Below are 57671 nucleotides of genomic sequence, written 5' to 3'. Positions count from 1 at the left end.
ACCGATCACCAGGGCGACCGTGCCGTCCGGGCTCGCCGTGGAGCGGGCGACCCCGCCGTGCACCTTCCGGACGCGGGACTGGTTCGCGGCGACGAAGCCGTCCACCATCTCGTCGGCGAAGTCCGCCGGGTCGTTGAACAGCCGGGTCATCGTCGTGCTCCTGTGTCGGTCGTGCGGACGTGGGACGTGTCGAGCAGGTCGTCCGCTCGGGAGCCCCGGAAGAACCTCGTGCAGGCGATCATCACCGCGGCGACGAAGGCCAGCACGCCGAGCGAGACGATGCCGAACGCGCCGCTGTCGGTCGGGACCACCTCGTTGATCGCGGTGCGCATGATCGGGGCGACGAACCCGCCGAGGTTGCCGAGCGAGTTGATCAGGCCGATGCCCGCGGCCGCGGCGGCCCCGGTGAGGAACGCCGTCGGGTACGCCCACGTGATCGGCCCGACGGAGAGGAAGCTCGCGACGGCCAGGGTGATGAAGACGATGCCGAGGACGGGCTGCTCGTTCGCTCCCGCCCACGCCGACCCGAGGATCGACAGGCCGGTCGTGACGTAGAACAGCGTGCCCCAGCGGCGACGACGACCCACCGTGTCCGCCCGCGAGCCGATCAGGTAGCAGGCGACCAGGCCCACCAGCCACGGGATCGCGGTGACGAGCCCGACCTGCCAGCCGACGTCCTGCCCGAGGAGCGAGGACACCTGCTGCGGCAGGTAGAACGTGGTGCCGTAGACGGCGACCTGCAGGCAGAAGTAGATGATCGTGAAGTACCAGACGCGGCCGCTCGCCATCGCCTTCCAGATGCCCGTCGGGCCGTCCTCGGTGCGGGCGGTGTCCTCGCGCTCCATGGCCGCGGTCAGGGACGCCTTCTCCCCCGGCTCCAGCCACTTCGCCTGCTGCGGACTGTTCGTCAGGAAGACCACGGCCGCGATGCCGGCGAGCACCGCGAGGACGCCCTCACCGGCGAACATCACCTGCCAGCCGTGGAACGGGGTGACCTGGTCGCCGACGCTGATCAGGCCGCCGGAGAGCGGGGCGCCGATCATCTGTGAGAACGGCTGCGCCAGGTAGAAGATCGCGAACATCCGCACGCGGACCTTGTTCGGGAACCACTCGGACAGGTACATGATCACGCCGGGGAACAGGCCCGCCTCGGTCACGCCGAGGATGAAGCGCAGCACGATGAACATCGTGTCGTTCGTCGTGAAGGCGAACAGCGCGGCGACGATGCCCCACGTGATCGCGATGCGGGCGAGCCAGAAGCGGGCACCGAACCGCTTGAGCAGCAGGTTCGACGGGATCTCGAAGATCGCGTAGCCGATGAAGAAGATGCCGGCGCCGAGGGCGAAGGCGGCGTCCGAGATGCCGCGGTCGACGCGCAGGGCCTCCTCGGCGAACCCGACGTTCGTGCGGTCGAGGAAGGCGACGAAGTACAGGATCACCAGCATCGGCATGAGGTGCTTCGTCGCCTTGCCGATGGCGGACTTCAGGCCGGGGTCGTTCGTCGACCCGAGCGCGGGGGCAGGGGGAAGTGACACGGGTTCGCTCCTTTGCGAGCACGGTGTGGGTGGGGGCCGCTGGGCCCTAGTGCATGTAGAGGCCGCCGTCGACGTTGAGCGTCTGGCCCGTGACGAACCCGGCGTCCTCGCCGATGAGGTACGCGACCGCGGCCGCGATGTCGCGCGGGGTGCCGATCCGGGGCAGCACACCGTCGGCCGCCATGGCCGTCTTGCGCTCCTCGGTCAGGGTCCCGCCCATGATGTCGGTGTCGATCGGTCCGGGGGCGATCGCGTTCACGGTCACCCCGTGCGGGCCGAGCTCGCGGGCGAGACCACGGGTCAGCCCGATCACCCCGGCCTTCGCGACGGTGTACGGCGTCTTGCTGAACGTGCCGCCCCCGCGCTGCGCGGAGACCGACGACAGGTTGACGATCCGGCCGTACCCGTTCCGCACCATCGACTCCGCTGCCCGCAGGCTCGCGAAGTGCACGCCGTCGAGGTTGATCGACAGCACGCGGTGCCACTCCCCGGGCGGCAGGTCGAGGTAGGCGTGCGCGGACGAGACGCCCGCCAGGTTCACGAGGGCGACGAGCGGCGAGAGCTCGGCCTCGATCGTGTCGAAGGCGGCGCGCACGGCGGTCTCGTCACTGACGTCGGCCCCGACCCCGACGGCACGGACCCCGTGGGCGTCACGGACCTCGGCGGCGACGGCCTCGGACGCGTCGTGGTCGAGGTCGATGACGCCGACGTCCCAACCGGCCTCGGCCAGGTGATGTGCGGTGGCGCGGCCGATGCCCCGCGGGGACGCCGCCCCGGTGAGGACGACCGTGCGGCGCTGGTGCTGCTGGGTGGTCATGGTCGCCGCCCTCAGTGGATCGGTGCCGGGCCGAGCTCGTCGAGGAGCTTCTGCATGGCGACGTAGGCACGGTTGCGGTAGGCGACGAGCTCCGGCGTGCGGTCGGCCGGCACCTGCAGGTACCCGGCACCGGACTTCGTGCCGAGCTCCCCGGCGTCGACGTGCTGCTGGAGCGACGACGGCGTGGCGAAGCGCTCCGGCCAGCGGGTCTGCAGCGACTCGAAGCAGAAGGCGTAGACGTCGAGCCCGGCCATGTCGGCGATCGCGAACGGACCGAAGAACGGCAGGCGGAACCCGAACGTCGTCCGGACGATCGTGTCGATGTCGTCCGGGGTCGCGATGCCCTCGTCGGCGATCTTCGTCGCCTCCTCGAACAGGGCGTACTGCAGCCGGTTCAGCACGAAGCCGGTGGAGTCCTTCACCCGCGCCGACTGCTTGCCCGTCGCGGCGACCACCGCCTCGGCGACCTGGACCGCGTGGTCCCCGGTGGTCGGGTGCGGGATGAGCTCGACGCCCGGGATGAAGGGCGCGGGGTTGGAGAAGTGGACCCCGAGGAACCGCTCGGGACCGGTGACGGCCTCGGCGAGGGACTCGATGAGGATCGTCGACGTGTTCGAGCCGGTCACCGCGTCGGGCCGGGCAGCAGCCGTGATCCGTCGGAGGGTCTCGTGTTTGATCGCGAGCTTCTCGGGCACGGCCTCCTCGATGAAGTCGGCCGTGGCGACCGCGTCCTCGATGCTCTCGGCGGCGCTGAGGTGTTCGCGCACACGCTCGACGGCGTCGGCGGGGAAGAGCCCGTCGTCGACGAACTGCTGCGTCTCGACGAGCAGCCGGTCGAGGTTCGCCCGGGCGATCTCGCCGGAGACGTCGGCGATGCGGACGGTGTGGCCGGCGAGCGCGAGGACCTGGGCGATCCCGCCGCCCATGTAGCCGGATCCGACGACGGCGATGTCGAGGGTGCTCATCGAACTGCTCCTTCGGTGGTGGTGACGGTGGTGCGGGTGGTCGGGCGGGCACCGGTGGTGCCGGTGGAGTCGCCGAACTTCGCGGTGGCGAGGACGGACCGGATGTAGCGCTGGTTCGTGGCGCAGACGCCGAGGCTGTCGCCGCCGTACTGCTCGGTCATGAGGATGCCGCGGAAGCCGTTCGCCACGGCGTCGCGGAGGACCTGACGGTAGTTGATGAGCCCGGTCTCCATCGTGCTCGGCACGCTCGTCGCCCAGCTCCCGTCGCCGGCCTCGTCCCGCGTGTAGTTCTTCACGTGCAGGTAGTTCGTGTACGGGAGCGTCTTGGCGAACAGCTCCTTCCAGTCCTCCACCGGACGGTGCAGGCGGATCAGGTTCGCCACGTCCGCGTTCAGGCCGACGGTGTCGAGTCCGATGTCCTCGATCAGGCGCACGGCGCTGTCCGCGGTGCCGAGGTACGTGTCCTCGTACATCTCGAGCGCCATCGGCAGCCCGACCGATGCCGCGTGCTCCCCGAGTTCGCGGAGCCGGGAGACCGCGGCCTGCCACACCTCGGGGTCGTCGGGGTCCTTCGGGCCCTGCGCGGTCCAGAACCAGAGCGCCCGCTTCTGGGCGTCGTTGAACGGCTGGTGCAGCCCCGTCGAGAAGACCTGCATGCCCCACTCGGCAGCGGCGTCGATCGTGCGGTGCGCGTAGGCGAGGTTGTCCTCCTCGTGCCCGGGCTGGATGACGCTGCGACGCTGCAGGTGCACCGACGGGATGCCGACGCCGTGCGACCGCGCGATCGCCAGGAACTCGTCGCGGCGAGAGGCCTCGAGGTCAGCGGGGCGGATGTGGCTGTCCGCGACCTCGGCCAGCGAGAAGCCCGCGGCCGCCACCTGCCCGAGGATGTCGTCCCACACCTCGGGAGCCGCGTCGTGCACGGCGATGCCATCGGTGCCGACGGCCGGGAACCCGTGGAGACAGGCGGCGATCGGCCATGTCTCGGCGGTCCAGGTCGTCGTGTCCCAGTCCTGCTGGACCCAGTCCTGTGCGTGGTTCACGGGATGCTCCTTCGCATGTCGAGGCTCGTCGTCGAACCTCTTTCCTATAGGAAAGATACCCCGTCAGCAGGATCACGCAACCGTCTTGTTCAACAATCGACCAAACCCCCCGTCCGGGGGCTCCGAAGAAGACCGGGCTCGGAGGATCAGGACGCCCGTGCCGCTGACCCGAACCTCGGCACGGGCGTCCGCCTGGCTCAGACTCCGTGCGACGCGTCCGCCCGCGACCGCAGCCGCACGGCGTCGATGTGCACGCGCATCGCCTCGACGGCCGACGCGGGGTCGACCGCCAGGGCCTCGACGATCGCCCGGTGCTCCTGCACGGCACGGTCGGTGTCGTCGTCCCCGCCCTCCACGATCTGGCGCATCCGGTGCACCCGGGTCGTGATGACCTCGGACATCTCCTGCAGGAACGGGTTCCGCGTCGCGTCGAACAGCACCTGGTGGAACTGCCAGTCGCTGCGGAAGAACCGCGCCATCAGCTCCTCGGACGCCGCTGCCACCCCGACCACGGCGATCTCCTCGACGACGGCCGACTGCTCGGCGAGCGCCGACCCGAGCCGGTCACGCAGCGTGGCGACGTCCCCGCGGGCCGCGAGCTCGACGGCGCCGCTCTCGATGATGAGCCGGGCGTCGAACAGCGCCTCGAGCTGGTCCCCCTGCAGCGGCGGGGCGACCCGGTAGCCCTTGTTGGCCTCCCGCACGACGAGCCCGGTGCGCTCGAGCTGCACGAGGGCCTCGCGCACGGGGGTCGGCGAGACCCCGAGCGTCCGGGCGAGCCCGTCGATCGACAGGCGCATGCCGGGTTCGACGTCGTGCCCCATCAGGACGTCGAGCACCCGGTCGTAGACGCGGTCACGGAGCCCGCGCTGCGTGATGCGGTGCGCACCGAAGCCGGGCATCGTCGTGGTCACGCCCTCGATCCTAGAGAATCCAGGATGCACGGACTTCGCACCGTGCTCGGTCCCCCGCCCGGTGCGAGGTTGCGCACCCCGTGCGGACGATCAAGCTCGCACGGGGTGGCCAACCTCGCACCGGAGCGACCGAGTCCGGCACGGCTCCGCCCCGCTCACGCCAAGCGCGCCGCCAGGAACTCGACCATCCGCCGCACGAGCAGCGCCTGGGACGACCGGCGGCGGTACTCGTGCCCCTCGCCCTCGAGCTCCAGGTAGCCGACGTCGTGCGACCGCTCCCGCAGCGCGGCGACGACCTGGTGCGCCTCACCGATCGGCACGTTCGTGTCGAGTTCGCCGTGCACGACCAGCAGCGGCGCCGTGACCTCGTCGATCGCCCGCATCGGCGACAGGGCGTCGAGCAGTGCGGCGTCGTCCACCGGGTGGCCGTACTTCGTCGCCGCCGCTGCCGCGATCCACGGCTCGGTGTCCCGGTAGAACGTCGCGAAGTCGCTCATCCCGCACACCGCGACCCCGGCCGCGAACACGTCGGGCGTGAAGGCCAGCGACGCGAGCGTGGCGTAGCCGCCGTAGGACCGGCCCTCGACCGCCACCCGGGACCGGTCGGCCAGGTCGTTCGTCACGAGCCACCGCGCGCAGTCGACGACGTCCGCGAGCGCGTTCCACCGCAACCCGAGGTCGTCGGCGTGCACGAACTCGTGCCCGTACCCGGACGAGCCGCGGATGTTCGGGGCGAACACCGTGATGCCCGCCGCGGCGAGCGCCTGGTGCTGCGCGGAGAACGTCGGCCGCTCCTGCGACTCCGGTCCGCCGTGCAGGTGGATCATCGCTGCGCGACGGACACCACGGACGGGAGGCTCGGTGCCGGTCCCGTCCACAGCCAGCGTCGACGACACGGCCGGCTCCACCGCCCGGTACAGCCACCCGGTCAGCTCGAGTCCGTCCCGCGCCCGCACGCGTTCCAGGGTCGGCTCGACGAGCGCGACGGCGGGCAGGTCCGGCACGCCCGTGACGCGGCTCCACGTCAACGCGTTGGTGTCCAGGCGCCAGAGCTCCCGCGGGTGGGTCGGCCCCTCGACCGCGAGCAGGACGCTCCGGCCGTCGCGGCTCAGCACGGGGTCGGTGACGACCTCCCCGGGCAGGTCGGGCACAGGGGTGCGCGAGGCGTCGTGCGTGTTGATGAGCTCGAGCTCGCTGCGCCCGTCGACGTTCCAGCCGAGCAGCACGGTGCGGCCGGCGTCGTCGGCGTCGAGGAACTCGAGTTCGGCGTCCGGTCGGGCGACGATGCTCCGGGGGCGTCCGCGCCACCCGTGCGGGCCGACGGGCTGGGCGACGAGTTGGCGTCGGGGTGCGCCGGCCTCGGTGGCGACGTAGGCGACGAGCGGGCTGGTCTCGCTGGCGGGCGACGGTCGCATGAACGCGATCTCGGCCGAGCCGGACGGTGGATCGGTGAGGAGCGGGTGGTCCTCGTCGGTGAGGCGGTCCACGACGACGACGAACTCGTGGCCGCGCTGCCCGTCGCGCAGCACCACGAGGCGCTCCTCGACGGAGAGGTCGAGCACGTGGATGAGCTCCCCGAGGGCCAGGTCGTCGCGGTCGCCGGACACGGGGTCGACGAGGTACGCGCGGGCAGGCTGGTCGGCCTCGGTCGAGGGCAGCGTGATGACGACCCGGTGGCCGCTGCGGCTCCACGGGCCGAGCTCGGCGTGCTGGTACCGGGACCCGGCGATCTGCGCGGGGTCGGTGCCGTCGGGTCGGACCACCCAGACCTGCTGCTTCACGCCGCCGTCGGTCGCGATGGCCACGGCGAGCCACTCCCCGTCGGACGACCACGAGACGCGGATGACGGGGTCGTCGCTCAGCGTGATGCGCGTCGGCTCGGGCAGGGGTCCGTCGACGACGACGTCCTGCACGAAGACCTCCGGCGTGCCGTGTCGGTCGCTGACGAACGCCACGCGGCGGGCGCTCCGCGTCATGGTCGGGCCCCACGAGCCCCAGGCAGCGGTCAGCCGCTCGCCGAGGTCGGCGGCGGTACCGGCCCCGGTGTCGGGACCGGCCACGGTGTCGGGACCGGCCACGGACTCGGCGCGCGGTGCGGACGCGACGTGGGTCGCGCCTCCTGGCCGGACGGCGCTCACCGCACCCCCTGGTGCTGCAGCCACATCTCGATCAGGCCGAGCTGCCAGAGCGCGTTCGCGCCGATCTCGGTCCTCGTCGTGTTCGGGTCCTGGAGCATCCGCTCGACCGTACCCGGGTCGAAGAGCCCGCGTTCCCGCGCCTCCGGGGCGTGCAGCGCCTGCCGGACGCGCTCCAGGTACGGGCCCTCGAGCTGCCGGATCGCCGGCACCGGGAAGTACCCCTTGGTGCGGTCGATGACGGCGTCGGGGACGATGCCACGCGCCGCTCGTTTCATGACGCCCTTGCCGCCGTCGGCGAGCTTCAGGGCCGGCGGGACCGCGCCGGCGAGCTCGACGAACTCGTGGTCCAGGAACGGCACGCGGGCTTCGAGGCCCCACGCCATGGTCATGTTGTCCACGCGCTTGACCGGGTCGTCCACGAGCATGATCGTGGTGTCGCTCCTGAGCGCTGCGTCGACGCTCGTCTCGGCGCCGGGGCGGGCGAACTCCCGGTCGACGAAGGCCGACGGGGTGTCGTCGTCGCTCCGCCAACGCTCCCCGAGCAAGCCCTGCAGGGACGCCCACCGGCGGTCCATGAAGACGGACCGGTACGCCTCGGCGGCCTGGTCGCGCGGGACGTCGGCGAGCGGCGGGTACCAGCTGTACCCGCCGAGGACCTCGTCGGCGCCCTGGCCGGACTGCACGACCTTGACGTGCTGCGAGACCTCCTGCGACAGCAGCCAGAAGGCCACGCAGTCGTGGCTGACCATCGGTTCGCTCATCGCCTGGATGGACCCGTCGATCCCGTCCAGCAGCCGCGACGACGGGATCCGGATGCGGTGGTGGTCGGTACCGAAGTGGCGCGCGACCTCGTCGGAGTACTCGAACTCGTCGCCGGACTCCCCGCCTGCCGACTCGAAGCCGATGCTGAACGTGGCGAGGTCCCGCTGGCCGGCCTCGGCGAGCAGCGCGACCACGAGGGACGAGTCGATGCCGCCGGACAGCAGCACCCCGACGGGCACGTCGGCGACCATGCGGCGCTCGACGGCCGTGCGGAGCGAGTCGATGAAGGCCTGCTGCCAGTCCGCATCGGACCAGTCCGCCTTCGCCGGGTCACGCTCGAACCTGGGTTCCCAGTAGGTCGTGTCCGTCGCGGTGCCGTCCGGTTCGACGACTCGGACCGTCGCAGGTGGGAGCTTGCCGACGCCGGACAGGATCGTGCGTGGTGCCGGCACGATCGAGTGGAAGGTCATGTAGGACGCCAGGGCGACCGGGTCGACGGAGGTGTCGACGGCGTGCGCGCCGGTGGTGCCGTCGTCGTTCCGGTCACCGGCGAGGATCGCGGGCAACGAGCTGGCGAACCGCAGGCCGCCGGGCACCGCGGCGACGTAGAGCGGCTTGATCCCGAGCCGGTCGCGCGCCAGGACGAGTCGACCGCTGCCGTGCTCCCAGATCGCGATCGCGAACATCCCGATCAGGTGCTCGACGAACGCGGTGCCCCACTCGGCGTACGCGGTGACGATGACCTCGGTGTCGGACGTCGAGAAGAAGGTGTGGCCCTTGCCGTGCAGCTCGTCGCGGAGCTGCCGGTAGTTGTAGACCATCCCGTTGTAGGCGATCGTCAGGCCGAGGCGCGGCACGACCATCGGCTGCGCCCCGGCCGTCGACAGGTCCACGATCGACAGCCGACGGTGCCCGAGCGCGACCGGACCACGCGCCCACAGTCCGTCGCCGTCGGGACCGCGGTGCGCCAGACAGCCGGTCATCCGTGCGACAGCCCCGACGTCCGGGGAGGTGCCGTCGAACCGGATCTCGCCCGCGAGTCCGCACATCAGCGTTCCCCTGTCGTCCCGATGATCCAGGTGTCCTTCGCGCCGCCGCCCCGCGACGAGTTCACGACCATGCTGCCCTCGGGTGCGACGCGGGTGAGTGCGACGTCGGCGAGGTGGGTGTCGTCCGGACCGGTGCCCGTGACGTAGACGAACGCGCGCAGGTCGACGTGCCGCGGGTCGAGTCCGGCCGGACCGATGGTCGGGTGCGAGGAGAGCTGCACCACCTCTTGTCCGACCCAGCCGGCCGGGTCCGCCGCGATCTCCCGGCGGCGCTCGGCGACCTCTGGTGCGCTCGCGCTCGGACCGATGAGGACCCCGCGTCCGCCCTCGCCGTCGACGGGCTTCGTCACGAGCTCCCCGACGCGGTCGAGCACGGACAGCCGCTCGCCCTCGATGCTGGTGCGGTAGGTCGGCACCGACTCGAGCAGCGGCTTCTCCTCGAGGTAGTACCAGATCAGGTCCGGCACGTTGACGTACATGGCCTTGTCGTCGACGAGGGCGTTGCCGGGGGCGTTCGCCAGGTAGACGTGCCCGGCGGCAGCGACGTCGAGGACCTGGGCGCCGAGGTCCGGCGCGTGCTCGCTCGCCAGGGCGCGCACGTCGCGGTCGACCCGCAGGTACAGCGCGTCCAGCACGTCGCCGGTCGCCGCCTCGACGACGCGGCCGTCCCGGACGGTGAGGTCGGACCCGGTCAGGAGGCGCATCCCGGCCCCGTCGGACAGCCGGCGGTGCTCGTACCACGCGCCGGCGGTGGGGCCGTCGGTCACCAGCGCCAGGACCGGGTCCTGGTTGCCGGTCACGGCGGCGGCGTTCCGCCGCAGGGTCTCCCGGAGGAGCGCCGGGACGCCGGAGGGGTCACGCAGCCGGTCGGGACGCGGCGCGTCGGGCACCACGTCGTCCATCAGCTCGCGGAGCGCCAGGCCGTAGGCGACACCGGAGGGCGAGCGGACGTTGTCCTCGAGCACCCGCCAGCCGCCGAACTCGTTGCGGACCAGGTCGAAGCCCATCACCGGTGCGCGGACGGCGTGCTGCGGGAGCCGCTCGGCGTCCGGGTCCCAGCCGTTCTTGCCGACGACGTCGCGCTCGTCCATCGCGCCGTCGGCCACGATGCGGCGCGGGCCGTAGGCATCGCGGAGGAACAGCTCGATGGCCCGTGCACGCTGCCCGAGGCCCTGCTCCAGCTGCGCCCACTCGTACGCGCTGACCGTGCGCGGGACGAGGTCGCAGCCGAACTGCTGCACCCCGCCGTCGACGACGAACCCGATCTCGTGCTCGCGGGTCCAGACGTCGCGGGCGGTGCAGTGCTCGATGGTCGTGTCGGCGTCCCAGCCACGGAAGAACGCGGCGAGGTCGCGGAAGGCCGGGCGCGGACGGGCACCAGGACCGACGGCTTCGTCACCGGCGCGGACCCGGTACGACGGGATCGCGATGATCGGGTGCTCGTCGCGGCCGGACGGCGTGCCGGCGGTGTCCTCGACGACCTGGGTCACGACGTCGTCGAGCTCCCCGCGCTCGGCGTACGCGGTGCGCTGGCGGTCGGTGGAGTTGCCGCGCGCCAGGGTGTCCTCGAGCAGGCCGCTCACCGTGCCCCAGTCGCCGAGCTCCTCGAGCTCCGGACGCAGTCGGGAGACGAGCTGCCGGACGGCGACCTCGGCGGGCAGCCGCTCCGGGTGCTGGCCGAGGCCGAGGAGTTCACCGCTCAGGCCGCTGCGGGCCGCCTGCCACATCGCCGCGCGGTGCAGCGGTTCGCTCCGGGGGTGCCACTCGGCGCCCGACTCGATCACCTTCTCGGCGCGACGGACGGCGGCGCGGAAGAGCCCGGCGATGAGGACCGCGTCGTCGACCACGGGGGTGGCGTCGCAGACCCGGAGCTCGAGCGTCGGGGCGTGCGAGGACGGCCGCACGTCGAAGTAGGCCATCTTCTTGTCGGCGATCACACCCGAGGCGATGAGGTCGTCGAGCACCCGGTCGTACTCGGCGGCGTTCTCGACCCGCCCGAAGCTGCCGGCGGACGGCCAGCGCTGCCAGATGATGCTCCGGAAGGACGCGTACCCGGTGTCCTGCCCGTTCCAGAACGGACTCGACGCACTGAGCGCCAGCAGCACGGGCAGCACCGGGGCCACGCGCTGGGCGATCTCCACCGCCAGGTCGCGGTCGCTCACCCCGACGTGCACCTGCAGGCCGCAGATGAGCTGTTCGTCGACGAGCATCCGGTACTGCTCCTGCATGCGGCCGTAGCGGCCACCCGAGGTCAGCTCGAAGTCGGCGTACTCGGACCTGGGAGCGGTCCCGACGGCGGCGATGGTGACGCCCGCCGGGGCGATGGCCGCGGAGAGCTCGCTCCGCAGGTCGACGATCACCCGCCGCAGGTCGTCGAGCGTCGTCACCACGGGGGTGTTCGTCTCGATGGTCGTGCGCTGCAGTTCGGCGCCGAAGCGGTCCGATGGCAGCTTGGGCAGAAGGCGCGGGGCCTTCGCGGAAAGTCGGCCGGACTCGAGGTCGATGAGGTGCAGCTCTTCCTCGGCGCCGAGCGTCAGCTCTGCACTCATGTGTGGAACCTATCGCCGGGACCCGTGGGTGGGCCTGCGTCGTGGGAGAACTTCGCGCGGTCGTAACAAACCGGTGTCAGCGGGGTACAGCGTGCTGTGAACGGCGGCGGGGAGACCCGTAGTACTACAGACATGACGGCCACCGCGTTCTGCCTCCACGCCCTCGGGTCGAGTTCCGAGGAGTTCGCGACGCTCCGCGCCCGTCTCGCCGGCACCCTGGACCTGATCGGCATCGACCTGCCCGGCTTCGGCCGGAGTTCCGCCGTCACCGGCACGACGGTCGAGGAGATGGCCGAGCTCGTCGAGCGGGCGGTCGGTCGCAGCGGCGCCACCGAGTGGGTGCTCATCGGGCACTCCATGGGCGGCAAGGTCGCCTCGGTCGTGGCGTCGCGGACGATCAACGGCGCGAACGGCCTGTTCGGGCTGCGTGCCGTGGTCCTGCTCGCCGCGTCCCCGCTCTCCCCCGAGCCGATGGACGACGAGCGCCGCGCCACGATGCTGGGCTGGGCCGCCGACGGCGTGATCGGACCGGACGAGGCCGACACCTTCGTCGAGGCGAACACCGACTCCCGGCTGCCCCCGGAGCCGCACGCCATGGCCGTGCACGACGTCCAGCGCGCCGATCCCCGTGCCTGGACCGACTGGCTGGTGCGCGGCAGCCGCGAGGACTGGTCCACCCAGTTCCCGCCGAACCCCGTGCCCGCACTCATCCTGGCCGGTGTCGGCGACGGCGACCTCGGCACCGACGCCCAGCGGGCGCTGAACCTGCCGCACTGGACCGCCGGCGAGCTCGACGTCGTCCCCGGTGCAGCGCACCTGCTGCCGTGGGAACGTCCCGACGAGGTCGCCCAGCGCATCCGCGCGTTCTGGGAACGCCGCGTCGCGCCGGGCCCCGTCGTGCCGGCGACCAGCGTCCGCGTCCTCGCCTCGCCCCGCGTGAGCGCCCGGACGCGCGGCATCCTGGCGATCCGGTCGCTGGCCGACGACCCCGGCGCTGCGCCCAAGGCCCTGTCGGCCGCGCAGCTCGAGACGCTGCGGGCCCTCGCCCGTGTCGTCGTGCCGCAGCCCGGCGAGCGGTCGATCGACCTCGCGCTCCGTGTCGACGCCCAGCTCGCTGCCGGGCTCGGTGACGGCTGGCGTCCGGACGGCCTGCCGGTGGACGTCGAGGCCTACCGCGCCGGACTCGACGCCCTCGCGCCCGAGGCCGCACGGTCGGACGAGCACCTCGCCACGGTGCTCGACGCCGTCACCGCCGGCACGCACACGCCGGCCGCCGGTCCCTTCGACGCCGAGCAGCTCCGCGCCTGGGCCGAGGACGCCGCCGTCGACCTGGCGAAGCACTGGGTCACGCACCCGGCCACGATGGCCGACATCGACTACGACGGCTTCGCCAACGGTGGCGACGGCGTCCGCAAACAGGGCTTCCTGCTCCTCGGAGCCGGGCAGCGCGAAGCATGGGAACCGGCGGGAGCCACACGATGAACCTGACCAACCAGCGCCGGTACGACGAGGACGACATCGTCGACGTGGTCGTCGTCGGCACCGGGGCCGGCGGCGCTCCGCTGCTCGCGACCCTGGCGCGCCGGGGCCTCCGTGTCGTCGCGCTCGAGGCCGGCCCGAACACCGAGCCCGGCGACCACACCCCGGACGAGGTCGAGGCGCCCGCGGACATCAACTGGATGGACGAGCGCATCAGCGGCGGCGGTGCACCCACCGCCTTCGGTCCGAACAACAGCGGCACCGGCGTCGGCGGGTCGACGCTGCACTGGGGTGCGTTCACCCCGCGGCCCAACGAGCACGACATCCACCTGCGCACCGACTCGGGTGAGGGCGAGGACTGGCCGATCGAGCACGCCGACCTTGTCCGGTACATCGAGCAGGCCGAACACGACGTGGGCGTCGCCGGTCCCGCGCACTACCCGTGGGACCCCGAGCGCCGGTACCTGATGGGCCCGCCGGCGCGGAACGCGTCCTCGGACATGATGATCCGCGGGGCTGCCGAGGTCGGGATCACCGCGACCGACGCCCCCGTCGGGCTCACGACCGAGGACCGGATGCAGGAGCACCACGGACTCCGCCAGGCGTGCGTCGCCTGCGGGTCGTGCCACCAGGGCTGCCGCAACGGCTCGAAGGTGTCGATGGACACGACGTACCTGCCCGCCGCGGTGGCCTTCGGTGCCGAGATCCGTCCTGGGGCGTTCGTGCACGGCATCGAGCTGGACGCCCGCGGCGAGGTCGAGGCCGTCGTCTACCGCCAGGACGGCCGCGACCACCGGCAGCGCACCCGGGCGCTCGTCCTCGCGGCCGGCGGGATCGAGACCCCGCGCCTGCTGCTCCACACCGGGCTCGCGAACAGCAGCGGTCAGGTCGGCCGCAACTTCACCGCGCACGGGGCCACCCAGGTGTGGGCGAAGTTCGACGAGTCGATGCGGTCCTACCGCGGCTACCCGTCGTCGATCATCACCGAGGACTTCATCCGTCCCGAGGGTGCCGACTTCGCCGGGGGCTACCTCATCCAGAGCCTCGGCGCCCAGCCACAGACGCTGACGACGTCGCTCGTGCGCGGCGGCGGGCTCCGCGGCTCCGCCCTCGTCCGGGCGATCCAGGACTACCCGTACATGGCCGGCGTCGGCATCAACGCCGAGTGCCTGCCGTACGACGACAACCGGCTCGTGCTCTCCGACGAGCTCGACGCCAACGGGGTGCCGAAGGCCCGCGTCAGCTTCTCGCCCGGTGAGAACGAGGCCGCGATCACCCGGCACGCCGTCCGCACGATGACCGCGATCGTCGAGGCCGCGGGAGGCCACGACGTCCGCGTCCTCGACCGCACGGCGCACACCGTCGGCACGGCGCGGATGGGCACCGACGCGGCGAGCTCCGTCGTGGACGCGGCCGGGCGGTCGTGGGACGTGCCGAACCTGTGGATCGTCGACAACTCGGTCTTCCCGAGCTCCCTCATCGCGAACCCGGCGCTGACGATCATGGCGCTGTCGCTCCGCACCGCTGACCGCATGCTCCGCGACGACGTCCGGGCCGACCGGGACGAGGCACTGCTCACCGCCGTCTGACGACCGACGGGTGCAGACTGGTCGACGTGGACGTCATCGTCGTGGGAGCCGGGATCGCCGGCATCGCCACCGCCCGTGCCCTGGCGCTGAACGGCGTCGACGTCGTCGTGCTCGAAGCCCACGACCGGGTCGGCGGGCGCACCTGGACCGACGACACGCTCGGTGTGCCGGTCGACCTCGGAGCGTCGTGGATCCTCGGCGTGGACGGCAACCCGCTCTGGTCGATGGCGAAGTCGCTCGACATCGAGACCGTCGAGTTCTCCGTCGGGAGCTTCCAGTTCGAGGGGCGCCCGATCGCCTGGCACGACCCCGTCGGCGCACGGCTGACCGAGGTCCCCGCCGGCGCCTTCCTGGCCGACCTGCACACCGTCGAGGACCTGCTGCCCGCGGCGGTCGAGGCCGCGGCTCCCGGCACCACCTACGCCGACGTGGTCGCCCGGGTCGTCGCCGACCTGGGTTGGGGCGACAGCCGGGCCCTCCGCGTGGAGGAGTACCTCGCGCACCGGTCCGAGGACTTCACCGGCGCACCTCCCGCGGAGATCGACGCCCACGGGCTCGACCCCGACCACCTGCCCGGGGACCAGGTCGTGTTCCCCAGCGGCTACCAGCAGTACGTCACCGCGTTGTCCGAGGGCCTCGACATCCGCACCGAGGCCGTCGTGACCCTCGTCGAGCAACGCGACGACCACGTCCGGGTGACCACCGCGGACGGCTCGGTGTTCTGCGCCCAGCACGTCGTCGTGACCGTGCCCCTCGGCGTCCTGCAGGCCGGCGACGTCCGGTTCGACCCGCCCCTCGAGGCTCCGGCCGCCGACGCCATCGAGCGGCTCGGCATGGGCGTGTACGACAAGGTCTTCCTGCGCTTCCCCGTCAAGTTCTGGGACTCGTGGGTGATCCGCCAGCAGGGTGCTGCCGGCTCCGACTGGCACTCCTGGTACGACATGTCCCGCGTGACGGGCGTGCCCGTGCTCGCGGCCCTCGTCGGCGGTGACAGCGCCCGGCGGCTCGAGCGCCTGCCCGACGACGAGGTCGTCGCCGAGGGCCTCGCCGCGATCCGCCACATGTACGGCCCCGACGTCCCGACGCCCGACGCCGTCCAGATCACCCGGTGGGGTGCCGACCCCTACACGCGCGGGTCGTACTCGTACCTGCACGTCGGCGCGACCGTCGACGACCACGACCGGCTCGCCACGCCGTCCGGACGGGTCCAGCTCGCCGGCGAGGCCACGTGGTCGGACGACCCCGCGACGGTGCACGGCGCCCTGCTGTCCGGACTCCGGGCGGCGAACCGGATCCTCGACGTCGAGGTCTCGGTCGACGACCTGCTCAGCCCGGTCGCCTGACCCGGTCCTTCCGCGAACAGGGGGTCGAACCGCGCGGAGGGTGTCGAACCTCCCGACTCCCCACGCGCGTTCCCGCTTCCCATCGCACCCGACACGGGTTGATCCCGCAACGGGTGAGGTGACTCGTCAGGCCCCGTGCGCCGGTTCGGCGGACGCCGAAGGACACGGCGCCGGTCAGCTCGGCGCGAGACCGGTGCGCTGCATCAGCGACGCGAGCCCCTCCGCCAGGCCAGCACCCGCAGTCGTCCAGTTGTGCCCACCCCCGGGGACGACCCAGGTCGTGACGTGCATGCCCGCGGCTCGTGCCCGCGCCGCCATGACCGGCATCACGGGTCCGTACACGCGGTCGTCCTGACCGACCGCGAAGAAGGCGTCGGACGACGAGTAGGGCGCGTGGGCCGAGAGCTCCGTCGCGGGGACGGCTGCGTGGTACGCGGCGGCGTTGCCGGAGAAGCCCTGGTCGATCGTCGCCGTGACGGACCCGAGACTCGGCGCGTCCTGGCCGGAGACGTCGATGAGGTTGCCGAACCGCTCGGGGTCGCCGGCCCCGAGCTGGATCGCACACGTGCCGCCCTGGGAGAACCCGCCGATCGTCCACGCGGACGCTCCCGACTGCACCAGGAGGTGGGACGTGATCCACCGGGGGACGTCCTGCTCCAGGTAGGTCCGGCTGTTGCCGAGCGGTCCGTCGACGCACATCGGGTTGGCCGACCGGGGGCCGAGCTGGTCGGGGACGACGATGATCGGCGCCAGTCCGCGGTCGGTCCTGGCGAGCGCGTCGGCCGTCGCCGCGATGTGGCCGCTGTCCTCGACGTCGTCGGGGCCGGCACCGCGGGACTGTCCCGACAACAGGACGGCGACCGGCAGGTGCGGCGGGTCCGGGGTGAGCGCGGCTGGCGGCAGCCAGACCAGGGCCGGACGCGCGCTGAAGTGCGACACGGTGCTCGGGATCTGCACGCGGAGCAGCCGTCCGCGCGTCGGCGTCGTGGCCGGAGCGGTCCACGTCCTCGCGAGGTCCTCGGTGACCGGCGCCGCGGTGGACCCTGGCGTCTCCGGAGCGGGGATGCCGACGTCCGAGGTCGGCGGGGGCGCCGCCGTGCCGCGGTCCGGCCCGACCGATGACGGCGACGCCGACACGACGACGGACGGTCCGGATGCGGACGTCCCGGACGCAGTCGCACCGTGCGTCGTCGCACCGTCGGCCGCTCGGGTCCACCAGGTCGCCGAGACGCCGAGGTTGACGACGGTGAGGACGACCAGCACCGCGACGACCGCGGTGAGGGGACGGGGACGGTTCGTGCGCTGCATGGGATCGAGAGCGTACGGACGTCCTCCGCGAGCACACCGAGGGGAGCGCTCGCGACGCTGAGGGTCCTCGTCGCGCGCACGCAGCCGGTTCACGACTGGTCTCCAGGATCGAGACGGGATCCGGTCTGGAGGCGCGGCCCGGCCACACGACGCCACGTCCCGCAGCACGCCCCCGGCTCGCCATCGCGGCGGGGCCGGCGCCGAGCACCGGAGGTGCCGACGCGTCAGACGGTCGTGAGCGGTGCCGCGACGTCGAGCTCGCCGTGCTCGACGAGCCAGCGGACCGCCTCCTCGACCGTCTCCCCCGCCGTGTGCTGCGGCTCGTAGCCGAGCAGGCGACGCGCCTTGTCGATGCTGAAGACCTGACTGCGGGACAGGTGGTCCCAGCTCGCCTGCGCCGCGTCCTGGTCCGTGGTCTCGCGGAACCGGTCGAACGGGACGGACTCGAGCCGGGCCTCCTGGCCGAACCAGGACGCCGCGAGCGATGCGTACCCACGGACGTTCAGCGCGTCCGGGGCGACCACGGTGAAGTCCTCGCCGGCGGCGGCGTCCCGGTGCTCGACCGCGAGCTGGAAGGCCTGGGCGACGTCGTCGGCATGCACGTGCGCCATCGTCTCCGCGCCGATCCCGGGGATCGCGAGCGACTCCCCGGCGGACAGCGTGCGCAGCACGCCGGGGTCGAGGTTGCCGACCGGACCGATCGGCATCCAGCCCGGTCCGCTGATGTGCCCGGGGTGGAGGGAGGTCGTGACGACACCACCATCGGCGGTTTCCTGCTTGAGCATCCGTGCGATGCGGTCCTTCTCGACGCCGTACTCGCCGACGGGGGCGGTGCCGTTCTCCTCGGTGATCGGCACCACCGAGCTCGGCCCCGCACGCCAGATCGACCCGCAGTGCACCAGGTGCACCCCCGTGCCGCGCAGCCGCTCGACCAGCGCGACGGCGGACTCGAGTGTGAAGCAGACCAGGTCGACGACCACGTCCGGGCGCAGTCCGACGACCCGCTCGCCGAAGGTGCCGTCGCGGTCCTCCTGCTCGCGGTCGGCGACGACCTGCTCGACCTGTTCCCACTCCGGGGCGTCGACGTAGGCCGAGCGCGTCCCACGACTGACGTTCACGACGTCGTGACCGGCGCGGACCAGCCGCGGGATGAGGAAGGTGCCGATGTGTCCGGTGCCGCCGATGACGACCACGCGCTGAGGGCTCATTCGGCCACCGTAGGCCGCGGCGGTCGGCGCGGCGCCCGGGAACGTCGCGGCTGTGGACGACGCCCCGTGGATGTCGCTCCTGTGGAAGACGCCCCGGGAATGCACGAAGGCCCCGATCTCTCGATCGGGGCCTTCGTCTTGCCTGGTGCGCGAGGGGGGACTTGAACCCCCACGCCGTTTCCAGCACACGGACCTGAACCGTGCGCGTCTACCAATTCCGCCACTCGCGCCAGCCATGGAACACTACCACGCACAGAATGCCTCAGCTGACGCCGACTACCATGCAGAGGTCATCGACCGAGAACGTGGGAGCCCATGGGACTGCTGGACAGCTTCGAGCGGGGACTGGAACGCGCCGTCAACGGTGCGTTCGCGAAGACCTTCCGCTCCGGCGTGCAGCCGGTCGAGATCTCCAGCGCGCTCCGACGCGAGCTCGACACCAAGGCCGCCGTCGTGTCGCGCGACCGCATCCTGGTGCCGAACGAGTTCAGCGTGCGCCTCGCGCCGCCGGACTTCACGCGCATGAACGACGTCGGCCGTCCCCTGGTCGACGAACTCACGCAGATGGTGCAGCAGCACGCGGTGGCGCAGAACTACTCGTTCTCCGGCCCCGTCACCATCCGGCTGCAGCAGGACGGCACGCTGTCCACCGGGATCCTGCAGATCGACGCCACCACCGTGCAGCGCGACGTCGCCTGGGTGGCCGTGCTCGACATCGGCTCGCAGCGGCACAAGCTCCAGCGCGGGCGCACCGTGATCGGCCGCGGCACCGACGCCGACATCACCGTGGCGGACACCGGGACCAGCCGGAAACACGTGGAGATCGTGTGGGACGGCAAGCACGCGCAGGCCAACGACCTCGGGTCCACGAACGGCTCGAAGCTGAACGGCGAACGGTTCCAGCAGGCGATCGTGGAGCCGGACTCCACCATCGAGATCGGTCGTACCCGTATGGTGTTCCGGGTGATCCCTGAGAACGGAGGTGCGCGATGACCACAGGACTGACCCTGCTCGTCCTGCGCTTCGCGTTCCTCGCGGTGCTCTGGCTGTTCGTCTTCGTCATCGTGTTCGCCCTGCGCAGCGACCTCTTCGGCCAGCGCGTCCGGACCATCCCCACGGACCCGAAGGGCGCGCCGTCCGGCCCGACGACACCGACGATCCCGGCCAGCGGTGCCGCGGCGGGTGGCGGGGCCGGGTCGTTCACGGAACTGATCGACCAGAACCGAGCGGGAGGCAGCGGGCCGTCCGCCACGGACGTCGCGACCCGACTGGTCATCACCGAGGGCGCTCGAGAAGGCATGGAGATGCCGCTCGGTCGCGGCCCGATCACGGTCGGCCGCTCCAGCGAGAGCAACGTCGTCATCCGTGACGACTACACGTCCACCAACCACGCACGGCTGGAACTGCAGTCGTCCGGCTGGGTCGTCATCGACCTGGAGTCCACGAACGGCACGTTCGTCAACGGGCAGAAGGTGACCTCCCCGGTCCCCGTGGCCGAGCGCACGCCGATCACCATCGGGACGACCACGTTCGAGCTGCGGCGGTAGCCCCGGATGACCGCTCGCACGCTGAGCGCCGCTGTGTCCCACGTCGGGCGCATCCGCGCCAACAACCAGGACTCCGGCTACGCGGGAGCGCACCTGTTCGCGGTCGCGGACGGCATGGGCGGTCACGCCGGCGGCGACGTCGCCTCGGCGATCGCGATCCGTCGCATCCGAGAGGTCGACCGCGAGTTCCCCTCCGCCCACGACGCCGAGTTCGCCCTGCAGTCAGCGCTGATCGCCGCGAACCAGCTCATCACCGAGACCGTGTTCGAGCACCAGGAGCTCACGGGCATGGGCACCACGGTGAGCGCCATGATCCGTGTCGGCGACCAGCTCGCGATCGCGCACATCGGTGACTCCCGGATCTACCGCCACCGCGACGGCGAACTGCAGCAGATCACCTCGGACCACACCTTCGTGCAGCGGCTCGTCGACAGTGGGCGCATCACCCCGGAAGAAGCCGCGGTCCACCCGCGCCGCTCCGTCCTGATGCGCGTGCTCGGCGACGTCGACGCGGCACCGGAGGTCGACACCGCGATCATGGACATCCGTCCCGGCGACCGCTGGTTGCTCTGCTCGGACGGGCTGTCCTCCTACCTCGCCGAGGAGCGCATCCGACACGCGCTGGCCTCGAACATGGACGCCAACCAGGTCACGCAGCGCCTCGTCAAGGAGACGCTCGACCACGGCGCCCCGGACAACGTCACCGTCGTCGTGATGGACGTCACCGACACGGTGCCGACCGAGGACGACGACGACGCTGCCACCACCGTCGGGTCGGCAGCGGCGCCCCTCACCTTCGAGGCCTCGACCGGCCGCAAGCCGATCCGCCTCCCCACGATCCTGCTGCACCCGCTCAAGGTCACCACCGCCCCCGAGGACTCGCACTTCGAGCCCGAGAGCGACCAGTACTTCGCCGAGCTCATCGCCGAGGACCGCCGCCGCCGTGTGCGTCGCCGGATCACCTGGACGATCGCACTCGTGCTCGCCGTCGCCGCCCTCGTCGGGGCCGTGTTCCTCGGCTGGCGGATCGTGCAGGACCACTACTACGTCGGCTCGGACCGCGGCCAGGTCGCGATCTACAAGGGCGTGCAGCAGCAGATCGGCCCGCTCGCGCTGTCCGACGTCTACGAGGACTCCGGTGTCGAGGTCGCCGACCTGCCCGAGTACACGCGGGAGAACGTCCGCTCGACGATCAACGCGCAGTCGCTGTCCGACGCCCGCGACATCGTCGACCGCCTGCGGACCGCCGCGCGGACCGGCCAGGACCAGTCCGGCACGGGCGGTTCCGGCGGCTCGTCGTCCCCGAGCCCGAGCCCGACGCGATCGTCGTCGCCCTCGCCGTCCCCGAGTGCCACGCGGGGCGGACGATGACCGCCACCGCGCAGCAGTCCTTCACGCAGGCGATCACGATCAAGCTCCGTGAGCCCGCGCGCGCCCGCAACCTCGAGCTGGCGCTGCTCGTCATCGCCTGCGGCATCTGCGCCGGAGCGATGGTGCTCGTGCAGCTCGGGACCAAGGGCCGGATCTTCGACACCTCGGTGCTGTGGGCCGGCGGGTCGATCCTCGGGCTGGCGCTCGTCATGCACGTGGTGCTGCGGATCGTCGCGAAGAACGCCGACCCCTTCATCCTGCCCGTCGCCCTGGTGCTCAACGGCATCGGGATCGCGGAGATCTACCGCATCGACGTCCACAACGGCGACCTCGGCTGGGCGGCGATCGGCGTCAAGCAGATCGTGTGGACGCTCCTGGCGATGGTCCTGGCGATCGTCACCCTGGTCCTCGTCCGGAACCACCGCTTCCTGCAGCGGTACCGGTACATCTTCATGTTCCTGACGGTGGCGCTGCTGCTCATGCCGATCCTCCCGGGGCTCGGCTACGCACGCGGCGGCGCCCGCGTCTGGATCCACCTCGGCCCGTTCACGTTCCAGCCGGGCGAGCTGGCGAAGATCACCATGGCGCTGTTCTTCGCCGGGTACCTCGTCACCGCGCGGGACAGCCTGTCGATCGTCGGCAAGAAGGTCCTCGGGATGACGTTCCCGCGCGCGCGTGACCTCGGACCGATCCTGATCGTCTGGGGCGTCGCGATGGGCGTGCTGGTGTTCCAGCGCGACCTCGGCACCGCCCTGCTCTACTTCGGCCTGTTCCTCGTGATGATCTACGTCGCCACGGGACGACTCGGCTGGGTCGTCATCGGCCTCGGGCTGTTCATCGGCGGTGCCCTCGTCGCCGCGAACGTCCTCGAGTACGTGCACGGCCGGTTCGAGCAGTGGCTGAACCCGTTCGACCCGACGATCTACAACGCGTCGACGCAGGCGAGCTACCAGCTGGTCCAGGGCCTGTTCGGCTTCGCGAACGGCGGCATCACGGGGACCGGCCTCGGCCAGGGACGTCCGTACATCACGCCCGTCGCCAACGCGGACTACATCATCGCGTCGCTCGGCGAGGAGCTCGGGCTGATCGGCGTCTTCGCGATCCTCGCCCTGTTCATCGTGCTCGCTTCCCGTGGCATCCGCGTCGGCTTCATGGCGCAGGACGACTTCGGGAAGCTCCTCGGCATCGGGTTCGGGTTCACCATCGCCCTGCAGGTCTTCGTCGTCGTCGGCGGCATCACCCGGATCATCCCGGTCACCGGGCTGACCACGCCGTTCATGGCCGCCGGTGGTTCGTCGCTGGTCGCCAACTGGATCATCGCGGCGATGCTGCTGCGGCTGACCGACTCGATCCCCGCGGAACAGCGCGTCCTCTCCGACCGCGGCGACGCGCTCGGCGGGAACGCCCGCGGGCGCAGCAGGAAGGCGGGTCGATGAACCGGCAGCTCCGCGGCGTCTCCACCGTCGTCGTCCTCATGTTCGTCGCGCTCTTCGTGTCGACGACCTCGATCCAGTTCTTCGCGGCCGACTCGCTCCGGGCCGACTCGCGGAACTCCCGCACGATCCTCGACAGCTACTCGAACAAGCGCGGCGCGATCCTCGTCAACGGCACCCCCATCGCCGAGTCGACCGCCGTGGACGACCAGTACCGGTACCAGCGGAAGTACTCCGACGGCGCGCTCTACTCGGCCGTCACGGGCTACTTCACGATCGGCCAGGGCAACACCGGCATCGAGGGCGCGGAGAACACCGTGCTCTCCGGCAACTCGGACGACTCGTTCTTCCAGAACCTCAACTCGATCCTCACCGGGCAGGACGTCCAGGGCGACAACGTCAACCTGACGATCGACCCCGACGTGCAGCGCGCGGCGTACGACTCCCTCGGCGCCAACAGCGGTGCCGTCGTGGCGATCCAGCCGAAGACCGGCAAGATCCTCGCGATGGTCTCGAAGCCCGAGTACGACCCCAACTCGCTGACGTCCCACGACACCAAGGCCGTCAAGGCGCAGTACGACGCCCTCCTGGCGCAGACCCCGACGCCGCTGCAGAACCGCGCGATCGGCGGCGACCTGTACACGCCAGGATCGGTCTTCAAGCTCATCGTCGCGTCCGCGGCGCTCCAGGGCGGCAAGTACGACCTCGACTCCGAGTTCCCGAACCCGTCGCGCCTGCAGCTGCCGGGCACGAGCAGCTACATCAACAACGCCGAGGGCGGCTCGTGCGGCGGCGGCGACACCGTGAAGCTCCGTGTCGCCATCCAGAACTCGTGCAACATCCCGTTCGCGGAGCTCGGACAGAAGCTCGGCTACGACACCATCAAGGCGATGGCGGACAAGTACGGCTTCGGTGACGCGATCGACGTCCCGATGCGTGCGACCGCGAGCCAGTACCCCGACGTCGACTCGACGGCCCAGCTCATGCTGAGCTCGTTCGGCCAGGCGAGCGTCCGCGTCTCCCCGTTGCAGATCGCGATGGTCTCGGCCGGCATCGCGAACGGCGGCACGGTGATGCAGCCGTCGCTCGTGGACTCGATCACGACGAGCGACCTGAAGACCGTGCAGTCGTTCTCGCCGAAGCAGTACAGCAGCCCGCTGTCGAACTCCGAGGCGTCCGACCTGACGGAGGCCATGCAGAGCGTCGTGAAGGCCGGGACCGGAACCAATGCGAAGATCGACGGGGTCGACGTCGCCGGCAAGACCGGAACGGCCGAGGGCGGGACGGGTGACCCCTACACACTGTGGTTCACCGGGTTCGCGCCCGCGAAGGACCCGGAGGTCGCGGTGGCGGTCGTCGTCGGGAACGGCGGCGGGCTCGGACAGTCCGGCGTCGGCAACACGGTCGCGGCCCCGATCGCGAAGAACGTCATGGAGGCGGTGCTGAACAAATGAGACCCACCAGCGGACTCACCTTCGGTGGGCGGTACCAACTCTCGTCCCGGGTCGCCATCGGCGGCATGGGCGAGGTCTGGCAGGCGACCGACCTCGTCATCGGACGGACCGTCGCCCTCAAGATCCTCAAGGACGAGTACCTCGGCGACCCCGGGTTCCTCGAGCGGTTCCGTGCCGAGGCCCGTCACGCCGCGCTCGTCAACCACGAGGGCATCGCCAACGTCTTCGACTACGGCGAGGAGGACGGCAGCGCCTACCTCGTGATGGAGCTCGTCCCGGGCGAGGCCCTCTCGACGATGATCGAGCGCGAGCACACCCTGCCCGTCGACAAGGTCCTCGACATCGTCGCGCAGACCGCCAACGCCCTGCAGGCCGCGCACGCCGTCGGGCTCGTCCACCGCGACATCAAGCCGGGCAACCTGCTGATCACGCCGGACGGCCGCGTCAAGATCACCGACTTCGGCATCGCCCGCATCGCCGACCAGGTCCCGCTCACCGCGACCGGTCAGGTCATGGGCACGGTCCAGTACCTCTCGCCGGAACAGGCGAGCGGCCACCCGGCGTCCCCGTCGACCGACATCTACTCGCTCGGCATCGTCGCGTACGAGTGCCTGGCGGGTCGTCGTCCCTTCACCGGCGAGTCGCAGGTCGCGATCGCGATGGCGCACATCAACGAGCAGCCGCCCGCGCTCCCCGGGGACATCCCGGAGCCGGTCGCCGCCCTCGTCATCTCCTGCATCGCGAAGAAGCCGGCCGACCGTCCGGCGACGGCCGCCAACCTGGCCCGTGCGGCTCAGGCGCTCCGTCGCGGAGACGTCGCTGCGGCGACCGTCGCGGTCCCCGCCCTCGGCGGCGCCGGCACGGTCGCGTTCAACCCGCCGCGGGGCAACGACGCAGCGACCGCGCTGATCGGCACGCAGGCGGGCAGCACCGTCGGCGGTGTCCCGCGCACGCCGGTCTCGCCGGTCGCGAACGAGGACGACGCCCCGAAGAAGCGCCGGGCGTGGATCTGGTGGGTCGTGGCCATCGGGGTGCTGCTGCTCGTCGGAGCCGTCATCGCCGCGTTCGCCCTCACGAACCAGGACGAGCCCAAGCCGGTCGCGTCGTCGAGCAGTGCTCCCCCGAAGCCGAGCCCGACGCCGTCGTCCTCCCCGACGCAGGAGCGGTTGTTCGTCAACCAGAGCGACTACGTCGGACGCAGCACCACCGAGGCACAGGCCGCGCTGCGGAACCTGGGCTTCGAGGTCACCGTCGAGGACGGCGACGCCGCACCCAGTGCCGACCAGGCCAACACGGTGCAGTCGATCACGCCGACGGGGAGCGTCGCTGACGGCACGCTCATCACCCTGCGCAGCTACACCGCGCCGCCGACGGTGAACAAGCCGAACACGCCGAGCGCCGGCCCCGTCTCGACCGACGGCGCCGTCACCTTCACCTGGACCGACGCGACCTGCCCCACCGGCTACACGGTGAAGGAGTACTCGTGGAGCGTCACGGGTGGCAAGGACAGCTCCGGTGCGACGTCCGGCACGACCACGTCGAAGGCCGTGGACGTGCAGGCCGACGCCGCCGGACAGAGCGTCTCGTTCGTCTACAACGTGACCTGCGGCAACCTCACGCCGTCCGAGAACTCGGACCCCGCCAGCGCCACGTGGGAGGCACCGGTCGAGACCCCGCAGCCGACCAGCTCGGCGACGGGCGAGCCGACGGGTCCGCAGGACAACAACTGATCCTGCCCGCGGGGCCGTCCACACCGTTCCGGTAACGGTTGTCCGGACGGCCCCCCGGCCAGCCTCCCGTCAGGGACCCCTGTCGTACACTTGCGCGGACGGACATTCGGAGGAGTACGTGCCTGAAGGTGTGACCGCGGGGATCACCCTCCTCGCCAACCGCTACGAGATCGGCGACGTGATCGGCCGGGGCGGCATGGCCACGGTGCACGTCGGTCAGGACACGCGGCTCGGCCGTCGTGTGGCCGTCAAGCTCCTGAAGCCGAGCCTCGCGAACGACCCGGCCTTCCGCACGCGGTTCCGTCAGGAAGCCCAGGCGGCGGCGCGCATGGCCCACCCGACCATCGTCCGCGTGTACGACGCCGGCGAAGAGACCGTCACCGAGAACTCCGGCGCCGAGGTCCAGGTCCCGTTCATCGTCATGGAGCACGTCGAGGGCCGACCCCTCAGCGAGATCATCGCCGAGGGCCCCGTCGACCAGGCCGAAGCGGTCCGCATCACCAGCGGCATCCTGACGGCGCTCGAGTACTCGCACCGCGCCGGCGTCGTCCACCGCGACATCAAGCCCGCCAACGTCATGGTCACCACCACCGGCCAGGTGAAGGTCATGGACTTCGGCATCGCCCGAGCCATCACCGACACCTCGGCCACGGTCGCGCAGACCACGTCGATCCTCGGCACCGCGTCGTACTTCTCGCCGGAGCAGGCCCGCGGGGAGACCGTGGACGCCCGCACCGACCTGTACTCCACCGGCGTCGTCCTGTTCGAGCTGCTCACGGGCCGTCCGCCGTTCCTCGGGGACTCGCCCGTCGCCGTCGCGTACCAGCACGTCAGCGAGCAGCCTGTCCCCCCGTCGACGATCACCCCCGTGGTCTCGCCGGCGATCGACGCCGTGACCCTGCACGCCCTGGTGAAGGACCGCACGCGGCGCTTCCAGAACGCCGCCGAGTTCCGCCGCGACCTCGAGCAGGCGGCAGCTGGCCAGGTGCCCGCATCGACCAAGAAGCTCCAGCAGCAGCGCGCGAACGACGCCTCCACGATGCTCTTCGGCGTCAACCCGCGCAGCACCACGAACTCCGAGGTCGCCTTCCGCGAGCTCGACGACACCCAGGAGCACCGCCCCCAGCGCACGCAGAACCGCCCGCCGGTCGCGTGGATCTGGGTGGGCATCCTGCTGACGATCGCCGTCATCACCGGCGTCGGGTTCTGGGTGGCGAACCTCCAGCCCGGCCAGGCGCCGATCTCGTCGTCGGTGAGCGTCCCGAACGTCGACGGCGCGACCTGGAAGTCCGCGTCGAGCGCCCTCGCCCGCCGCGACCTGAAGCCGATGCGCGTCGACGAGAACTCCGACGACGTGGCCAGTGGCTCGGTGATCCGCACCGAGCCGGGCTCCGGCACGGCCGTGGCGCGGCAGCAGGACATCCGTGTCGTGGTCTCCCTCGGACCGGAGCAGGTCGCGGTGCCCGACGTCTCGAACCAGGCCCAGGCCGACGCCGAGCAGTCCCTGAAGGCCGCCGGCTTCGACGTCGGGTCGATCACGTCCGAGTACTCGACCTCCATCCCGGAGGGCACCGTCCTGGGTTCCGACCCGACGTCGGGCACGAGCCACACCAAGGGCACGGTCGTGAACCTCACGGTGTCGAACGGGCTCGTGGCGCTGCCGGCCGTGCTGCAGCAGCCGTTCACCACCGCCAACTCCACGCTGGCGAACCTCGGGCTCACCGTGCAGTCGCAGCCCGTCTACTCCTGCACCGGCGGCACCGTGGTGCAGCAGAGTGCGCCGGCTGGTGACATCGCGCAGGGCAGCACCGTCACGCTCACGTGGTGCGCCGCCTCCGACCGACCCACCGCACCGCCGGCCCCGACGAACGACACGGGCGCCGACCAGGGCGGCACCAACCAAGGCGGCACTGACGGCGGCGGTGACGGCGGCAACTGAGCCGTCGCGTCCGCGTACGCGGACTGGCGTGGTTCCAGCCCACCGACGGACTGGAGGCTCGTGACGGGCCCGTCACGAGCCTCCCGTCCGGTGTGACCGTGTGGTCCGTCTGGTCGTGCGGTCGGGTGTCAGCCCTGTCGGGACGCGATGAGCGGGCCCAGGCCCGCTGCGCGGTCCGCCGCACCGGTCAGACCGGTGGTCTCGAGCCAGTTGCCGACCATGCGGTAGCCGCCCTCGGTGAGGACGGACTCCGGGTGGAACTGCACGCCGTAGACGCGGGCGTCCTGGTGCTGGACGCCCATGATCACACCGCCACCGGTCCGTGCCGTCACGGTGAGCTCGTCGGGGACGGTGCCGTCCACGATCGCGAGGGAGTGGTACCGCGTCGCCGTGAACGGGTGCGGGACGCCGGCGAACAGCGTGCTGTCGTCGTGGTCCACCTGCGAGGTCTTGCCGTGCATGAGTTCTTCGGCGTGCGTGACGGTCGCTCCCAGCGCCTCGGCGATGGCCTGGTGCCCCAGGCAGACGCCGAGCAGGGGCTTGTCGGCGGCGATGGCCGCGTGCACCGTGGCGATCGAGACGCCGGCGTCCCCGGGGGTGCCCGGACCGGGTGAGAGCAGCACGCCGTCGTAGTCGGCGAGCCGGTCCGCGATCTCGGACTCGGGGAAGGCGTCGTTGCGGACGACGTCGGTCTGCGCGCCGAGCTGCTGCACGTAGCCGTTGAGCGTGTAGACGAAGCTGTCGTAGTTGTCGACGACGAGGATCCTGGTCATGGTCGGTTCACCGTACTCGTGGGGGTCGTGCAGAGGCTCTGTGCAGCCCGTGCGCACACATGTTCACGGTAGGATACCGGCCATGGCCAAGGACAAGGACCGCACCAAGCCCGCCCGGACGACCACCCGAGCCGACTCGGTCGACACGGCGGGCAACCAGCCCAACCCCGTGTGGTTCAAGCCGGTGATGTTCGGGTTCATGCTGATCGGCCTCGCCTGGGTGATCATCTTCTACATCTCACAGGGCACCCTGCCGGTCCCGTCGCTGAACTCGTGGAACATCCTCATCGGCTTCGGCATCATGTTCGTCGGCTTCCTGATGACCACACGGTGGCGCTGAGCCCCGACCCGACCTGCTGTCGACGCCCGCTGCACCCCTTGGTGCGGCGGGCGTTCTCGTGCGCCCGACGAGTGGTGTCGTTCTCCACAGGGGAAGACCACTTCGGCCCGACAGAACCGGGTTCTCCACAGAAGACGGCGTTCTCCACACGCTGTTCCACACCCCTGACCCGGAGTTGTCCACAGGGGTTTCCACAGTGGGGATAATCACACGCGTGTAACTCACCGAGTTGTCCACAGGTACGAAAACGCCCCGTCACGACAGTGACGGGGCGTTCGCGGTACGACGGTCGTTCAGGTCATCAGGTCATCAGGTCATCAGGTCATCAGGTCATCAGGCGAGAGCCAGGACGTAGCCGACGACCGTGAGGGCGACGATGAGCACCGCTTCCCCGATTAACAGCCCGATCTGGAGTCCTCGTTGCCGGACGTTGCGCGTCTTCGAGAAGACGTACCCGGTGAGGAAGCCGACCGCGATGCCGCCGACGTGGGCCTGCCACGAGATGTTCGTCCCGGGGAGGAACCCGATCACCAGGTTGAGCCCCATGATGACGAGCAGGGAGACCGCGTTTGCACCGAGGCTCCGCTGCAGGACGAAGAACGCCGCGAAGAGCCCGAAGATCGCGCCGGAGGCCCCGACCACCGAGCTCGTCGGAGCCAGCAACGTCACGGCCATCGAGCCGCCGAGGCCCGACAGGAAGTACAGCGCGAGGAACCGCCACGACCCGAGCATGTTCTCGAGCATCCGTCCGAAGATGAACACCGCCCACATGTTGAACAGGATGTGGAGGAACCCCGAGTGGACGAACAGCGACGTGACCATGCGCCACGGCTGCGTCGGCAGGTAGTACGCGTTGTACCCGAGCAGCTGCGTGAAGAAGCCCCGGGTGACCTGGTCGAGCAGCCAGATCGCGACGGAGACCGCGACGATGACGACCGTGGCCTTCTGGTCGAGCATGGCGAAGCGCCGTCGTGCGACCGTGAACCCGCTGGGCCCGGTCGCACGACGGTTCGCGGTGAACTGCGCGCGCTGTTCGCGCACGCACTCAGGGCAGTGCACCCCGACGGCCGCCGGCGTCTGACACTCGGTGCAGATCGTCCGTCCGCACCGCTGGCAGAGGATGAAGCTCTGCCGGTCCGGGTGCCGGTAGCAGTAGTTCGCCGGGTTGTACGCCTGGTCGGTCAAGGTCAGACGGACTCGACGTCGATGCTGTTGATGACGACGTCCTCGACGGGCTTGTCACGGCCGTCGGTGGGGACGCCCTCGATCGCGTCGACCACGGCGCGGGACTCGTCGTCGGCGACCTCACCGAAGATGGTGTGCTTGCCCTGGAGCCAGGGGGTCGCCACCGTCGTGATGAAGAACTGCGAGCCGTTGGTGCCACGGCCACCCTGGAGCCCGGCGTTCGCCATCGCGAAGATGTACGGGTTCTGGAAGGTGAGCTCGGGCGAGATCTCGTCGTCGAAGCGGTAGCCCGGGCCGCCGATGCCCTGGCCGAGCGGGTCGCCGCCCTGGATCATGAAGTCCTTGATGATGCGGTGGAAGACCACGCCGTCGTAGAGCTTGTCGGTGGAGACCTTGCCGGTGCCCGGGTGGGTCCACTCCTGCTGGCCGGTGGCCAGGTCGACGAAGTTCTTGACGGTCTTCGGAGCGTGGTTGCCGAACAGGTTGACGCGGATGTCGCCCTTGTTCGTGTGGATCGTTGCGACAGCGGTGTGCAGAGACATGTTCCGATTCTCGCATGCGTCCCCTGCGTACAGACGGTACCCACAGGTACGACTCCGTGACCTGTCAGGCGCTGCGGTGGCAGGATGGGGGCACGCCGTTCCGATGGAGGTACCAGATGACGACGATCGAACTGCCGCGCAAGCGCCGGAAGCAGATCAAGAAGCTCAAGGGCAAGACCGCCTCGCTCCTCGGTGAGCAGCGCAAGGTGCTCGAGCACGCGAACGAGATCCTCGCCGAGGCCCGCTCGCACGCCGCCGACGCAGCACGCAAGGACATCGCACCCCGCGTCCAGAACGCGATCGACAACGGCATCCGCCCGGCTGTCGCGACGGGTGTCCACGCCGCCACCTCGGCAGCACAGACCGCTTCGCACCGTTTCCAGACCGAGGTCATCCCCGGCCTGGTCTCGACCGCGGGCTCGGTCATGAGCGTGGGCGACCTCGCGAAGGACCCCCGCGTCAAGAAGCTCGTGAAGAACGCGCAGAAGAAGAGCAAGAGCGCGAAGAAGGCCGCTGCGAAGTACGTCCCGTCGCAGCAGAAGAAGGGCCTCGGCTTCGGTGGTGTCGCACTGATCATCGTCGGTGTCGTCGCCGTTGCCGGTGCCGCCTACGCCGCGTACCAGACGCTCCGGGCCGACGACGACCTCTGGGTTGCCGACGACTCCGACTCCGCGGACAAGTCCGCAGCCTGACCTCTCCGGTTCGTACGAAGGGCCCCGGCACTGCGCCGGGGCCCTTCGTCGTCCCCGGGGGTGCTGCGCCCCGCCACCACTGACGCCGAGATCGCACTTCGTGTCACCTCCGCACGCGCGGACCCGACACCAACTGAGATCTCACCGGCCACGCACCGGACCGGAGGCGCGTGGCGGCCCCGCCCCGAGCCTCCAGTGCCGCCGACCAGTCACGACCCGTCGCCTCCGGCGCCGCGGGCCGACGACCCGCGCCCACTCGGCGAACCTGAGCGGCGTGTTGCGCCCACTCGCGGCGCCGAGATCGCACTTCGTGTCGCCTCGGCACGCGCGGACCCAACACCAACTGCGATCTCACCGGCCACGCACCGGACTGGAGGCGCGTCGCGGCCCCGCACCGCGCCTCCCTGCCCGCCGAGCGGTCACGACACCCCGCTCGCGTTCCGCGACCGGTCGCAGCCCGTCGCCTGCGGCGCCGCGGGCCGACGAACCGCGCCCACTCGGCGCACCTGAGCGGGGTGTCGTGACCGCTCGCGGCGCCGAGATCGCAGTGGGTGTCGCCTCCACAAAGGCGGACCCGACACCCACTGCGATCTCACCGGCCACACACCGGACTGGAGGCTCGGGGCGGGCCCGCCCCGAGCCTCCCGGCCCGCCGACCGGTCACGACCCGTCGCCTCCGGCGCCGCGGGCCGACGACCCGCGGCCACTCGGCGCACCTGAGCGGGGTGTCGTCACCGCTCGCGGCGCCGAGATCGCAGTTGGTGTCGCCTCCACAAAGGCGGACCCGACACCCACTGCGATCTCACGGCCGCACACCGGACTGGAGGCTCGGGGCGGGCCCGCCCCGAGCCTCCCGGCCCGCCGACCGGTCACGACACCCCGTCTGCGCCCCACCTACCGGCCACAGTCCGTCGTCGACGCAGCCCCGAAGCCACGGTTCGCGACCACTCGGCGGACGTGAGCGGGGTGTTGTGACCGCTCGCGGCCGCCTCGGCGCACCAGCACACCGACGCAGCACGAAGCCCCTGCGACGACGACCGAAGTCGCCGACCAGGGGCCGAGGGAGTGGAGCCTAGGAGATTCGAACTCCTGACATCTGCCTTGCAAAGGCAGCGCTCTACCAACTGAGCTAAGGCCCCGGAGCGACCGAACCGGCCGCCACGTCGAGAGATCCGACGCGGGAGTTGAATTGTGGTGGGGCTACAAGGACTTGAACCTTGGACCTCTTCGTTATCAGCGAAGCGCTCTAACCGCCTGAGCTATAGCCCCTCAGACCGGATGAAAGCCTACCGCAGGAAGTCGTGGGAACGAAATCGAGTGGTCGGCCTCATCCGGCCGGGTGTGTCAGTTGTTGGTGAAGCCCACGAGCAGGCCGCCCGTGATCCGCACGCTGAGGTTGTACAGCACGCTCACGATGGCGCCGAGCACGGTGCCGACGACCACGTTGAGGATGCCGACGACGATCGAGAACCCGAGGACCTGGCCCAGTGAGAACTGGTCCATGATCGAGTACCCGTTCTGCCCGGTGACGTCCTTCAGCAGCATGTCGATCTTCTCGAACACGCCAGTCTGGTTGAGGATGAGCCAGACGAGCGCGGTGGCGACGACGATCACGATGCTGCCGGCGAGGGCGATGAGGAAGCTCAGCTTCACCACCGACCAGAAGTCGAGGTAGACGAGGCGCAGACGGACCTGTCGGGTGCCGACGGGCCGCTTCGCCTTCCTCTGGAGCTTCTCGGCGACACTACTCATTGCTTGACTGGTCCTCTCCGGCCACGGTGTCCGTGGGCACTGTGTCGGCGGGGTCGGGAGCCGCTTCGTCCGGGCTCACCGTCTCCACCGGGCCCGCAGGCTCGATCTCGGGGTCGTCCTGGTCGTCCAGGTTCCGCTCTGTGTTCCGGGCCACCGCGATGATCCGGTCGTTCTCCGCGAAACGCGCGAAGACGACTCCCATCGTGTCTCGGCCCTTGGCGGGCACCTCGGCCACGGCAGACCTTACCACCTTGCCCGATTGCAGCACGACGAGCACCTCGTCGTCCTCACCCACGATGAGCGCACCCACCAGGTCGCCCCGGTCGGCGGCCAGCTTGGCCACCTTGATGCCGAGACCACCACGGCCCTGGATGCGGTACTGGTCAACGGAGGTGCGCTTGGCGTAGCCGCCCTCGGTCATCACCCAGACGAAGCCGTCGTCCGAGACCACCCGTGCCGCGAGCAGCGAGTCGCCGTCCCGGAAGGACATGCCCTTCACGCCGGAGGTCGATCGGCCCATCGGTCGGAGCGTGTCGTTCGTCGCCGTGAACCGCAGGGACATGCCGTGGCGCGAGACCAGCAGCAGGTCGTCGGTCTCGTCGACGAGCAGCGCCGACCGGAGCTTGTCACCGTCGCGCAGGTTGATCGCGATGATGCCGCCGGTGCGGTTCGTGTCGTACTCCGTCAGCGCGGTCTTCTTCACCAGGCCGTGCTCGGTCGCCAGCACGAGGTACTGGGCGGCCTCGTAGTCGCGGATGTCGAGGACCTGCTGGATCCGCTCGTCCGGCTGCATGGCGAGCAGGTTGGCGGAGTGCTGGCCCTTGGCGTCGCGGCCGGCCTCCTGCAACTCGTAGGCCTTGGCCCGGTAGACGCGGCCCTGGTCGGTGAGGAACAGCAGCCAGTGGTGCGTCGTCGTGACGAAGAAGTGCTCGACGACGTCGTCGGCACGCAGCTGGGCGCCACGGACGCCACGCCCGCCACGGTGCTGCGCGCGGTACTGGTCGCTGCGCGTGCGCTTGACGTACCCACCGCGGGTGATGGTGACGACGACCTCTTCCTCGGGGATGAGGTCCTCGATCGACATGTCGCCGTCGTACCCGAACATGATCTCGCTGCGGCGGTCGTCACCGAAGCGCTCGACGATCTCGTCGAGCTCCTCGCCGATGATGCGACGCTGGCGCTCCGGGCGGGCGAGGATGTCCTCGAAGTCGGCGATCTTGAGTTCGAGCGCCTCGGCTTCCTCGTGGATCTTCTGGCGCTCCAGCGCGGCCAGACGGCGCAGCTGCAGCTCGAGGATCGCGCGGGCCTGGATCTCGTCGACGGACAGCAGGTCCATCAGGCCGCTGCGGGCCTCTTCGACGTCGGGCGACCGGCGGATGAGCGCGATGACCTCGTCGAGGGCGTCGAGCGCTGCGAGGTAGCCGCGCAGGATGTGCGCACGCTTCTCGGCTTCGCGCAGACGGTACTGGGTGCGGCGGACGATGACCTCGACCTGGTGGTCGACCCAGGCGGAGATGAAGCCGTCGAGCGCCAGGGTGCGCGGGACACCATCGACGATCGCGAGCATGTTCGCGCCGAAGTTCTCCTGCAGCTGCGTGTGCTTGTACAGGTTGTTGAGCACGACCTTCGCCACGGCGTCGCGCTTCAGCACGATGACCAGGCGCTGGCCGGTACGACCGGAGGTCTCGTCGCGGATGTCGGCGACACCGGCGAGACGGCCGTCCTTGACCAGCTCGGCGATCTTGATCGCCAGGTTGTCGGGGTTGACCTGGTACGGCAGCTCCGTGACGACGAGGCAGGTGCGCGCCTGGATCTCCTCGACGCTGACGACGGCACGCATCGTGATCGACCCGCGGCCGGTCCGGTAGGCGTCCTGGATGCCCTTGACGCCGAGGATCTGCGCGCCGGTCGGGAAGTCCGGTCCCTTGATGCGCTGCATCAGAGCCGCGAGCAGCTCTTCACGCGTGGCGTCGGGGTTCTCGAGCGCCCACTTCGCGCCGGCGGCGACCTCGCGCAGGTTGTGCGGCGGGATGTTCGTCGCCATGCCGACCGCGATGCCGACCGAGCCGTTGACGAGCAGGTTCGGGAAGCGGGACGGCAGGATCGCCGGCTCCTGCGTACGGCCGTCGTAGTTGTCCTGGAAGTCGACGGTCTCCTCGTCGATGTCCCGGACCATCTCCATGGCCAGCGGGGCCATCTTGGTCTCGGTGTACCGCGGGGCCGCGGCGCCGTCGTTGCCGGGCGAGCCGAAGTTGCCCTGGCCGAGTGCGAGCGGGTACCGGAGCGACCACGGCTGGACCAGACGGACGAGGGCGTCGTAGATCGCGCTGTCACCGTGTGGGTGGAACTGGCCCATCACGTCGCCGACGACACGCGAGCACTTCGAGAAGGCACGGTCCGGACGGTAGCCGCCGTCGTACATCGCGTAGAGCACGCGACGGTGCACTGGCTTCAGACCGTCGCGGACCTCGGGCAGCGCGCGCCCGACGATGACCGACATCGCGTAGTCGAGGTACGACCGCTGCATCTCGAGCTGCAGGTCGACCTGCGAGATGCGGTCGCCGGAGACGACGATGTCCCCGACCTCGCCGTGCACGATCTCGGGCTGGTCGTCGTTGATTTCGTTCTCGTCAGCCATCTGGCTCGGCTACCTTTCTGACGGCCGGGAGGCCGTGGTGGCGTTCGTCGCGCCGGGCGCGACCACAGGTGGTCAGGACCAGGGCGCGCGGCTCGCGCCGCGCCTCCGGTCCGGTGATCAGATGTCCAGGAACCGGACGTCCTTCGCGTTCTGCTGGATGAACTGGCGACGAGCGTCGACGTCCTCACCCATCAGCGTCGCGAAGGTGCTGTCCACCGCGGCGGCGTCCTCGAGCGTGACCTGCAGCAGGGTGCGGGTGTCCGGGTTCATCGTGGTGTCCCAGAGCTCCTTGTAGTCCATCTCGCCGAGGCCCTTGTAGCGCTGGATCCCGTTGTCCTTCGGGATGCGCTTGCCCGAGGCGATGCCGGACTGCAGCAGGGCGTCGCGCTCACGGTCGCTGAAGACGTACTCGTGCGCGGAGTTGGACCACTTCAGGCGGTACAGCGGCGGCTGCGCGAGGTAGACGTAGCCACGCTCGATGAGCGGTCGCATGTACCGGAACAGCAGTGTGAGCAGGAGCGTCGTGATGTGCTGGCCGTCGACGTCGGCGTCGGCCATCAGCACGATCTTGTGGTACCTGGCCTTGTCCGGGTCGAAGTCCTCACCGATGCCGGCGCCGAACGCCGTGATCATCGACTGGATCTCCTGGTTGGCCAGGGCACGGTCGAGGCGCGCCTTCTCCACGTTCAGGATCTTGCCGCGGAGGGGCAGGATCGCCTGGGTCATCGGGTTGCGGCCCTGCACGGCGGAACCGCCGGCGGAGTCGCCCTCGACCATGAAGATCTCCGACAGCGTCGGGTCCTTCGACTGGCAGTCCTTGAGCTTGCCGGGCATGCCGCCCGACTCGAGCAGGCCCTTGCGCCGCGTGGTCTCACGGGCCTTGCGGGCTGCGAGTCGCGCCTGCGAGGCCTGGATCGCCTTGCGGACGACGTCCCGCGCCTGGGTCGGGTTGCTCTCGAACCAGTGGGTCAGCTCGGTGCCGACGACGCGCTGGACGAACGACTTGGCCTCGGTGTTGCCGAGCTTGGTCTTCGTCTGGCCCTCGAACTGCGGCTCGGCGAGCTTCACGGAGATGACGGCCGTCAGCCCTTCACGGATGTCGTCACCCGTGAGGTTGTCGTCCTTCTCCTTGATGATCTTGGCTTCCCGCGCGTAGCGGTTGACCAGCGTCGTGAGCGCAGCGCGGAAGCCCTCTTCGTGGGTGCCGCCCTCGTGCGTGTTGATCGTGTTCGCGAAGGTGTGGACGCTCTCCTGGTAGGAGGTGTTCCACTGCATCGCGACCTCGAGCGCGATCTTGCGCTCGGTGTCCTCGGACTCGAAGCCGATGACGTCCGGGTGGACCAGGTCGGCCTTCTTCTGCGCGCCGAGGTACTCGACGTAGTCGGCGAGCCCGCGGTCGTAGCGGAAGCTGTCGTGACGCGACTCCTCCCCTTCGTCCGGGGTGCGCTCGTCGCGGAGGTTCAGGCGGAGGCCCTTGTTGAGGAAGGCCATCTGCTGGAAGCGTGCGCGAAGGGTCTCGTAGTCGAAGTCGATCGACTCGAAGATCTCGGCGTTCGGCCAGAACGTGATGGTCGTGCCGGTCTCGCTCGTCTCTTCGTCCTGGGAGACGGGGGCGACGGGAACGCCGTCGGTGTAGCTCTGGCGCCAGACGTGGCCCTGACGACGGACCTCGACGTCGAGCTCGCTCGAGAGCGCGTTCACGACGGAGGAACCGACACCGTGCAGACCACCGGAGACCGCGTACCCGCCGCCGCCGAACTTGCCGCCGGCGTGCAGGACGGTCAGGACGACCTGGAGCGTCGAGACGCCCTCTGCCGAGTGCACGTCGACGGGGATGCCACGGCCGTTGTCGACCACGCGGACGCCGCCGTCTTCGCGGATCGTGATGTCGATGGTGTCGCAGTACCCGGCGAGGGCCTCGTCGACGGAGTTGTCGACGATCTCCTGCACGAGGTGGTGGAGCCCGCGGGGGCCCGTCGAACCGATGTACATGCCGGGGCGCTTGCGGACGGCCTCGAGCCCCTCGAGCACCTGGATCTGGTCTGCGCCGTAGGACGACTCGCTCTGCTGGGCCTGCTCGCTGAGCGAGTCCTGTCGGTCGTCGTCAGATGCTGATGCCATGTCGAGAGTGCTCCTGCCTGCGCGCGGAACACCCACGCACTGCACCGCCCAGTCTATCGCAGCAGCCTCGTCCTCAGGGCTGAAACGGGCCACAGACGGGCGATTTCGCGACCAGAGGACGATTTGGTCTGCTCAACCGTAGGTGTCGCGAGGGCCGCGCCCCTGGACGCTCCTGGGGCCACGTTTCCAGGTGGGGGCGTCCGGTCCGGAAACCCGTATTGACTCGACGCCCGCTTCCGGGTGCCGCTCCGCGATGGTCGTGGTCACGCTCGCACGCATCAGCCGGAGCTGCGTCGCCCACGCCGTCGAGTCGCAGCGGATGAGCAGTGCACCGTCCTCGATGTCGGTCGGTCGGGAGTGCTTGGCGAGCTCCTCGCCGACCACGCTCGGCCAGTCCACGAAGAGCTCCGAGCGCGCCAGCGGCTCCGTCCAGCCGAGCTCCGCCGCGAGCGACCCGACGATGTCGCCGAGTCCCTTCGGCTCACGTCCGCGTCCGTACGGCACGGTGTCGGCGTCGATCTCCTTGGCGCGTCGGCGACGGGCGTCGACCCCGCGCTTGCCCGGGTCGCCGAACACCGCCTTCATGTGCTGGTACACGCGGCTGGGTTCGGTGGGCTTCCACGGCCTGGGCATCAGGCCTCCGTCGGTGTCGCCGGGCTGGAGGCTCGGCTCGGCTCGGTCTCGTCGGTCACGATGGTCCCGGCCTCGATCCGCACGGTGTGCGCGGCCAGCTGACCGGGCACGTCACCGAACACCGCCGCGGTGATGAGGACCTGCTCGTAGTCCGCCACCGCGGAGCCGAGGCGTTCCCGCCGGGACTCGTCGAGCTCGGCGAAGACGTCGTCGAGGATGATGATCGGGTCGCCGAGGCTCGACTCCGCGCGCAGGATCGACGCCGAGGCGAGCTGGATCGCGAGCGCGAACGACCAGGACTCCCCGTGACTGGCGTATCCACGGGCCGGTAACCCGTTGAGGGTGAAGAGCACGTCGTCGCGGTGGGGTCCGGCGAGGGTCAGCCCGCGGTCGAGTTCGTCGCGGCGACGGCGTTCCAGCGCCTGACGGAAGGCCTCAGCGGCGGCCGGGACCGTGACGGGCTCGTCGGGGGTGCCGAGCACGGGGTCGGCGGCGCTCGCGTCCTCGGGGTCACCGCCGCGCACGGAGAGCACGCCGGTGATCGAGGCTTCGTGCCGCTCACCGGCGACCATCGCGTACGACTCCGCGACGAACGGTGCGAGCCGACGGGTCAGGTGGTCGCGGGCGGCGATGATCTCGGAGCCGAACGCGACGAGGCGTTCGTCCCAGACCTCGAGCGTCGAGAGCGACCCGGCCTTGGCGCCGGAGTTCCTCGCCGACTTCAGCAGGGTGTTGCGCTGCCGGAGGGTGCGGTCGTAGTCGGCGATGACGCCCTGCATCCGCGGCGCGATCTGCACGAGCAGTTCGTCGAGCATGCGACGCCGGCCGGACGGTTCGCCGCGGACGAGCGCCAGGTCCTCCGGCGCGAAGAGCACGCTGGTGCAGTAGCGCGGGAGCTCACGCGGCTTGATCGCCGAGCGGTTCACCTGCGCCCGGTTCGACCCCGAGCGGTTGATCTGCACCTCGGCGAGGATGCTGCGGTCCTCGTGCGCGAGCCGAGCGCGGACGATCGCCGCGTCGCACCCCTGCCGCACGAGGGCCGCGTCCGTGGGCACCCGGTGCGACCCGAGCGTGGACAGGTAGGCGATGGACTCGACGAGGTTCGTCTTGCCCTGGCCGTTCCGTCCGACGAACAGGTTCGGCCCGCGTGCGAAGTCGACCTCCGCCTGCCGGTAGTTCCGGAAGTCGGTGAGTTGGAGATGGTCGACGTGCACGCGGGCCGAGGCCGGGTTCCCCCGGGAAGTCCTAGGACTTCTTGACGGCGTGGCCGCCGAACTGGTTGCGGAGCGCCGCGACGGCCTTCATCGTCGGGGACGCGCTGCCCTGACGCGAGACGAAGCGCGCGAAGATCGACGCCGAGAGCGCCGGCATCGGCACGGCGAGCTCGATGCCCTCCTCGAGCGTCCAGCGACCCTCGCCCGAGTCCTCGACGTAGCCCTCGAGCTCGGTGAGCTTCGGGTCCTCGTTGAGGGCGAGCACCATGAGGTCGAGCAACCAGGAGCGCACGACCGTGCCGCGCTGCCACCCGGCGAAGACCGCGGGGACGTCCTGGATCAGGTCCTTGGCCTCGAGGAGCTCGTAGCCCTCGCCGTACGCCTGCATGATCGCGTACTCGATGCCGTTGTGGACCATCTTGGCGTAGTGGCCGGCACCGATCGGGCCGGCGTGCGAGAAGCCCTCTTCGCGGGGGCCCTCGGGGCGGAGCGCGTCGAAGACCGGCATCGCGCGCTCGACATCGGCGGCGTCGCCACCGACCATCAGGCCGTAGCCGTTGTCGAGGCCCCAGACACCACCGGAGACGCCGACGTCCATGTAGCGGATGCCCTTGGCGTCGAGCAGCTTGGCGTGCACCTCGTCGTCGAGCCACTTCGAGTTGCCGCCGTCGATGACGAGGTCACCCGGCTCGAGGACCTCGGCGAGGTCCGTGATGACGTCGTCGGTGATCTTCCCGTGGGGGACCATGACCCAGACCAGACGCGGGCCGGTCAGGGCCTTCGCGAGGGCGCCGAGGTCAGCGACGTCCGAGACGGCGGGGTTGGCGTCGTACCCGACGACGTCGATCCCTGCGTTGCGCAGACGCGCACGCATGTTGTTGCCCATCTTCCCGAGGCCGACAAGACCGATCTCCATGATTTCCTTCTTCTGTTCGTCGTCGCGCTGGGGCCACGAGTGACGCGTCAGCGCAGGTGTGACTGTTGCGCTATCGCAGCAGGAGGTTGGGCTGCAGCAGGTACCGGTATCCGTCCGTTGCCGGTTCCTCACGCGAGGACTGGCCGGTAATGAGCACCGGGCCCGGCTTGTTGGGGTTCTCCGTCTTGGTGAAGGAGATGCGGACGAACTCGGAGTGCACCGCGTTCAACCCGTCCAGGAGGAAGGCGGGCTTCAACGAGACCACCATGTCCTCACCGGTCAGCAACGCATCGATCGACTCTGACGCCTGCGCTTGTTCGGATCCGATCGCCTCGAGCGTGAGCCCGTCGACCGTGAAGGAGAACCGGAGCGCGGCTTCGCGCTCCAGGACGAGGGAGACCCGTCGGACCGCTTCGACCAGCTCCGCCGTGTTGATCACGGCGTGGTCCTGGACGGTCTCGGGGAAGAGCCGGCGGACCGGCGGGTAGTTGCCCTTGATGAGCAGGGACGTGACCGTCTTGTCGGCGGCCTGGAACGCGATGAGTTCGCGGTCCGAGTTGCCGCTGATCGACACCGACACCGTGGTGGCCGAGCCGAACGTGCGGCCGACCTCCTGCAGGGTGCGGGCCGGGACGAGCGCGTGCATCGGTTCGGTGGGTTCGCCACCGGAGCGGCCCGAGTCCCACTGGATCGTGCGGACGGCGACGCGGTAGCGGTCGGTCGCGATGAGCGAGAGGTCGTTGTCGCTGACCTCGAGCTGGACGCCGGTGATGACCGGGGTGACGTCGTCACGGCTGGCGGCGACGGCCACCTGGGAGACGGCTTCCGAGAAGGCATCGCCGGGGATGACACCGGTCTGCGGTCCGACCTCGGGCAGGGTCGGGTACTCCTCGACCGGCATGCTCAGGAGCGTGAAGTGCGCAGAGCCGCAGGTGACGGTGATCCGGGACTCGTCCGTGGAGAACGTGACCGGAGCGTTCGGCAGGCGGCTCGCGATGTCGTTGAGCAGACGCCCGGAGACCAGGACCGTGCCCGACTCGTCGATCTGTGCCGAGATCGAGGTCTGCGCCGAGACCTCGTAGTCGAAGGACGAGAGCGTCAGACGCTCGCCCTCGGCATGGATCAGGACACCCGAGAGGATCGGGAGGGTCGTGCGCTGTGGGAGGAGTTTCACCGCGAACGAGACGGCTTCGGAGAAGACGTCCCGGTTGACCTCGAACTTCACAGCTGGGACCCCTGTCGATGGTTGGACTGTCCGGCCGCCCCATTGTGGCACAGCCCGGCGGAGGCCGGATTTCTTGTCATCCCGCCGTCCACAAGGTTGGCCCAGGGATCACCAGAGATAACCAGGAGTAATCGTATTAACGCCTGTGCACACTGTGGACAACTCTGTGGACACCAGTCGCTGCAAGGGAACTACACGGTTGTGACTTGTGGGCGGCCTGTGGGCACCCTCGGGATGAATCATCCTCGTCTATCCACTTCCATCCCCAGTGTCCACAGACGACCCCATCGCTGTGTACAACCGTTCGGCGTGTCCTCCACAGTTATCCACAGGCTTTCCACACTGTGTGAAAACCGCCGCATGGAACCGTCTCAGATGGTGGACGCGCGCCCAGGCGAGCCGAAGTCGGGACGTGAGAGGAGCCTCCCGGCCGTGTGAACCGATGTTCTGCGCGACGCGAGCCGCCGGTGCGAGCAGGTGCTCAGCGGTACCGGCGGTCCTGCTTGATCCGGCTCGTGAGCTCCGTGACCTGGTTGTAGATGGAGCGCCGTTCCTTCATCAGGTCCGCGATCTTCTTGTTCGCGTACATGACGGTGGTGTGGTCGCGGTTGCCGAACAGCTGCCCGATCTTGGGCAGGGACAGGCTCGTCAGCTCACGGCAGAGGTACATCGCGATCTGTCGTGCGGTCGCGATCGCCTGCGACCGGGACGAGCCGTAGAGGTCGTCGACGGAGAGCTTGAAGTACTCCGCGGTGTGGTTGATGATGTCCGTCGGCGCGATGACGTTGTCCTCGTCGAGCGTGATCAGGTCCTTGAGGACCGTCTGCACGAGCGCCATGTCGACGGCCGTCCGGTTCAGGCTCGCGAACGCGGTGACGCGGATGAGCGTGCCCTCGAGCTCCCGGATGTTGCTGGAGACCTTCGAGGCCATGAACTCGAGGATGTCGTCGGGCACCTGCAGGTGGTCCGACTGTGCCTTCTTGCGGAGGATCGCGATGCGGGTCTCGAGGTCGGGGACCTGGACATCGGTGATCAGGCCCCACTCGAAGCGGCTGCGCATCCGGTCCTCGAAACCGGTGAGGTGCTTCGGCGCGACGTCCGACGTCACGACCACCTGCTTGTTGTGGTCGTGCAGCGTGTTGAACGTGTGGAAGAAGGCCTCTTGCGTGGAGTCCTTGCCCTGGAGGAACTGGATGTCGTCGATGAGCAGGATGTCGATGTCGCGGTACCGCTGCTGGAACTGGTTGGACCGGTTGTTCGCGATCGAGTTGATGAAGTCGTTCGTGAACTCCTCGCTGGACACGTACCGCACCCGGATGCCCGGGTAGAGGCTCTCGGCGTAGTGGCCGATCGCGTGCAGGAGGTGGGTCTTGCCGAGTCCGGAGTCGCCGTAGATGAACAGCGGGTTGTAGGCCTTGGCCGGGGCCTCGGCGACCGCGACGGCCGCGGCGTGCGCGAACCGGTTCGAGGACCCGATGACGAAGTTGTCGAAGTTGTACTTCGGGTTGAGCCGCGACTCGGGCCGGCCGCCGGTGCCCGGGGAGTCGATGTGGCTCGGGACGAACGGGGCCTCGATGTACTGGCGCGGTGCGGCGCTCTGCTCCACCGGCTGCTGCGCGGGCTCGGCGTACGCGGGCACCACGGGGTCGACCCGCGGCTCGGAGGCCATGTCCGGGTTGACCGTGATCGCGAAGTTCGCGACCGTGTCGTCCCCGATCCTGGCGACGGCCTCGGTGATCGGAATCCTGATCCGCTGCTCGAGCATGCCGCGCGTCAGGTCGTTGGGGACCTCGAGGTACAGGGTGCCGGCGAGGACGCCCTTCGGCTCGACGAGGTTGAGGAAGCCGTGCAGCTGCGGGGTGATGCGGTCGTCCTCGGCCAGGAGCCCGAGGACGTTCGACCAGAGGTCCTCGACGGGGTCGGCGGGCATCGTCATGTCGCGCTCGTCTCCAGGGGTCTCGTTCGGTCGTTCGGGTCGCAGGGCGCGCCACGGAACACGCGGGAGCGGGCGGCAGCACACCGGTTCCGGCGAGTCGTCCGTGGCTCCGGGCTGCTTCGTCGGCGCTGCTGTGCCGCAGGCTCCCCACAGGGTTGTCCACAGTCTTGTCCACGATCGCCCCGGGCGCCAGGTCGGGGGTACTCCCCTGTCGTGGCGGGCCTCAGGCCGATCGATGACCCAACTGTAAAGGACCGGGGGCGCTCACACCGAACGGAAGTTGTCCCCAATGTGGAGAACCTGGATGCGACGACGACGGACCCCGGAGTCGGCGATCGGGGTTTGACCTGATCGCCCCCGTCACGTACCGTGGACAAGTTGACTGCGGCCCCTTGGTCGCGCCCACCTGGTTCAACCAAACCCATTCGTGACGGCTCGCCTCGGGCGGCCGTGTGGAGAAGATCATGAGCAAGCGCACCTTCCAGCCGAACAACCGTCGCCGCGCCAAGAAGCACGGCTTCCGCCTCCGCATGCGCACCCGTGCCGGCCGCAGCATCCTGGCCGCACGTCGTGCCAAGGGCCGCACCGAGCTCTCCGCCTGATCCAGCTCCACGCTGGTCCGGCTGTGCAGCCGATCGCGCCGCTCCGGCGTGGACCCCTGGTCCACCCGGGCGGCGCTTCGCTGCGCGGTCGGCGTCTCGACCCGTGCTCTCGGACGGGTCGGTGACGTCGTGCTCGCTCGTGCGAACCGCATCGTGCGCGGAGACGACTACCGCGCGGTCGTCCGTCGGGGCCGCCGCATCGCGACGCCGACCGTGGTCGTGTCGGTCGTTCGTCGACCCGCTGACCCGGACGGACCGACACGGTTCGGGTTCATCGTGGCGAAGACGGTCGGCAACGCCGTGACCCGCAACCTGCTGCGGCGTCGGTTCAAGGGCATCGCCCACGATCTGCTCGCGACGGTCCCCGTCGGGCACGACGTCGTGGTCCGCGCACTGCCAGCCGCTGCGCAGGCCACGTGGCCTACCCTGCTCGAAGACGTCTCGCGCTCGTTCGCGCGCGGTGTGGAGAAGGCAGCATGAACCGGACGCTCTCGATGCGGACCCAGAGTTCCCTTCGGACCCAGTGGGTTCGTGTGCTCTGGGTGGTCGTGTTGCTCCCGCGCAACGTCTGCGTCGTCGTGCTCCGTGCCTACCGCGCCGTCATCTCCCCGCTCTACGGCAACGTCTGCCGGTACCACCCCTCGTGCTCGCGCTACGCGCTCGAGGCGATCCAGCAGTACGGCGTCGTACGCGGGACCGCCATGGGCGCCTGGCGCATCGGCCGGTGCAACCCCTGGGCCGCCGGCGGCATCGACGACGTCCCAGAACGACGCGAACCCCACACCGTCAACCGGTTCGGCTTCGTGCTCCCCCCGGTTCAGCAGCAGTCGCAGTCCCCGGTCGGCACCCTCCGCCCGGTGCTGTTCCCCCAGCGCACTCGAAAGGCGTGACCGTCCTCATGGACCTCATCGGAACGATCCTCTGGCCCCTCAAGTGGGTGGTCTCCGCCATCCTGGTCGGCTTCCACTGGATCTTCGAGAACCTCGGCATGGACCCCTCCGCGGGCCTGACCTGGGTCCTGTCGATCATCTTCCTGACCTTCGTGGTCCGTGCCGCACTGATCCCGATCTTCGTGCGCCAGATCAAGTCGCAGCGCCGCATGCTCGAGGTCGCGCCGCAGCTGAAGAAGATCCAGGACAAGTACAAGGGCAAGAAGGACCAGTTCTCGCGTGAGGCCATGTCCCGCGAGACCATGGCGCTGTACAAGGAGACCGGGACCAACCCGCTGAGCTCCTGCCTGCCGCTGCTCCTGCAGATGCCGATCTTCTTCTCGCTGTACTCCGTGCTGCACGAGGCCCAGATCAACAAGACGGGCATCGGTCTGCTCACGAACGACCTCGCAGCGTCGTTCGGCAACGCGTCCCTCTTCGGGGCTCCGCTGCACGAGACCTTCACGAACGCCTCCGGGTGGGAAGTCCGGATCATCGCGGGCTTCATGATCGTGGTGATGACGGCATCGCAGTTCGTCACGCAGCTGCAGCTCGTCGCGAAGAACATGTCCCCGGAGACCAAGGAGTCTCCGATGTACCGCCAGCAGAAGATGATGCTGTACGTGCTCCCCTTGATCTTCGTCATCTCGGGTCTCTCGTTCCCCCTTGGCGTCATGTTCTACTGGCTCGCGTCGAACCTCTGGACGATGGCGCAGCAGTACTTCGTCATCCGCAGCATGCCGACGCCTGGCTCTGAAGCGGCGCTCGCCCGCGAGGTCCGCCTCGCCAAGAAGGCCCAGCGCCGCGGGACCCCCGCCGGCGTCCTCGCCGAGGCCGGCGCCGGTGCCGGTGCCGCCGAGATGGAAGCCGTGCGCATCACGACGACGCAGCGCCAGCAGCCGGTCGGCAAGCAGCGCTCGAAGAAGAACGGGAAGACCAAGTGACCGAGCAGGACACCGCCGCACCAGTCGAGTCCGCCGAGACTGCGCTCAGCACGACCGATGCGGTCGACGACGTCGAGGACGACCTCGACGACGAGACCCGCGACGAAGCCGACATCGCCGCGGACTACATCGAGGAACTGCTCGACATCTGCGACCTCGACGGAGACATCGAGATCGAGGAGCGTGCCGGCCGCGTGTACCTCTCGGTGACGGACGAAGGCAACGCCCTCCGGGTCCTCGCGAAGCCGGACACGGTGACCGCGCTGCAGGAGCTCACGCGCATCGCCGTGCAGGCCGAGACCGGCGAGTTCAGCCGCCTCATCCTCGACGTCGGTGGGTCGCGTGACGCCCGTGCCGAGGAGCTCCAGCGGCTCGTCGACACCGCTGTCGAGCGCATCGAGGCCGGTTCGCCCACCGCTGCCCTGCCACCGATGTCCTCCTACGAACGGAAGCTCGTGCACGACCTGGTCGCCGAGAAGGGCTTCAACTCGGAGTCCGAGGGCGAGGGTCGCGACCGTCACACGGTCATCACGCGATGACGACGGACGCCCAGCCGTCGTCCGAGTCGGACGCCCCGGGCGGGCCCTCGTCGGACGTCCAGGAGCCGCCCGTGCTGGAGACCGAGCCGGAGGCTGCGGCAACGCTGTTCGGTGACCGGATCGACGTCGCACGGTCCTTCACGAACGAGCTCGCGCGTCGTGGCGAGGAACTCGGGCTGATCGGACCACTCGAACTGCCCCGGCTTTGGACGCGACACATCCTCAACTCCGCTCTGCTTGCGCCGCTGCTGACCGCCGGTGGCCACGTCGGCGACGTCGGTTCGGGTGCGGGCCTGCCCGGCCTCGTGCTGGCCATCGCACGGCCGGACGTCACCTTCACGCTCATCGAGCCGATGGAACGTCGTGTCGAGTGGCTGACGGCAGAGGCGGCGCGACTGGGCCTCGACAACGTCTCCGTGCTCCGTGCGCGGGCCGAGGACGTGTCGGACGACCTGGTGCTCGACCAGGTCACCGCTCGGGCCGTGAGTGCCCTGTCGAAGCTCATCCCGATGACCGTCCCGCTCGTGCGTTCCGGCGGCGAGCTCATCCTCATGAAGGGTGCGCGCGTCGATGACGAGGTGGTCGCGGCCCGCAAGGTGATCCTGCGCAAGCGCCTCGAGAACGTCGAGGTCCTCGAGCTCGGTGTCGGTGTGGTCGAGGAAACCACGCGCGTCTTCCGGGCTACAGTTGACTGACGCCGCGCGGCGCTGAGGTCCTTCCGGGATCGTGTGCAGCGACCCGCGTTCCACGTGAAACATCGAACCGGGGAAGAGGCACTCGTTGAGTTCATCGACCGACTACGACGCGTCGACACCGCTCGCTCGTGAGATCGCCGATCTGACGCGACGCCGTCGTGCGATCGCGTCCGAACAGTTCCCGCTGCCGGAGAAGACCCGCATCTTGACCGTGTCGAACCAGAAGGGTGGCGTCGGCAAGACCACGACGACGGTCAACCTCGCTGCTGCCCTGGCACGCGGAGGAGCCCGAGTCCTGGTCATCGACCTCGATCCGCAGGGCAACGCCTCGACGGCGATGGGGGTCAACCACCAGGCCGACGTCACGAGCATCTACGACGTGATCGTGGACGAGGCGCCGATCGCTGACGCCGTGCAGCGCTCCCCCGAGTCCGAGAACCTCTGGTGCGTGCCGGCGACGATCCACCTGGCAGGCGCGGAGATCGAACTCGTGTCGCTCGTTGCCCGTGAGCAGCGCCTCCGTACGGCTCTCGACCAGTACCTCGAGTCGCTGGACGAGCCATACCACTACGTGTTCATCGACTGCCCGCCGTCGCTGGGCCTGCTGACCATCAATGCGTTCGTCGCAGCGAAGGAAGTCCTGATCCCGATCCAGTGCGAGTACTACGCACTCGAGGGGCTCAGCCAGCTGCTGCGGAACATCGAGCTCATTGAACGGCACCTCAACCCGAACTTGCGGGTGTCGACGATCCTGCTGACGATGTACGACGGTCGGACCAACCTGGCCAACCAGGTGGCGGCGGACGTCCGTGAGCACTTCGGTGAGCAGGTGCTCAAGGCCATGATCCCCCGATCGGTGCGCGTCAGCGAGGCACCGAGCTACGGCCAGAGCGTCGTGGCCTACGACATCAACTCCTCCGGGTCGTTGTCCTACCTGGAAGCGGCGGCGGAGATCGCAGCACGAGGAGCAAAGCACTGATGGCACCCAAGCGCACCGGACTCGGACGAGGCATCGGCGCCCTGATCCCGACGGCCGCGGACCAGCAGGACCGTCCCGTCGACGTGTTCTTCCCCACCGGCGGCACGGGATCCGCGACCGCGATGGCAGAGGGGGCAACCGCGGAGGATCTGCTGGCCGTCCCCGGCGCACGACTGGCGAACCTCAACCCGCTGGACATCGTGCCGAACGGGCAGCAGCCGCGCAAGGAGTTCCGCGAGGAAGAGCTGCAGGAGCTCGTGCACTCCATCCGTGAGATCGGCGTGTTGCAGCCCATCGTGGTGCGGCCGCTCGAAGGTGCTTCGGGAACGGAGCCGCAGTACGAGCTCATCATGGGTGAGCGTCGTCTGCGCGCGACCAAGGAACTCGGGCTCGCGACGATCCCCGCGATCGTCAAGGACACGCCCGACGACGCGATGCTCCGCGACGCGCTGCTCGAGAACCTGCACCGTGCGAACCTCAATGCTCTGGAAGAGGCCTCCGCCTACCAGCAGCTGCTCGCGGACTTCGGGATCACGCAGGAGGAGCTCGCACAGCGAATCGGTCGCTCACGGCCGCAGATCACGAACACCATCCGCCTGCTCCGGCTCCCCTCCCCGGTGCAGCGCCGCGTTGCCGCCGGTGTGCTCTCGGCTGGACACGCTCGTGCGATCCTCGCAGCACCAGACGCCGAGGCCATGGAGTACCTGGCAGAGAAGATCGTGAACGAGGACCTGTCCGTGCGACAGGCCGAGGCGCTCGCGCAGCAGCTCGCACAGGGCTCGCCGAAGAAGGCTCCGGTGCAGCCCAACAAGCGTGAGGCGCACTTCTCCGATATCGCGGAGCGTCTGGGCGATCGACTCAACACCCGCGTGCGCATCGCCGTGGGAGCGCGGAAGGGCCGCGTCACGATCGACTTCGCGAATGCTGCCGACCTGAACCGGATCCTCGAGGAGCTCGGGGCAGCTGACCTGGGATCCTGAGGTCTCGTTCCACGTGAAACATTCCCCAGACGGCCCCAGGCGGCCCTCTGACGCGGGAGAACGGGCCGCGGCAGGCCGTGGCTGCCCTCCGACGGTGACGGCCCTCAGAACCCTCCGGGCCGGTCGGGATCCACGTCATCAAGAGTGCAGGGTCTCGGTCGCCCCGCGTGCGCGATGTTCCACGTGGAACACCGGCTAGCGGAGGCAATGGCAGCTGTCAGCGGAGTGACCGGAGCTTGATGAGTCCGACGACCGCGAGCACCGGTTTGAACAGCGTCATCTCACCGAATCGGTGGTCTCGTGCCGGAACCAGTCGATCCGCGAGGTCGGGGCGCTGGCGGCGGAGGTAGGCGCGCGCCTTCTCCGCGTGCACGCTGTTCGACACGAGCATGATCCACGCGGCGTCCTCGAGCCACGGCGTCACGTTGCGGATGTTCTCCCACGTGGACCGGCTCGCAGGCTCTTCGTGGAGGGGTCCATGCCAGCCGAGTTCGGTGCGGAGGTGTCGAGCGAGCAGCGTCGCTTCCGGGATGGGGCCACGCACGGCTCCCCCACTCGTGATGATCGTCGTCGTGGTCCCAACCGGCACGGAGCGCAGTGCCATGCGGGCGCGCCACCGGTTGACAGCGTTGGCGTCCTGCCCTCGATTGGCGATCCCGAGGACGACGATGGTGCCGCTGCTCCCACGCGGGATGTGCGGAGGAGCGCCCAAAGGGAACCCGCGCCGGGACGCCCGCCAGTGGATCGCCTCTGCCCAGAGGAGGACGGCCAGACCGGTGAGGGTGGAGAACGACAACAGGCGCAGTGTTCCACGTGGAACACTGCGCCTGTTGGGCATCAATCAGGCCTGGTGGTCGCGGATGGCCTGTTCGGCCAGCTCGGCGTAGGTCCAGCCGAGGTCGAACCCCGACGCAGACAGGGCCTGTGGGACGAGGGACGTCTCCGTGAGTCCAGGCAGCACGTTGGCCTCGAGGAACCACGGGGTGCCGGCGTTGTCGATGATGAGGTCCACACGCGAGATGTGTCGCAGACCCAGGGCTCCGTGTGCCGCCACCGCAGCGGCCGAGGCTGCGGTGGCGAAGTCCGACGACAACCGTGCGGGCGTGTAGAACGTGGTCTCCCCCGCGTTGTACCGCGCCTCGAACCCGTAGAAGCCGTTCTTCGGCACGATCTCCACCGGAGCGAGGGCGACGGGGCCGTCCCCGGTGTCGATGATCCCCACGGCGACCTCGGTCCCGCGGATGAGCTGCTCCACGACGACGTCGTCGCAGTACGTGTACGCGGTCACCATGGCGCGCGGGAGGTCGTCCACGTCCTCGACGAGGGTCACACCCTGGGCGCTGCCGCCCCGTGCCGGCTTCACCGCGAGCGGGACCGGGTGCTCCCCCGCGATGCTCTTGAGCACCCCGACTGCACCGAGTTCACGGAAGACGTCGTGGGACAGTGTCACCGAGCGCGGCGTCTTCACGCCGGTCCTGGCGACCAGTGCCGAGGCCGTGGGCTTGTCCCATGCCAACCGTGCCGAGGTCGACCGTGAGCCGACGAACGGGATGTCCAGAGCCTCCAGGATGCCGCGCAGCGCGCCGTCCTCACCGGAGGCGCCGTGCAGTGCCGGCCACACGACGTCCGGGCGGGTGTCCGCCAGCGCTGGCAGGAGCGAGGCGTCAGCGTCGCGGAGGTCGACCTGCCAGCCGTACCCGGTCAGCGAGTCGGCGACACGACGGCCCGATCGAAGTGAGACGTCCCGTTCATGGGAGATGCCGCCGGCGACGACGACGACGTGACGGCGAGTGAGCTCAGCCATGTTGCGGACCTCCGGTACTGCAGTGTTCGACGGAAAGTGCTGGTCAGGAGATGTTCGGCGGCGGAGCGCTCACCGAGGACGTCTGCCGGGCCGTGCTGCTGGAACGGGCCGTCGGTCCGAAGGTCTCGACGAGTTCGAGCTCGTCGTTCACGACGTTGGCCAGCCGCTTGACGCCGACCCTGATCTGCTCGGGCGTGGGGTAGCAGAACGAGAGGCGGATGTTGTGGCCGCCCCGACCGTCGGCGTAGAACGCGGTGCCCGGGGTGTACGCCACGAGCTCCTTGACGGCGCGCGGGAGCATTCCCTTGGAGTCCAGGGATTCAGGCAGTGTCAGCCAGACGAAGAAGCCACCGTTCGGGCGCGTCCAGCTCAGGTCGGGCAGGAACTCCCCCAGGGCCTGGAACATGGCGTCGCGGCGTTCGGCGTAGATGCCGCGGAAGGTGTCGATCTGCCCGCGCCAGTCGGCGGCGTCGAGATAGGCGTTGACGACGTACTGGCCGAAGGAGTTCGGTGCGAGGACGGCCGACTCGTTGGCGAGCACGAGCTTCTCGCGGATGGCGTGCGGCGCGAGGGCCCAGCCGACGCGGAAGCCCGGTGCGAGCGTCTTCGAGAACGACCCGAGGTAGACCACGCCCTCGTCGTCGATGGAGCGGATGGCCTGGGGTGCCGGCTCGTCGAACCAGAGCAGGCCGTACGGGTTGTCCTCGAGCACGAGGATGCCGTTCGAGCGACAGATGTCGAGGATCTCGATGCGACGCTCGCGGCTCATGGTGACACCGGCCGGGTTGTGGAAGTTCGGGATCGTGTAGAGGAACTTCATCCGCTTGCCCGCGGCGCGCAGGTTCGCGATGGTCTCACGGAGGGCCTCGGGGACCAGGCCGTTCTCGTCGGTCGTCACGTGGACCGTCTCGGCCTGGTACGACCGGAACACCCCGATCGCGCCGACGTAGGACGGCGACTCGGCCAGGACGACGTCGCCCGGGTCGATGAACAGGCGTGTGACGAGGTCGAGCGCGTGCTGGGACCCCGTGGTGACCACGACGTCCTCCGCGCTGGCACGGATGCCCTCCAGGGACATCACGTCGACGATGTGCTCGCGCAGGGACCGCAGACCCTGTCCGCTGCCGTACTGGAGCGCCATGGCGGCGTCCTCGGCCATGACGCGGTCCAGGGAGCCCGTGACGAGCTCACGAGGGAGCGCGGAGACGTACGGCATGCCGCCGGCCAGGGAGACCACTTCGGGCCGGGAGGCGACGGCGAACAGGGCTCGTACCTCGGAGGCGCTCAGACCAGCCGTGCGCTGGGCGTAGGAGTCGTACCAGGGGTCGAGGCTGTTGCCGTTCGTCATCGGTTCTCCGTTCGAGGCGTCCCGCCACAGTACGACATGGAGTCCGCGAACCCCGGGTGTGTGTCGCAGGCCGATCCTGAACGGGTGGACCGCTCCGGACGAGACTCGCTTCTGAGACGGAGCCGGACAGACGGACGCCCCGCCCTCCGATGGAATGGAGGACGGGGCGTCCGAGCGTGCGGGAGTCCCTACGCGAGGAACTCGGCCAGGTCGGCCTCGAGAGCCGGCTTCGGCTTGGCGCCGATGACGGTCTTGACGACCTCGCCGCCCTTGAAGACCTTCATCGCGGGGATGGAGGTGATCTGGTAGTTCATCGCCGACTGGGGGTTGTCGTCGACGTTGAGCTTGACGATCTCGATCTTGCCGGCGTGCTCTTCGGCGATCTGGTCGAGGATCGGCGAGACGGCGCGACACGGGCCGCACCACTCTGCCCAGAAGTCGACGAGGATCGTCTTGTCGGACTTCAGGACCTCGTCCGAGAAGGTGGCGTCGGTGACTGCCTTGGCGTTGGACATGTGTACTCCTTCGAGAAGTCGTTCGGTGGGGGGAACGGCGACGTGTGCCGCCGCATTCCCTACGCGGAGATGGTGACGGGCTCGACCGGGACGTCGCCCTCGACGTCGGCCGTGACGTGGTCGTCGAGGTCGGCGAGGTACTTCTCGGCGTCGAGCGCCGCGACCGCACCGGAACCGGCAGCGGTGATGGCCTGACGGTAGGTGTGGTCGAGCACGTCACCCGCGACGAAGACGCCGGGGACGCCGACGGCACGGGAGGTACGGCCCTCGACGGCGATGGTGCCCTCGGGGGCGAGCTGCAGCTGCTGGTGGACCAGGTGCACGCGGGGGTCGTTGCCGATCGCGATGAACAGGCCGTCGAGTGCGAGCTCGGAGGTCTCACCGGTGACGGTGTCCTTGAGCGTGACGCCTTCGACCGCGGAGGCACCGGAGATCCCGACGACCTCCTTGTTCCAGGCGAACTCGATCTTCGGGTCGTTCATCGCGCGGTCCTGCATGATCTTCGACGCGCGCAGGGTGTCCTTGCGGTGGATGACCGTCACCTTGTCGGCGAAGCGGGTCAGGAAGGTCGCTTCCTCCATCGCGGAGTCGCCACCGCCGACGACGGCGATGTTCTTCTGGCGGAAGAAGAACCCGTCACAGGTCGCGCACCACGAGACGCCGTGGCCGGACAGGCGTTCCTCGTCCGGCAGGCCGAGCTGGCGGTAGGCCGAGCCGGTGGCGTAGATGACCGCGAGGGCTTCGTACGTCTCGCCGGAGCCGACCGTGACGCGCTTGACGTCACCGGTGAGCTCCACCGAGACGGCGTCGTCGTACAGGACCTCTGCGCCGAAGCGCTCGGCCTGTTCCTGCATCTTGATCATGAGGTCGGGGCCCTGGATGCCCTCGGGGAAGCCCGGGAAGTTCTCGACCTCGGTCGTCTTCGTGAGCTCGCCGCCCGTCTCGACGCTGGACGCGACGATGAGCGGCTTGAGCTGGGCTCGAGCGGCGTAGATGCCGGCCGTGAACCCGGCCGGGCCGGAACCGATGATGATGAGCTGGCGCATGCCTGGTTGCCCTTCCGTTGCGTACTGACCGGGTCAACCAATGCTAGCCGTGGGGCATTCCACACGGCCGGTGAACGGACAGGTCCCGTGCTCCAGTTGGAGGGTCAGCGACCGAGGCGGGAGCGCAGCAGGCTGACGGCGTTGGTGATCTCGCCGTTCTTCGCGACGACCAGGGCGAGGAAGTACACCACGACCATGACGGCGCCGGAGAGCACCACCGTGATCGCCGCGCTGGTGAAGTCCGCCATCGCGAAGCCGTCGGCCGAGAAGGTGCCGAAGAAGTTGGCGACGAGCAGTCCTGCGACGCCGGCGAGCAGCGCCGCGATCACGAACTGCACGTGGGAGCGGGTGACGACGGCGCCCTCCATGCCACCGAGACGGCGACGGACGAGCACGAGGGCGACGATCGTCTGCGCGGTGCCGGCGAGCGTCGTGCACGCGGCCACCCCGACGCCGATGGCGCTGCCGGGGAGCGTGGTGACGGCGAGGGCACCGATGACGAAGAGCCCGGACTGTACGAGCTGCATCAGGAACGGCGTGCGGTGGTCGTGCATGGCCCAGAACACCCGCTGGATGATGAAGAGCATGCTGAACAGCACCAGGCCGGGCATGTAGGCGAGCAGCACGGCACCGATGGACAGCGCGCCCTCGAAGTCCCGCGCGAACATCCGGCCGAACGGCACCGCGACGACGATGAGCGCCACGGACGAGAAGACCGTGAACAGCCCGACGATCCGGAGCGACAGGGACAGGTTGCGCCGCACGGAGTCCAGGTCGCCGCGCTCGGCGTCGTGGGTCATCCGGGTGAAGTAGGCGGTCGCGATCGACACGGTGATGATCGAGTGCGGGAGCATGAACAGCAGCCAGGCGTTCTGCAGCACCGCGTTGCCCGCGCTGCCGGTGCCGAGGGACGCCACGCGGGACTGCACGATGCCGGCGAGCTGCGTGACGAGGATCATCGCGAACAGCCAGCCCGCGGCCGTCCCGGTGGCCTTGAGGCCCACGCCGCGCCAGCGGAAGTCGGGTCGGAAGGTCAGACCAGCGCGACGCCAGAAGAGCGGCAGGAAGGCGGCCTGGGCCAGCACACCGAGCGACGCGCTGCCGGCGAGCACGGCGATCTTCAGCGGCGTCCAGGTGTCGACGCCGGAGTTCTCCACGCGGCCGCCGAACAGGGCGATGAAGACGATGAGGCCGGCGATCGCGATCACGTTGTTGATCAGCGGCGCCCAGGTGAACGGCCCGAAGACCTGCTTGGCGTTGAGGACCTCACCGAGGAGCGAGTACAGCGCGTAGAAGAGGATCTGCGGCAGGCACCAGAACGCGAGCGCGACGGCCAGGTCGGTCTGCTCCGGCGAGAAGCCCTTGCCGTCCGTGGCCTGCGACGCGTACAGGCGCACGAGCACGGGCGCGATGACCGTCGCCACGACCGTGATGACGAGGAACGCCGTCGCCCCGAGGGTGACGATCTTGTTGACGTACGAGACGCCGCCGTCGGCGTTCTGCTTCATCGAGCGGACGATCTGCGGGATCAGCACGGCCGACAGGAGGCCGCCGGCGATGAGCGCGTAGATGTTGTTCGGGATCTGGTTCGACACCGCGAAGGCGTCAGCCGCCGGGGAGTGCGTCTGCCCGATCGCGTACGCGAGCACGAACGTCTTCGCGAAGCCGAGCACGCGAGAGATCATCGTCCCGGCGGCGAGCATGGCGCTCGCCCGACCCAGGCTGCGCTGGGCGACGGGCGCTGCGGCCGACGGCTGGGGCTGGGGGGTGCTGATCGTCGGCTCCTGTGGCTGGTCGGTGCGGCTGTCGTCGGGCCGGGTGCCGTCGGCCGGGAGGCTCGACACGGCTCCGGCGCGCTGGATCGCGGCGTCGAGACGGTCGCCGCCGTCCTCGGCGAGGGTGGCGGTGGAGCCGGCCGTGGCGAGGGCGGTGGCGGTCCCGGCGAGCTGCTCGGGGCCTCCTGTCCGGTCGTCGGTCCCAGCTGGGTCCTCGACGAACAGGCGGTTCGGGTCCTCCCGCGGCTCGTCGGGCTCGCCGTTGCGGCGGCGCCGCAGACGGCGACGGACGTTGCGGAAGATGCCCAGACCGAAGATCAGGATGACGGCGATCGCGGCGGCGGCCGTGATCACGCTCTCCCACTGGGCCTGCACGTTGATCTCGACGACCTCGGGGTCGGCGATGCGGACGCCGGCGGCCGTCGTGAGGGCCATGGTCAGCTCGACCTTGCCGTTCGCGACCGAGGTCACCGGGAACGTGACGCGGTTCGAGGAGTCCGGCTGCACCGTGACCTTGACCGCGTTCTTCTCGATGCGCAGGAACGAGTTCGACGGCTGGACCGTCAGGAACACGGTGATGGGGTACGCCGACCGGTTCCGGATCGAGATGGGCAGGGAGGACCGGTCCCCCAGGAGCAGGATGCTGCTGCCGTTGAGGATGCCGACGCTCGCGACGACCTTGTCGGTCTTGGCGACCCGGGCGTCGACGGCGGCGACCAGGCCGTCCTGGTCGGACCGCCAGGCGTTGGAGGCCGCGGCGAGGTCCGCCAGGCGGGCGGGGGCGGTGAGCTCGGCCGGGTCGGTGACCGCCGAGGCGAAGTCGGTGAGGTCATGGGCGGACTCGACGATGCGCTGCAGCTGGTCGAGCCGGGCGTCGTCGTCGGAGGAGCTGGCGAGGGTGAGCGACCCGGGCGTCGTCGCCGCGGCCGTGGAGAGGTCGGCGGGCGAGACCCACGCGGTGCTCTCGAGGGCGTCGAGTGCCTCGCTGAGGCGCGTGGAGTCCGTCGGCCACGAGCGACCCAGGGTGAGCAGGACCGGGCCGCTCGTGCTGCCCTGGCGGGAGGCGGTGGCGAGCGTCGCGGTGAGCTCGCTCATGGCGCTCGACCAGGCGCGCTGCGTGGTGGCGGTGGCGGCGTCACGGAGCATCGTCGACATGCCCTGGTCGGAGACGAGGACGTGGTCGTCGCCGATCTTCTCGGACGCCGCGATCGTGGTGTCCCCACCGGCGGAGGTGTTGCTGCTCGCGACGACGGTGGACTTCGTGCCGGCCTTCCGCAGTGCGGGCAGGTCGTCGGTCGCGACGGTGCCCTCGACCGGCCAGGCGATGGAGGACATCGTGTACGGGAAGTCGAGCAGCGACGCCGTGGTCGGGAGG

General features: G+C 69.8%; 48 protein-coding genes and 3 tRNA genes (1 of these 51 running past the window's edge). 20 read left to right on the top strand and 31 right to left on the bottom strand.

All coding sequences use genetic code 11. The features are described from left to right. The 9 genes from OXR63_RS11570 to OXR63_RS11530 form a co-directional block, all read right to left on the bottom strand. On the bottom strand, window positions 1-150 hold the 5' portion of the coding sequence (locus OXR63_RS11570; protein WP_267423332.1) for a dihydroxyacetone kinase family protein. It extends 1557 nt beyond the left edge of the window; only the first 150 of its 1707 coding nucleotides appear in the window; it begins with the start codon at window positions 148-150; its stop codon lies beyond the left edge, outside the window. Next, on the bottom strand, window positions 147-1535 hold the full coding sequence (locus tag OXR63_RS11565) for an MFS transporter (protein WP_267423331.1): 1389 nt from the start codon (window positions 1533-1535) through the stop codon (window positions 147-149). Before OXR63_RS11565 ends, OXR63_RS11570 begins: the two co-directional genes overlap by 4 nt. A gap of 46 nt (window positions 1536-1581) precedes the next feature. Continuing rightward, on the bottom strand, window positions 1582-2352 hold the full coding sequence (locus tag OXR63_RS11560) for an SDR family NAD(P)-dependent oxidoreductase (protein WP_267423330.1): 771 nt from the start codon (window positions 2350-2352) through the stop codon (window positions 1582-1584). An 11-nt stretch (window positions 2353-2363) separates the two neighbouring features. Then, window positions 2364-3317, bottom strand: a complete 954-nt coding sequence (locus OXR63_RS11555) for a 3-hydroxyacyl-CoA dehydrogenase family protein (protein WP_267423329.1) — start codon at window positions 3315-3317, stop codon at window positions 2364-2366. After that, complete coding sequence (locus tag OXR63_RS11550; protein ID WP_267423328.1) at window positions 3314-4360, bottom strand: sugar phosphate isomerase/epimerase family protein; 1047 nt, start codon at window positions 4358-4360, stop codon at window positions 3314-3316. Before OXR63_RS11550 ends, OXR63_RS11555 begins: the two co-directional genes overlap by 4 nt. A gap of 197 nt (window positions 4361-4557) precedes the next feature. Next, window positions 4558-5274 (bottom strand): GntR family transcriptional regulator, encoded by a 717-nt coding sequence (locus OXR63_RS11545; protein WP_267423327.1) that lies wholly within the window; start codon window positions 5272-5274, stop codon window positions 4558-4560. A gap of 155 nt (window positions 5275-5429) precedes the next feature. Next, window positions 5430-7412 carry a S9 family peptidase gene (locus OXR63_RS18420; protein ID WP_267423326.1) on the bottom strand — a complete coding sequence of 661 codons (1983 nt, stop codon included), beginning with the start codon at window positions 7410-7412 and terminating at the stop codon, window positions 5430-5432. Next, on the bottom strand, window positions 7409-9223 hold the full coding sequence (locus OXR63_RS11535; protein WP_267423325.1) for an N-acetylglutaminylglutamine amidotransferase: 1815 nt from the start codon (window positions 9221-9223) through the stop codon (window positions 7409-7411). The genes OXR63_RS18420 and OXR63_RS11535 overlap by 4 nt, the downstream gene beginning before the upstream one ends. Then, window positions 9223-11772: a carboxylate--amine ligase/circularly permuted type 2 ATP-grasp protein gene (locus OXR63_RS11530; RefSeq protein ID WP_267423323.1), complete on the bottom strand. Its 2550-nt coding sequence runs from the start codon at window positions 11770-11772 to the stop codon at window positions 9223-9225. Before OXR63_RS11530 ends, OXR63_RS11535 begins: the two co-directional genes overlap by 1 nt. A 132-nt stretch (window positions 11773-11904) precedes the next feature. Between OXR63_RS11530 and OXR63_RS11525 the strand changes: the two genes are divergently transcribed. From OXR63_RS11525 to OXR63_RS11515, 3 genes are read left to right on the top strand one after another with little or no spacing between them, the layout of a single operon-like run. After that, entirely contained in the window at window positions 11905-13254 is a 1350-nt protein-coding gene (locus tag OXR63_RS11525) for an alpha/beta fold hydrolase (protein ID WP_267423321.1), read from the top strand. Then, on the top strand, window positions 13251-14840 hold the full coding sequence (locus tag OXR63_RS11520) for a GMC family oxidoreductase (protein ID WP_267423319.1): 1590 nt from the start codon (window positions 13251-13253) through the stop codon (window positions 14838-14840). Before OXR63_RS11525 ends, OXR63_RS11520 begins: the two co-directional genes overlap by 4 nt. Before the next feature lie 26 nt (window positions 14841-14866). Next, on the top strand, window positions 14867-16183 hold the full coding sequence (locus OXR63_RS11515; RefSeq protein WP_267423317.1) for a flavin monoamine oxidase family protein: 1317 nt from the start codon (window positions 14867-14869) through the stop codon (window positions 16181-16183). Window positions 16184-16357: 174 nt separating this feature from the next. Here the strand turns inward: OXR63_RS11515 and OXR63_RS11510 are convergent, their stop codons facing one another. From OXR63_RS11510 to OXR63_RS11500, 3 genes are all read right to left on the bottom strand, one after another. Further along, window positions 16358-17491, bottom strand: a complete 1134-nt coding sequence (locus OXR63_RS11510; protein ID WP_267423315.1) for an alpha/beta hydrolase — start codon at window positions 17489-17491, stop codon at window positions 16358-16360. A 224-nt stretch (window positions 17492-17715) separates the two neighbouring features. Beyond that, entirely contained in the window at window positions 17716-18699 is a 984-nt protein-coding gene (locus OXR63_RS11505) for an NAD-dependent epimerase/dehydratase family protein (protein WP_267423313.1), read from the bottom strand. Between the two features lie 143 nt (window positions 18700-18842). Next, window positions 18843-18929, bottom strand: a tRNA-Leu gene (locus OXR63_RS11500). An 85-nt stretch (window positions 18930-19014) separates the two neighbouring features. On the opposite strand from OXR63_RS11500, the gene OXR63_RS11495 reads away from it, so the two are divergent. The 7 genes from OXR63_RS11495 (at window position 19015) to pknB (ending at window position 28173) form a co-directional block, all read left to right on the top strand. Further along, complete coding sequence (locus OXR63_RS11495) at window positions 19015-19692, top strand: FhaA domain-containing protein (protein WP_267423310.1); 678 nt, start codon at window positions 19015-19017, stop codon at window positions 19690-19692. Beyond that, on the top strand, window positions 19689-20246 hold the full coding sequence (locus OXR63_RS11490; RefSeq protein WP_267423307.1) for an FHA domain-containing protein FhaB/FipA: 558 nt from the start codon (window positions 19689-19691) through the stop codon (window positions 20244-20246). The genes OXR63_RS11495 and OXR63_RS11490 overlap by 4 nt, the downstream gene beginning before the upstream one ends. Before the next feature lie 6 nt (window positions 20247-20252). Continuing rightward, the gene (locus tag OXR63_RS11485; RefSeq protein ID WP_267423305.1) at window positions 20253-21617 is read left to right on the top strand and encodes a Stp1/IreP family PP2C-type Ser/Thr phosphatase; all 1365 of its coding nucleotides are present in this window, start codon (window positions 20253-20255) and stop codon (window positions 21615-21617) included. Further along, on the top strand, window positions 21614-23053 hold the full coding sequence (locus tag OXR63_RS11480; RefSeq protein ID WP_267423303.1) for an FtsW/RodA/SpoVE family cell cycle protein: 1440 nt from the start codon (window positions 21614-21616) through the stop codon (window positions 23051-23053). The genes OXR63_RS11485 and OXR63_RS11480 overlap by 4 nt, the downstream gene beginning before the upstream one ends. Continuing rightward, window positions 23050-24504: a peptidoglycan D,D-transpeptidase FtsI family protein gene (locus tag OXR63_RS11475; protein ID WP_267423300.1), complete on the top strand. Its 1455-nt coding sequence runs from the start codon at window positions 23050-23052 to the stop codon at window positions 24502-24504. The genes OXR63_RS11480 and OXR63_RS11475 overlap by 4 nt, the downstream gene beginning before the upstream one ends. After that, the gene (locus tag OXR63_RS11470) at window positions 24501-26234 is read left to right on the top strand and encodes a protein kinase domain-containing protein (protein WP_267423297.1); all 1734 of its coding nucleotides are present in this window, start codon (window positions 24501-24503) and stop codon (window positions 26232-26234) included. Before OXR63_RS11475 ends, OXR63_RS11470 begins: the two co-directional genes overlap by 4 nt. A gap of 118 nt (window positions 26235-26352) precedes the next feature. Then, the gene (gene pknB, locus OXR63_RS11465; protein ID WP_267423295.1) at window positions 26353-28173 is read left to right on the top strand and encodes a Stk1 family PASTA domain-containing Ser/Thr kinase; all 1821 of its coding nucleotides are present in this window, start codon (window positions 26353-26355) and stop codon (window positions 28171-28173) included. 128 nt (window positions 28174-28301) lie between these two features. Here pknB and OXR63_RS11460 read toward each other — a convergent pair whose 3' ends face one another. Continuing rightward, the gene (locus tag OXR63_RS11460) at window positions 28302-28946 is read right to left on the bottom strand and encodes an anthranilate synthase component II (protein WP_267423293.1); all 645 of its coding nucleotides are present in this window, start codon (window positions 28944-28946) and stop codon (window positions 28302-28304) included. 82 nt (window positions 28947-29028) lie between these two features. Here OXR63_RS11460 and OXR63_RS11455 point away from each other — a divergent pair, with 82 nt between their 5' ends. After that, the gene (locus tag OXR63_RS11455) at window positions 29029-29286 is read left to right on the top strand and encodes a cell division protein CrgA (RefSeq protein WP_267423291.1); all 258 of its coding nucleotides are present in this window, start codon (window positions 29029-29031) and stop codon (window positions 29284-29286) included. Between the two features lie 333 nt (window positions 29287-29619). Here the strand turns inward: OXR63_RS11455 and OXR63_RS11450 are convergent, their stop codons facing one another. Further along, on the bottom strand, window positions 29620-30327 hold the full coding sequence (locus tag OXR63_RS11450) for a rhomboid family intramembrane serine protease (RefSeq protein ID WP_308202160.1): 708 nt from the start codon (window positions 30325-30327) through the stop codon (window positions 29620-29622). A gap of 146 nt (window positions 30328-30473) precedes the next feature. Continuing rightward, on the bottom strand, window positions 30474-31013 hold the full coding sequence (locus OXR63_RS11445) for a peptidylprolyl isomerase (protein WP_194626792.1): 540 nt from the start codon (window positions 31011-31013) through the stop codon (window positions 30474-30476). A 116-nt stretch (window positions 31014-31129) separates the two neighbouring features. Between OXR63_RS11445 and OXR63_RS11440 the strand changes: the two genes are divergently transcribed. Further along, a complete protein-coding gene (locus OXR63_RS11440) occupies window positions 31130-31705 on the top strand; it encodes a hypothetical protein (RefSeq protein ID WP_267423287.1) in 576 nt (191 codons plus the stop codon). 1066 nt (window positions 31706-32771) lie between these two features. On the opposite strand, the gene OXR63_RS11435 is transcribed toward OXR63_RS11440, so the two are convergent. From OXR63_RS11435 to dnaA, 10 genes are all read right to left on the bottom strand, one after another. Further along, window positions 32772-32844: transfer RNA gene (locus OXR63_RS11435), tRNA-Ala, on the bottom strand. Between the two features lie 53 nt (window positions 32845-32897). Further along, window positions 32898-32974: transfer RNA gene (locus tag OXR63_RS11430), tRNA-Ile, on the bottom strand. Between the two features lie 75 nt (window positions 32975-33049). After that, window positions 33050-33457, bottom strand: a complete 408-nt coding sequence (locus tag OXR63_RS11425; RefSeq protein WP_194626788.1) for a DUF3566 domain-containing protein — start codon at window positions 33455-33457, stop codon at window positions 33050-33052. Further along, window positions 33450-36095: a DNA gyrase subunit A gene (gene gyrA / locus OXR63_RS11420; protein WP_267423283.1), complete on the bottom strand. Its 2646-nt coding sequence runs from the start codon at window positions 36093-36095 to the stop codon at window positions 33450-33452. The genes OXR63_RS11425 and gyrA overlap by 8 nt, the downstream gene beginning before the upstream one ends. A 117-nt stretch (window positions 36096-36212) precedes the next feature. After that, on the bottom strand, window positions 36213-38216 hold the full coding sequence (gene gyrB / locus OXR63_RS11415; RefSeq protein ID WP_267423281.1) for a DNA topoisomerase (ATP-hydrolyzing) subunit B: 2004 nt from the start codon (window positions 38214-38216) through the stop codon (window positions 36213-36215). Window positions 38217-38348: 132 nt separating this feature from the next. Next, entirely contained in the window at window positions 38349-38849 is a 501-nt protein-coding gene (locus OXR63_RS11410; protein ID WP_071278525.1) for a DUF721 domain-containing protein, read from the bottom strand. After that, the gene (gene recF, locus OXR63_RS11405; protein ID WP_267423278.1) at window positions 38849-40063 is read right to left on the bottom strand and encodes a DNA replication/repair protein RecF; all 1215 of its coding nucleotides are present in this window, start codon (window positions 40061-40063) and stop codon (window positions 38849-38851) included. Before recF ends, OXR63_RS11410 begins: the two co-directional genes overlap by 1 nt. Window positions 40064-40094: 31 nt before the next feature. Further along, window positions 40095-40979: a phosphogluconate dehydrogenase (NAD(+)-dependent, decarboxylating) gene (gnd, locus tag OXR63_RS11400; protein WP_374116117.1), complete on the bottom strand. Its 885-nt coding sequence runs from the start codon at window positions 40977-40979 to the stop codon at window positions 40095-40097. Window positions 40980-41049: 70 nt separating this feature from the next. Then, a complete protein-coding gene (gene dnaN, locus OXR63_RS11395; RefSeq protein ID WP_194659593.1) occupies window positions 41050-42204 on the bottom strand; it encodes a DNA polymerase III subunit beta in 1155 nt (384 codons plus the stop codon). A 481-nt stretch (window positions 42205-42685) separates the two neighbouring features. After that, entirely contained in the window at window positions 42686-44140 is a 1455-nt protein-coding gene (gene dnaA, locus OXR63_RS11390; protein ID WP_374116116.1) for a chromosomal replication initiator protein DnaA, read from the bottom strand. Between the two features lie 464 nt (window positions 44141-44604). Between dnaA and rpmH the strand changes: the two genes are divergently transcribed. The 8 genes from rpmH (at window position 44605) to OXR63_RS11350 (ending at window position 49808) form a co-directional block, all read left to right on the top strand. Further along, window positions 44605-44742, top strand: coding sequence for a 50S ribosomal protein L34 (gene rpmH, locus OXR63_RS11385; RefSeq protein ID WP_055951440.1), 138 nt, complete (start codon window positions 44605-44607; stop codon window positions 44740-44742). A gap of 129 nt (window positions 44743-44871) precedes the next feature. Then, window positions 44872-45222 carry a ribonuclease P protein component gene (rnpA, locus tag OXR63_RS11380; RefSeq protein ID WP_267423272.1) on the top strand — a complete coding sequence of 117 codons (351 nt, stop codon included), beginning with the start codon at window positions 44872-44874 and terminating at the stop codon, window positions 45220-45222. A 62-nt stretch (window positions 45223-45284) separates the two neighbouring features. Continuing rightward, a complete protein-coding gene (gene yidD, locus OXR63_RS11375; RefSeq protein ID WP_267423270.1) occupies window positions 45285-45632 on the top strand; it encodes a membrane protein insertion efficiency factor YidD in 348 nt (115 codons plus the stop codon). Between the two features lie 8 nt (window positions 45633-45640). Next, on the top strand, window positions 45641-46615 hold the full coding sequence (gene yidC, locus OXR63_RS11370) for a membrane protein insertase YidC (RefSeq protein ID WP_267423268.1): 975 nt from the start codon (window positions 45641-45643) through the stop codon (window positions 46613-46615). Then, window positions 46612-47154, top strand: coding sequence for a Jag family protein (locus tag OXR63_RS11365; RefSeq protein ID WP_267423266.1), 543 nt, complete (start codon window positions 46612-46614; stop codon window positions 47152-47154). Before yidC ends, OXR63_RS11365 begins: the two co-directional genes overlap by 4 nt. Then, entirely contained in the window at window positions 47151-47849 is a 699-nt protein-coding gene (gene rsmG / locus OXR63_RS11360) for a 16S rRNA (guanine(527)-N(7))-methyltransferase RsmG (protein WP_267423264.1), read from the top strand. The genes OXR63_RS11365 and rsmG overlap by 4 nt, the downstream gene beginning before the upstream one ends. 85 nt (window positions 47850-47934) lie before the next feature. After that, on the top strand, window positions 47935-48828 hold the full coding sequence (locus OXR63_RS11355) for a ParA family protein (RefSeq protein WP_276585278.1): 894 nt from the start codon (window positions 47935-47937) through the stop codon (window positions 48826-48828). Next, window positions 48828-49808, top strand: a complete 981-nt coding sequence (locus OXR63_RS11350) for a ParB/RepB/Spo0J family partition protein (protein ID WP_267423262.1) — start codon at window positions 48828-48830, stop codon at window positions 49806-49808. Before OXR63_RS11355 ends, OXR63_RS11350 begins: the two co-directional genes overlap by 1 nt. 217 nt (window positions 49809-50025) lie before the next feature. Here OXR63_RS11350 and OXR63_RS11345 read toward each other — a convergent pair whose 3' ends face one another. The 6 genes from OXR63_RS11345 to OXR63_RS11320 all read right to left on the bottom strand — a co-directional run. Next, entirely contained in the window at window positions 50026-50604 is a 579-nt protein-coding gene (locus OXR63_RS11345) for a YdcF family protein (RefSeq protein ID WP_267423260.1), read from the bottom strand. A gap of 45 nt (window positions 50605-50649) precedes the next feature. Continuing rightward, window positions 50650-51612, bottom strand: a complete 963-nt coding sequence (locus OXR63_RS11340; protein WP_267423259.1) for a D-alanine--D-alanine ligase family protein — start codon at window positions 51610-51612, stop codon at window positions 50650-50652. 43 nt (window positions 51613-51655) lie between these two features. Beyond that, window positions 51656-52960, bottom strand: a complete 1305-nt coding sequence (locus tag OXR63_RS11335) for an aminotransferase-like domain-containing protein (protein WP_267423257.1) — start codon at window positions 52958-52960, stop codon at window positions 51656-51658. Between the two features lie 188 nt (window positions 52961-53148). Further along, window positions 53149-53475, bottom strand: coding sequence for a thioredoxin (gene trxA, locus OXR63_RS11330; RefSeq protein WP_017887828.1), 327 nt, complete (start codon window positions 53473-53475; stop codon window positions 53149-53151). A 59-nt stretch (window positions 53476-53534) separates the two neighbouring features. Beyond that, window positions 53535-54521, bottom strand: a complete 987-nt coding sequence (gene trxB / locus OXR63_RS11325; RefSeq protein ID WP_267423231.1) for a thioredoxin-disulfide reductase — start codon at window positions 54519-54521, stop codon at window positions 53535-53537. Window positions 54522-54625: 104 nt separating this feature from the next. Continuing rightward, window positions 54626-57671: DUF6049 family protein (locus tag OXR63_RS11320; protein WP_267423230.1), on the bottom strand; the 3046-nt coding region annotated here is incomplete at its 5' end.

The organism is Curtobacterium sp. GC_Cur_3 (assembly GCF_026544205.1).
Lineage (GTDB): Bacteria > Actinomycetota > Actinomycetes > Actinomycetales > Microbacteriaceae > Curtobacterium.
This window is presented reverse-complemented; position numbering and strand designations above follow the sequence as displayed.

Coding starts and splice junctions, on each gene's coding strand:
- OXR63_RS11560 (WP_267423330.1), bottom strand. CDS start 2,352: ATGACCACCCAGCAGCACCAGCGCCGCACGGTCGTCCTCACCGGGGCG.
- OXR63_RS11555 (WP_267423329.1), bottom strand. CDS start 3,317: ATGAGCACCCTCGACATCGCCGTCGTCGGATCCGGCTACATGGGCGGC.
- OXR63_RS11535 (WP_267423325.1), bottom strand. CDS start 9,223: ATGTGCGGACTCGCGGGCGAGATCCGGTTCGACGGCACCTCCCCGGAC.
- OXR63_RS11530 (WP_267423323.1), bottom strand. CDS start 11,772: ATGAGTGCAGAGCTGACGCTCGGCGCCGAGGAAGAGCTGCACCTCATC.
- OXR63_RS11525 (WP_267423321.1), top strand. CDS start 11,905: ATGACGGCCACCGCGTTCTGCCTCCACGCCCTCGGGTCGAGTTCCGAG.
- OXR63_RS11520 (WP_267423319.1), top strand. CDS start 13,251: ATGAACCTGACCAACCAGCGCCGGTACGACGAGGACGACATCGTCGAC.
- OXR63_RS11510 (WP_267423315.1), bottom strand. CDS start 17,491: ATGCAGCGCACGAACCGTCCCCGTCCCCTCACCGCGGTCGTCGCGGTG.
- OXR63_RS11505 (WP_267423313.1), bottom strand. CDS start 18,699: ATGAGCCCTCAGCGCGTGGTCGTCATCGGCGGCACCGGACACATCGGC.
- OXR63_RS11495 (WP_267423310.1), top strand. CDS start 19,015: ATGGGACTGCTGGACAGCTTCGAGCGGGGACTGGAACGCGCCGTCAAC.
- OXR63_RS11490 (WP_267423307.1), top strand. CDS start 19,689: ATGACCACAGGACTGACCCTGCTCGTCCTGCGCTTCGCGTTCCTCGCG.
- OXR63_RS11485 (WP_267423305.1), top strand. CDS start 20,253: ATGACCGCTCGCACGCTGAGCGCCGCTGTGTCCCACGTCGGGCGCATC.
- OXR63_RS11480 (WP_267423303.1), top strand. CDS start 21,614: ATGACCGCCACCGCGCAGCAGTCCTTCACGCAGGCGATCACGATCAAG.
- OXR63_RS11475 (WP_267423300.1), top strand. CDS start 23,050: ATGAACCGGCAGCTCCGCGGCGTCTCCACCGTCGTCGTCCTCATGTTC.
- OXR63_RS11470 (WP_267423297.1), top strand. CDS start 24,501: ATGAGACCCACCAGCGGACTCACCTTCGGTGGGCGGTACCAACTCTCG.
- OXR63_RS11460 (WP_267423293.1), bottom strand. CDS start 28,946: ATGACCAGGATCCTCGTCGTCGACAACTACGACAGCTTCGTCTACACG.
- OXR63_RS11455 (WP_267423291.1), top strand. CDS start 29,029: ATGGCCAAGGACAAGGACCGCACCAAGCCCGCCCGGACGACCACCCGA.
- OXR63_RS11445 (WP_194626792.1), bottom strand. CDS start 31,013: ATGTCTCTGCACACCGCTGTCGCAACGATCCACACGAACAAGGGCGAC.
- OXR63_RS11440 (WP_267423287.1), top strand. CDS start 31,130: ATGACGACGATCGAACTGCCGCGCAAGCGCCGGAAGCAGATCAAGAAG.
- OXR63_RS11425 (WP_194626788.1), bottom strand. CDS start 33,457: ATGAGTAGTGTCGCCGAGAAGCTCCAGAGGAAGGCGAAGCGGCCCGTC.
- gyrA (WP_267423283.1), bottom strand. CDS start 36,095: ATGGCTGACGAGAACGAAATCAACGACGACCAGCCCGAGATCGTGCAC.
- gyrB (WP_267423281.1), bottom strand. CDS start 38,216: ATGGCATCAGCATCTGACGACGACCGACAGGACTCGCTCAGCGAGCAG.
- OXR63_RS11410 (WP_071278525.1), bottom strand. CDS start 38,849: ATGCCCAGGCCGTGGAAGCCCACCGAACCCAGCCGCGTGTACCAGCAC.
- gnd (WP_374116117.1), bottom strand. CDS start 40,979: ATGGAGATCGGTCTTGTCGGCCTCGGGAAGATGGGCAACAACATGCGT.
- dnaA (WP_374116116.1), bottom strand. CDS start 44,140: ATGACGATGCCCGCCGACCCCGTCGAGGACCTCTGGTCGAACGTCCTC.
- rpmH (WP_055951440.1), top strand. CDS start 44,605: ATGAGCAAGCGCACCTTCCAGCCGAACAACCGTCGCCGCGCCAAGAAG.
- yidC (WP_267423268.1), top strand. CDS start 45,641: ATGGACCTCATCGGAACGATCCTCTGGCCCCTCAAGTGGGTGGTCTCC.
- rsmG (WP_267423264.1), top strand. CDS start 47,151: ATGACGACGGACGCCCAGCCGTCGTCCGAGTCGGACGCCCCGGGCGGG.
- OXR63_RS11350 (WP_267423262.1), top strand. CDS start 48,828: ATGGCACCCAAGCGCACCGGACTCGGACGAGGCATCGGCGCCCTGATC.
- OXR63_RS11340 (WP_267423259.1), bottom strand. CDS start 51,612: ATGGCTGAGCTCACTCGCCGTCACGTCGTCGTCGTCGCCGGCGGCATC.
- OXR63_RS11335 (WP_267423257.1), bottom strand. CDS start 52,960: ATGACGAACGGCAACAGCCTCGACCCCTGGTACGACTCCTACGCCCAG.
- trxA (WP_017887828.1), bottom strand. CDS start 53,475: ATGTCCAACGCCAAGGCAGTCACCGACGCCACCTTCTCGGACGAGGTC.
- trxB (WP_267423231.1), bottom strand. CDS start 54,521: ATGCGCCAGCTCATCATCATCGGTTCCGGCCCGGCCGGGTTCACGGCC.